The following is a 46983-nucleotide window of genomic DNA, read 5'->3' on the forward strand; positions in this document are numbered from 1 at the left end:
ACGTTCCAGGCAGCAGAATTAGAGAAAGCGATGACAACGTTGCAAAAACAAAAAAGTGTATTAGAAAATGTCATTGTATCAACGTGCAATCGAACAGAAATCTATGCTGTAGTAGACCAGTTACACACAGGACGCTATTATATTAAGAAGTTTATGGCTGATTGGTTTCAGCTTGAAATAGAAGAAATTGCACCGTACTTATCACTATATGAAGAAGATGGTGCTACAGATCATTTATTCCGCGTAACATGTGGATTAGATTCAATGGTAGTTGGAGAAACGCAAATTTTAGGTCAAATTCGTAGTAGCTTCTTACTTGCGCAAGAAATAAAAACGACGGGAACGATATGTAATGAATTGTTTAAACAAGTCGTTACACTAGCAAAGCGTGCACATTCAGAAACAACAATTGGCGGCAATGCAATGTCGGTAAGCTATGCGGCTGTTGAACTTGGCAAGAAAATTTTTGGCGATTTGAAAGATTGCCATGTTCTTATTCTTGGTGCAGGGAAAATGGGCGAATTAGCACTGCAGAACTTGTACGGGAGCGGTGCTCATAAAGTGACTGTTATGAATCGTACGTTTGTCAAGGCAGAAACGATGGCAGAAAAATATATGGGACTTGCAAAGCCGTTGGATCAGTTGCGATGCGCGCTGTTAGAAGCTGATATTGTAATTAGCTCAACAGGGTCGACTGAATATGTAATTACGAAAGAAATAATGTCCAAAGTAGAAAGCATGCGCTCTGGTCGTCCGCTCTTTATGGTAGATATTGCAGTGCCACGTGATATTGATCCGGCAATTGATGCGTTAGAAAGTGTTTTCTTATATGATATTGATGATTTACAAGGTGTTGTGGAAGCGAATCGTGCTGAGCGATTAAAAGAAGCTGAGAAAATTCAAATTATGATTGAAGAAGAAATGATTCTCTTTAAGTCATGGCTGAATACGCTTGGGGTTGTACCGTTAATTTCGGAACTTCGTGATAAGGCATTAGCGATTCAAAGTGAAACAATGCAAAGTATTGAACGGAAAATTCCAACGTTAACAGAGCGGGAACGAAAAGTAATAAGTAAGCATACGAAAAGTATTATTAATCAATTGTTAAAAGATCCAATTTTAATTGCGAAAGAGTTAGCGGCTGAAGAAGATGCGAAAGAAAAACTTGCTCTATTTTCGAAAATTTTCGATTTAAGTGCGAAAGAAGCAGCAAAAGAGAACGAAGCAGAATGGAAGCAAGCTGAGAAGTGGACAGTATCCGCTCCATCTTTGTAATGGAAAGGATAAACGGATGGGTGTTTTAAACAATAGCATTATTTATCATATTGCCATTATTTTATATGCCTGCAGCGTTAGTTTATATTTCATAGATTATTTTCAAAGTAACCGAAGGGCAAATCAGATTGCCTTTTGGTTACTTTCTGTTGTATGGGTACTATATTCAATCTTTATGCTACTTCGGGCAACAGAAGCGGAAATTAATCCAATTTTAACGTTATTATCAGGTATTTATTTTTATGTATGGTTATTAATTACATTATCATTAATGATTAACCGATTTATGCGCATTGACTTTTTAGTCTTTTTTACAAATATGATTGCGTTTGGCGTAAGCGCTTTTTCTATGTTTACGCCGCTTGGGAAAATGTCGCCGGTGTTAGTGAATCAATTAGTTTCGGGGCTTGTTTATGTGCATATAGGTATGGCGATCGTTTCCTATGCGACATTTACGGTTTCTTTTATTTTTTCCATTATGTATTTAATTCAATATCGTTTATTAAAACAAAAAAAATGGAATGCAAGATTAAGGCGGTTAGGAAATTTACCGAAGCTGGATTCTATGTCATACGGTTTAAATTTATTTTCTATACCGTTCTTTTTATTAGCCATTTTGCTTGGGTGTATATGGGGATATACGAAGTTAAATAATTTTCATTGGTATGACGCAAAGGTAATTGGATCTTTCATTGTCTTATTTGTATACTGTGCAGGTATTTATTTACGGGGATCAGATACATTGCAAGGAAAGAAAATTGCAAGTTGGAATATCGGGGCGTTTCTGATTATGTTAATTAATATTTTTTTATTTAGTAGTTTATCGAACTTCCATTTTTGGTACTTATAATGAGGAGAGAAAAATATGCGCAAAATTATTGTAGGATCAAGAAAAAGTAAATTGGCATTAACACAAACAAATTGGTTTATCGACCAATTGAAGGCGCTAGGGTTGCCGTATGAATTTGAAGTAAAAGAAATAGTAACGAAAGGTGATGTTATTTTAGATGTGACACTGTCGAAAGTAGGCGGTAAAGGGTTGTTCGTAAAAGAGATCGAACATGCACTGTTTACAAAAGAAATTGATATGGCTGTCCATAGTATGAAAGATATGCCAGCAGTACTTCCTGAAGGATTAACAATTGGATGTATTCCAAAACGTGTAGATCCGCGTGATGCGTTTATTTCTAAAAATGGAGAATCGTTTGATGAGTTACCAGAAGGAGCGGTGATTGGTACAAGCAGTTTACGCCGCAGTGCACAGTTGTTAGCTGCGCGTCCGGATTTACAAGTGAAATGGATTCGCGGAAATATTGATACGAGGCTACGTAAGTTAAAAGAAGAAGATTACGATGCGATTATTTTAGCTGGTGCAGGGCTAAAGCGAATGGGCTGGGCAGATGATGTGATTACAGGGTATTTAGAAGAAACGGTATGTGTACCAGCTGTCGGTCAAGGTGCGCTATCTATTGAATGCCGCGAGGATGATGCGGATTTATTACAATTATTAAGTCATTTAAATGATAATGTAACAGCGAGAACAGTTGAAGCAGAGCGTGTCTTTCTACATAAATTAGAAGGAGGCTGCCAAGTTCCGATTGCTGGATATGCAACGCTCAAAGAAGATGACCAAATTGAATTAACAGCTCTTGTTGGATCGACAGATGGCACTGTCTTATTGAAAGAAGTTGTTGTTGGTGAACATGCCGGAGAAGTTGGAGAGCGAGCAGCAGACTTGTTAATCGGACAAGGAGCAAAGGAACTTATTGCCGCAGCAAATCAGGAGCAAAACTAGCAATATGACTTCTCTTTGCGGAAAAACAGTGCTAATTACAAGAGCCCAGCAACAAGTGAAGCAAATGAGTACAGCAGTGCAAAAACAGGGCGGAATTCCAGTGGAAATTCCGCTTTTACATATAACAGCAGCCTCGCATGATCAATTTCAACAAGTACGTGAGGAATTGGACGTGTATAATTGGATTGTTTTCACAAGTAAAAATAGTGTGAATTTCTTTTTAGATGGTTTACAGCAACCCTTGCCAAAGACGATGAAAATTGCCGCAGTTGGCGTGAAGACAAAGCAAGAATTAGAACACCGCGGCTATAATGTTCATTTTGTACCAACTGCATTTGTAGCTGAAGTATTTGCGAAGGAATTTGTGAATCATATTGGAAGCGAGACACGTATAGTATTGCCAAAAGGAAATCTTGCGAGAGATGTCATACGAGCGGCGCTGCGAAATCATGGTGCGATTGTACGCGAACTTGTTGTATATGAAACGGCAGTCCATCTGCAAATGCGCGAACAACTTATCGATGCACTGCAATCGAGAGAAATTGATGTGATTACTTTTACAAGCCCGTCTACTGTACAGAGTTTTCTTACATTGCTTGAAGGTGAGAACTGGAGAGAATGGGTAAAAGGATGTACAATTGCTTGTATAGGCCCTGTTACGGAACAAGAAGCCCGGAAGTATTTTCAAAATCTTCTCGTTCCGACAGAATATACAATTGAAGCTATGTTACAATGCATTTCAGAAAATATATAAATCCATTTTGATTTTTCAACATATAAGTTGCTGTTATATAAAACAAAAAGTGACTGCTACTTGCTTTCTCTCTTTGTTTTACCAACGCACGTGGCAGGAAAAGGCTCTGACCGCTTCTATGCATGGCTAGATTCTCTCGCCCACCCATAAAAAGAAAAGGGTTTTTATGTCTGTTTTTCAACTTGCATTTATATATAATAAAGTGAAACTTTAAGAATTGGAGATGGAAAAGTTATGAATCCTTTACAATTTAACCGTCATCGTCGTTTACGACAAAGTGCAAATATGCGTGCTATTGTACGTGAAACACATTTACATGCAGAAGATTTCATTTATCCAATTTTTGTTTTAGAAGGAGAAAATAAGCGTAATGAAGTTCCTTCTATGCCAGGTGTATATCAAATTTCTTTAGACCATCTGCAAGCAGAAATGCAAGAAGTTGTCGATTTAGGCATTCGTTCCGTTATCGTATTTGGTTTACCTGCTGAAAAAGATGAAGTTGGTTCTTCTGCGTATTGTGAGCACGGTATTGTACAGCGAGCAATTACGCAAATTAAAGAGAGATTCCCAGAATTAGTTGTAATTGCAGATACTTGTTTATGCCAGTATACGAGTCATGGCCATTGCGGTGTAATTGAAGACGGAATTATTTTAAATGATGAATCGTTAGAGGTTCTTGCAAAAACAGCAGTAAGTCAAGCGAAAGCAGGTGCGGATATTATTGCACCATCTAATATGATGGATGGATTTGTAGCATTTATTCGTCATGCGTTAGATGAAAATGGCTTTACGCATGTCCCAGTTATGTCATATGCAGTGAAATATGCGTCGGCCTTTTATGGACCGTTTCGTGATGCTGCACATGGTGCACCTCAATTTGGTGATCGTAAAACATATCAAATGGATCCAGCGAATCGTCTAGAAGCATTCCGCGAAGCTGAGTCAGATGTGGTGGAAGGAGCGGACTTCTTGATTGTGAAGCCAGCACTTTCTTATTTAGATATTATTCGTGATGTGAAAAATAACTTCAATCTTCCGGTTGTTGCGTATAATGTGAGTGGTGAATACTCGATGGTTAAAGCGGCAGCACAAAATGGCTGGATTAATGAAAAAGACATTGTTCTTGAAAAATTATTAAGCATGAAGCGTGCAGGAGCGGATTTAATACTTACATATCATGCGAAAGATGCAGCGAGATGGTTACAAGAAGGGAGCACACGATAATGAAAAGTTTTGATAAATCGATTGAAGCGTTTGAAACAGCAAAAGATTTAATGCCAGGCGGTGTAAATAGCCCAGTGCGTGCATTTAAATCTGTCGGTATGAATCCACTATTTATGGAGCGAGGAAAAGGCTCTAAAGTTTATGATATTGATGGAAATGAATACATTGATTATGTATTGTCATGGGGGCCGCTTATTCATGGTCATTCCAACGACCAGGTTGTGGAAGCGTTAAAAGCAGTAGTAGAAAAAGGAACGAGCTTCGGTGCGCCGACAGAAATTGAAAATAAACTAGCGCAGCTTGTAATCGATCGTGTACCGTCTATTGAAATTATACGTATGGTTAACTCTGGGACAGAGGCGACAATGAGTGCGCTTCGCTTAGCACGTGGTTACACTGGGCGTAATAAAATTTTGAAGTTTGAAGGCTGCTATCACGGACATGGTGATTCGCTTTTAATTAAAGCTGGTTCTGGTGTTGCTACGCTTGGTTTACCAGATAGCCCTGGTGTACCAGAAGGCGTTGCGAAAAATACGATTACGGTTGCGTATAACGATTTAGAAAGCGTGAAATATGCGTTTGAACAGTTCGGTGATGATATTGCGTGTATCATTGTAGAGCCAGTAGCAGGAAATATGGGTGTTGTACCACCGCTTCCGGGATTTTTACAAGGCCTTCGTGATGTTACAACAGAATACGGTGCACTTCTTATTTTTGATGAAGTAATGACTGGCTTCCGTGTAGCTTATAATTGTGGACAAGGATATTTTGGGGTAACACCTGATTTAACATGTTTAGGAAAAGTAATTGGAGGCGGGCTTCCTGTTGGGGCATATGGTGGTAAAGCTGAAATTATGAAGCAAGTAGCACCAAGTGGACCAATTTACCAAGCTGGTACACTATCTGGTAATCCATTAGCGATGACAGCAGGATATGAAACGCTTGTCCAGTTAACACCAGAAAGCTATAAAGAATTTGAACGTAAAGCGGAAATGCTTGAAAAAGGTTTACATGAAGTAGCGCTAAAATATGATATTCCGCATTGTATTAACCGTGTTGGTTCCATGGTTGGTATTTTCTTTACAGATGAAAAGGTTATTAACTATGAAACCGCAAAAACGTCCAATTTAGAATATTTTGCAGCGTATTATCGTGAAATGGTAGAACAAGGTGTATTTTTACCACCTTCTCAATTTGAAGGATTGTTCTTATCAACAGCGCATAGTGATGCTGACATTGAAGCAACCATTGCTGCTGCAGAAATTGCTATGTCTAAATTAAAAGGATAAAAAAGCCTTTTCTTTAGGGGGGCGAGAGGGCCTGGCTGTGCGTAGACGCGGTCAGGTCCTTTTTCTGCCACGCCCGGTGTGAAAACAAAGAGAGAAAGCGAGTGGGGGTTACGTTTTCTTTTGGATGGCAATGGTTTGTATGTTGAAAAACCAAAATGGATTTAGATAAATACCAGTTGAAATCCTAACATACCCCTTTTCTTTAGGGGGAGGCGAGAGGGCCTGGCCGCGCATAGAAGCGGTCAGGTCCTTTTTTTCACGCCCGGTGTGGAAACAAAGAGAGAAGACGAGTGCACGTCACTTTTGGTTTTGCGCGCAGTGATTTTTTATTCATAAAGTCTCTGTTCCTCACATAAACCTGTAATGACATATAGTTTGAGAGGGGGATACGAAGTGGCAACAGATCAACAAACTTCATTGCGGTTTTCGTTAAAAGAATCTGTATGGTTTCAAAAAGGACAGGAAGTCAATGAATTACTTTCTATTTCATTAGATCCTGATGTTGCTATAGAAGAACGTGAGTATGAAATTGTTGTGTGCGGGCAACTTGATTTAACAGGAGAATATATCCCAAAGGAAGAAACAGAGGCGTTCTCATTACGAGAGCTATCTCCAGTACGTACGATAGATTATGTGGAGACACGCGATGATGGGATAAATGAATTGGTACATTCGTTTCCACTGGAGATTTCGATTCCACGCGACCGCGTGAAGCAAGTTGAAGATTTATATGTAGATATTGAAGAATTTGATTATGCTCTGTTAGAAAATGGCTGTTTGCAGCTTTTAGCGGATATTTCAGTTCATGGATTATGTGATGGAGAACGTGAAGTGGAAGAAACGGTGGAAGAAGAAACGGTGGAAGAAGAAACGGTGGAAGAAGAAAGAGTGGAAGAAGAGAGAGTAGAAGAAGTGATAGAGACTGATGAATGGGAAGATTATGCTTTTGAGCCATTTCAGCTAGAAGCTCGTCAAGAACCGGAGCTTGAACTAGAAGAGGAGAAAGAAATCGAAGAAGAGGAAGAACAAAGACAAGAGGAAGAACAAAGACAAGAAGAGGAACAAAGACAAGAAGAGGTCGTTGCACCTCAGCTGTTCTTCGGACGCAAAGAAACAAAAGTACAGGATATCGATGAGGAAGAAGAAATTTCATACTCACAGCGGGATGAAAATGCGCTATATTTAACAAAATTATTTTCAAAGCAACCGGAAGATGAATTCACAAAGCTGCGGCTATATTTTGTGCAAGAAGGAGATACGATTGAATCTGTTGCAGATCGTTATGACACTTCCGTACAACATTTACAGCGTGTAAATCAAGCCGATGATTTGTATTTAACAGCAGGACAAATTTTATATATACCAGTGCCCAAGATGAAAGCAAAGTGAGTGAAGAGAAATCTTCCTCACCTCTTTTCTTTTTCACGCTCCTGTAGAAAGGGTCGTTGTTCGTATGGACATGGAATTACGAGAGCGTTATGCTTCTCTTTTGCAGCTATATCAATTAGCTCCTGAACATATTGAGGAATATGGGAATGTAATAAAAATTTATACGAGCCAAGGTCCATATGCGTTAAAAAAATTGCCATCTCAAAAATTAGAACGAAGTAATCTTATGTATTATGTTCAGTTTTTACGAGAAAAAGGATTTACGAATTTTGCTCCTATTTATCATGCGAAAGATGGAAGGCACATTTTAAGTGATGGTGAGCATAGTTATTATTTAATGCCTTGGCTCGGAAACGCAGAGAGTCAAGGAGAAGAGAATGATCAGTATCATAAAATGTTTCAAACACTTGCTATGATGCACAAAAAAACAGTGCGAGAAGAAGAAGTGACAGAAGAAGCAATTCAAGAACATTTTGATGATATTTCAAATCGATGGGAACAAGATGGCGTGTTATTAGAGGAGTTTTTAGTTGAATCAGAAGCGAAATGGTATATGTCTCCGTTTGAATTGCAATATTGCACTTACTTTCATCAAGCGATGCGTGCTCGTGAATTTGCGAAGAAACAATTTACAGAATGGCATGAAGCAATGAAAGAAAAAGAAAAAACACGTATTTCATTTATTCATGGCAATGTTTCAATGAATCATTTTTTATTCGATTATCAGCGAAACGGTTATTTTATTAATTTAGAAGATGCGCAGTTTGCTACTCCAGTTCAAGATATCGTTCAATTTTATTCGCGTTCCTTCAACACATATCCAATTGCAAGAAATGATCGATACGAATGGTACCAAATATACCAAAAGAATTTCGCGTTTACGAAAGAAGAAAAGCTGCTTATGCTTGCGTATTTAGCGTATCCGAAAACATTTATTAAGCAAGTGCATGCATATAAAAATGCTCGAAATGCCCGTAATGAAACAAAGGAGTTTCATGATGTGAAAATGCTTCAACAATCACATTGGCTTATAAGTAATATTGAATATTTCGTGGCACAGCTTCAAGCCGCTGAGCAACAAGCGCAGTGAAAGGAAAAATAAAATGAGCCGTAGCCTCAAGAAGAAGTTACGGCTGATAATGTAAGCGAATCGTTGCTGCTATAAAAATAGCTAGGATGACAAAATCTAAAAACGTAGGAAGTAGTAAAGTACGAATGCCTTGGAAAATGGTGAGCGGGATTGCAAAATCAGAAAACATCGTTTGTAAATTTCTTAACCAAGAAGGGGCTGAAAAATTGTATGTGCGTCGATAGCGTCGCATAATCGTCCTCCGTATTAGAAACTTCTCTAGTATGAACGATAAGAGAAGTGGAAATGTGATACTACAATATGCAGGATAAGCACCTAATGTGCTTATCCTGCACTTTTTTCATTTTCTTTGCATATGTTATAAAAAACTTGGTTAAGCTTATTGACGATTGCACATTTCTTTTTTAGACTATAAGATATATTATAATTTTAAAACGTATATATAAATGCGTTGATAGGGAAGAGTACAACGTCCTACGTCTTCAGAGAGAGAAATCAATTGCTGTGAGATTTCTTAGATGGTAGTGTTGGAAGGTCGCCCTGGAGCAGTTTCTTTGAACTCGCACTGAAAGTAGGAGAAACCGGATAACCCGTTACAGATGATAAGTGTACAGGTGTAGTGTATCTATTTACGCCTGTAAAAAAAGGTGGTACCACGATCTCCGTCGTCCTTTTGGATGAGGGAGTTTTTTATTTTTTTAAGGAGGGAAAAATATGTCAAACACGGAAAAAAATTTACCAACAAAATACGATCATATATCCGTAGAAGAAGGCCGTTATAAATGGTGGCTCGAAGGCAAATATTTCGAAGCAAAAGGAGAAGCTGATAAACAGCCGTATACGATTGTAATTCCGCCTCCGAATGTAACTGGTAAACTGCACTTAGGTCATGCTTGGGATACAACGCTTCAAGATATTTTAACTCGTACAAAGCGTATGCAAGGCTATGATGTATTATGGCTTCCTGGTATGGACCATGCAGGTATTGCAACGCAAGCAAAAGTAGAGGGAAAACTTCGTGAAGAAGGGATTTCACGCTATGATCTTGGACGTGAAAAATTCCTTGAAAAAGCGTGGGAATGGAAAGAAGAATACGCTAATCACATTCGTGCACAATGGGCGAAAGTTGGTTTAGGATTAGACTATTCTCGTGAACGTTTTACGTTAGACGAAGGTTTATCTGCTGCAGTTAATAAAGTATTCGTTCAGTTATATGAAAAAGGTTTAATTTACCGCGGGGAATATATTATTAACTGGGATCCAGCAACTCGCACTGCACTATCTGATATTGAAGTAATTCATAAAGATGTGCAAGGTGCATTTTATCATATGAATTACCCGTTAACAGACGGTTCTGGTCACATTCGCCTTGCAACAACTCGTCCAGAAACAATGCTTGGTGATACAGCAGTAGCAGTTCATCCAGAAGATGATCGTTACAAACATTTAATCGGCAAAACAGTTACACTTCCAATTGTAGGCCGTGAAATTCCAATTATTGCTGATGAGTACGTAGAAAAAGATTTCGGAACAGGTGTTGTAAAAATTACACCAGCTCATGATCCGAATGACTTTGAAGTAGGTAACCGTCATGACTTACCACGTATTCTAGTAATGAATGAAGATGGCACAATGAATGAAAAAGCTGGTAAGTATAACGGTATGGACCGCTTTGAATGCCGTAAGCAATTAGTAAAAGACTTACAAGAAGCGGGCGTATTAGTAGAAATCGAGTCTCATATGCATGCAGTTGGTCATAGTGAGCGCAGCGGAGCGGTTGTTGAGCCTTACTTATCTACACAATGGTTCGTAAAAATGGCACCACTTGCAGAAAAAGCAATTGAATTACAACAAAAAGAAGAAGAAAAGGTAACGTTCGTACCAGATCGTTTCGAGAACACATATTTACGCTGGATGGAAAATATTCATGATTGGTGTATTTCTCGTCAATTATGGTGGGGACACCGCATCCCAGCTTGGTATCATAAAGAAACTGGTGAAGTATACGTAGGTACAGAAGCACCAGCAGATATCGAAAACTGGAATCAAGATAACGACGTACTTGATACATGGTTTAGTTCAGCATTATGGCCATTCTCGACACTTGGTTGGCCAAACGAAGATGCAGCGGACTTCAAGCGTTACTATTCAACAGACGCTCTTGTAACTGGTTATGACATCATCTTCTTCTGGGTGTCTCGTATGATTTTCCAAGGCTTAGAGTTTACAGGAGAGCGTCCATTTAAAGACGTATTAATTCATGGTCTTGTTCGCGATGAGCAAGGACGTAAAATGAGTAAATCTCTTGGCAACGGTATTGACCCAATGGAAGTTATTGAGAAGTACGGTGCAGACGCAATGCGCTTCTTCTTATCAACAGGAAGTGCGCCAGGCCAAGATTTACGCTTTAGCATGGAGAAAGTAGAATCTACTTGGAACTTCATCAATAAAATTTGGAACGCATCTCGCTTCGTATTAATGAACATGGATGATATGAAGTATGAAGATATCGATTTAACTGGTGAAAAATCTGTTGCAGATAAATGGATTTTAACTCGCTTAAACGAAACAATTGAAAGTGTAACGCGTAACATGGATAAATATGAGCTAGGTGAAGTTGGTCGTGCATTATATAACTTCATTTGGGATGACTTCTGTGATTGGTACATTGAAATGGCGAAAATTCCGTTATACGGAGAAGATGAAGCTGCGAAGAAAACAACTCGTTCTGTTTTAGCATACGTACTAGATCAAACGATGCGTTTATTACACCCATTCATGCCATTCGTAACAGAGAAAATTTGGCAACATCTTCCTCATGAAGGCGAATCTATTACAGTAGCGGCTTGGCCGACAGTTCGCGAAGATTTACAAGACAAAGAAGCAGCGGCAGAAATGCATCTTCTAGTTGATATCATTCGCTCTGTTCGTAACATTCGTGCTGAAGTAAATACGCCAATGAGCAAAAAAGTTCAATTGCAAATTAAAGCGAAAGACGAAGCAGTATTAGCACAGCTTACGAAAAATAGCTCCTACATTGAGCGCTTCTGTAATCCAAGTGAATTAACAATTAAGACGGATTTACAAGCACCGGAAAAAGCGATGACTGCAATTGTATCAGGTGCAGAGCTATTCTTACCACTAGCTGATCTTATTAACCTTGATGAAGAAAAAGCACGTCTTGAAAAAGAACTTGAGAAGTTCGATAAAGAAGTTGAACGTGTACAGAAGAAACTTGCAAACCAAGGCTTCGTAGCAAAAGCTCCAGCAGCAGTTATTGAAGGAGAACGTGCGAAAGAGCAAGATTACCTAGAAAAACGCGAAGCAGTTCGCCAACGTCTAGCAGATCTACAAAAATAAAGTGAAACTTTAATTAGTGGGGGTCTTTATCCCCCACTTTACTTCTTAAGAAAAGCGGAAGCGGCTCGCTCAGAATCGCAGGACGCCCACGCGCCCGACAGAGAGGTGGTTTTTACCTCGTAGAAAGAAACGGAGCCACAGCCACTAGAGCTGGACAATGTTTTCGCTGAATGGGAGTATTACTAACCGCAAATAGCGGGATAAAATATTTTAAATAGCGAACCACGGCAAAGATTGTTCTATTTGAGTATAATAGGGCTAGAGCAATCTTTTGCTTTGGTTCGTTTTTTGATGGAAAGGGGAATAGCATACGTGATACATACATATGAAGAAGCAATCGGCTGGATTCATAGCCGTTTAAAATTTGGTATAAAACCAGGGTTAGAACGCATGGAGTGGATGTTAGAAGAACTTGGGAATCCGGAGCGTCATATAAAATGTGTTCATCTTGCGGGAACAAATGGAAAAGGTTCCACTCTTACATATATGCGTTATATGTTACAGGCGGCAGAATACAAAGTAGGGACTTTTACTTCTCCATACATTGAAACATTTAATGAACGGATTAGTATGGATGGTGTACCGATTACAGATCAAGAAATTACAGATCTCGTAAATATAGTCAAACCTGTTGTGGAAAAGTTAGATGAAACAAATTTAGGCGAAGCGACAGAATTTGAAATCATTACCGTTATGGCCCTTTATTATTTTGGAAAGATGAATATGTGTGACATCGTCTTATTTGAGACAGGGCTTGGAGGACGATTCGATTCAACAAATGTCATTCACCCTACATTGACAATTATTACAAATATCGGCCATGATCATATGCATATTTTAGGTAATACGTTAGAAGCGATCGCATTTGAAAAAGCGGGAATTATAAAATCAGGTGTTCCTGTTATAACTGGTGTGCAGCAAAATGAAGCGTTAGAAGTCATCCGTACGACTGCCAATAAAAAACGTTCTAACTTATATGAACTAGGAAATCAAATTCAAGTAGAACATCTTTCTTCAGAGAAAGAAGGAGAACGGTTTACATTTTCGTCTCCATTCCATACGTATGAAGACCTTTTCATTTCCATGAAAGGCCAGCATCAAGTACAAAATGCTGCGCTGGCGCTTATGGCGATCTCATACTTAAACGTGTATCAAGCATTTTTAATTGATGAAGAGCATATTCGAAAAGGATTAGCTGAAGCATATTGGATTGGGCGTTTTGAACAACTTTCTACTCACCCGCATGTCATTATTGATGGGGCACACAATCCAGAAGGCGTACATAGCCTTGTAGAAACTGTTCGTGCACACTACAGTGAAAAACGAATTATTATTTTATTTACAGCACTTGGGGATAAGCAACTCGATGAAATGGTTGGACAATTAGAAACAATTGCAGACGAAATGATCTTTACAACGTTCACGTTTGATCGTGCTATCTCTGCTGAGGCTCTTGCTGCCCATTCAAAGCGAGAATCGAAACATATCTTTGAAAATTGGAAGGAAGCGATCAGTAGGGCAATGGATTCTTTACAAGAAGATGATATTTTCTTACTAACAGGTTCTCTTTATTTCATATCAGAAGCTCGTAAATATGTGGTTCAAAAAACTAGACAGAAATAAGCTGTCTAGTTTTTTTGTTCTACAAATAAAGACGCAAGCATACATATAGGATAACAATATAGGATAATTTGACGAATCTCTTTGACAAGTATCTCGTTTTTTTTTGAAACGAGTATGATACGATGCTGGCAATGATAAGAAGTAAGGAGTGGGGGTATGGACAAACAATCGCGAACAATTTCAATTAAAGTGAATGGAACGGAAGCAAATTATATAGAGAAGAAAGAAGAGGAAACAAAAAAAGAAGAGTTTGAGTGGGTGCTCCCGGAGAATACGGTGACAAATAATGTGGTGTCGTTTCAAAAACATGCAGCATCGTCTATGCGAAAAGGAAAAAAAGGATGGAGTAATAGGTTTATTCTCACAGTATCTACAGCGATTGTAATTGGGACAGGGTTTGGAATGGGAATGCTGCACTTACTAGCGGGAAAAGAAACAGTTCGTGAAACGACAGTCCCAGCAGCAAATGTTACAGAGAAAAATGAAACAAAAAAACCGACAAATGAGCAAACAGAAGAAAAGAAAACAGAAGAAAAGAAAACAGCCCCAGCTGCGTTATCACCGCTGACGATTTATTTTGTGCAGGGCGGGGTATTTTCTTCGAAAGAAAAGGGACAGGCATCATTAAAGGAGTTACAAGAAAATGGAGTCCCTGGAGCAGTTATGCAGTCAGGAGATAGATACTTACTCGTTCTTGGAATGGCGCATGATGAACAATCTGTCATGCAAACGATCACGCAATATAAACAAAAGGATATATCAGTTGTGAAAAAGAAATGGGAGATTACAGATCAAGCGCTTTTAAAACAGGATCAAGAGTATGGAGCGTTTTTGGAAAAGTTACAATCATTGTATGGGAAATTATTGCAACAAGCAGCTGCGATTCAGTCCGGAAACAAAATAAGTAAAACAGATATGGAACAGATTGAAAATGAATGGAAAGCAATAAAAAAAGAAGAGGCAGCACTGAAGCGGGACGATATAAAAAAGTTGTTTACGTATGCATCAGTGGCTGTGCAAACCATACAAGAGGGAAAACAAGATATGGAAACGATGACAAAATTGCAGCAAGTGTTAGTAGATAGCTTTCTTTCCTATGAAAAAATAGTTTCACAAAAAAACAAAAACGTATAATAATTAGATAATGTTTAACTCATAATCAGTATGTAGTTGCTTTTTTCTATTACTCATTAGCACTGAAGAAAGGAAAAGTCAGTTCGTGCTTTTTTCCTTTCTTTTGTATTTTTTTTTAAGAAAAACGATATTTTTAAAATTTGAGGAGAATCTATACATTTAGTATGGTTATGCTGTATCTTCCTGCTAATTTTGAAAATGAAAGGAGAACGTATGAAAAAACTTATTTTAGCGTCTGGTTCACCAAGACGTAAAGAATTACTTGAGCTGGTAGATATGCCATTTGAGGTTGTAGTTAGTGAAGTAGAAGAAACGATTGGAGCGTATTCATCACCGCACGATATCGTGATGTCACTTGCATTGCAAAAAGCATCTGCTGTAGCAAAGGATTACGAAGATTGCGTTGTGCTTGGTGCTGATACAATTGTTACTTACGAGTCGCGTATTCTAGGAAAACCAGCGGATGAGAGTGAAGCGGAAGAAATGTTGCAGCTCTTATCAGGAAAAATTCATGAGGTGTATACAGGAGTTGCTCTTATTTCAAAAGAAAAAACAGTGACATTTTATGAGCGTGCAGAAGTAACGTTTTGGGAATTAACTGAAGAAGAAATTCATGCATATGTAAAAACGAAAGAACCGCTTGATAAAGCTGGTAGTTATGGGATACAGGGAAAAGGTGCTATTTTTGTTCAGCATATGCAAGGTGATTATTATGCGATTGTTGGTTTACCGATTGCACGTGTTGTGCGTGAGTTGAAACAATTTAATATGTAAAGGAGGATGGAATATGAGCTGCATTCGTGATGTTGTGAAAGAAGATCAACCACGGGAACGTTTATTGCTAGAAGGAGCAAGCAGCTTATCAAACACAGAACTTCTCGCTATATTACTTCGAACTGGTTCAAAAGAGGAGTCAGTTTTAACATTAGCAAGTCGAATTTTGAATCATTTTGACGGATTACGAATGTTAAAAGATGCAACAATTGAAGAAATGACCAGCATTCATGGCGTTGGGGTGGCAAAAGCATCCCAACTTATTGCTGCTTTTGAACTTGGACGAAGAATGGTACGCTTAGAGTGTCAAAATAGATATAGCATTCGTAATCCGGAAGATTGCGCACGCTATATGATGGAGGAGATGCGCTTTTTACAACAAGAACATTTTGTATGTTTATATTTAAATACGAAAAATCAAGTGATGCATCGACAAACGGTATTTATTGGAAGTTTGAATGCCTCGATTGTGCATCCGCGCGAGGTGGTGCGCCCATAAGGGCATTTAGAAAATCTGCTTTGGCAAAGCAGTAGGGAAATATCATAATCCTCACCCTATCATCAGCCAGCTTATCCGTAAGGGAAACCAAACGGGGAGTGTAGCATGCTGGAAAAGCCATAAGTTGTCTAGTTACCAAGGCACGACTGAATGGCGAGATGAAACTCATAGACAAGGATGAAAGCTGGATTGCTTAAATGATAGCTCAAGGGGGACTACGGGGACCTTCAGCGGGAGGTAACGATAAACGCTGAATAGAATATGCATGTTCTTTAAATACGTCGAAGAACATGAAATGATACTATTCTAACCAACTTCTCTATGGAAGAAACGAGCGAAAGTCACATCCGAAACTATGAATGCCTAAGTTTCTAAATGACTAAATGGGGATTGCCTAAGTTGGAACGCCACAAAGGCTATGACAATCGTGTCTAAATATCCAATAAGGCAACGGAACTCTCGTAGTAGTCCGAGATAGGGAAAGCCTATTACATGGCGAAGGAGAGTAGTTTATCTAGTTTAATGCAAAATTGGGAAGGAGCGTGAGGCTCTATGAGAAATCCAAAAGTAGTATTAAGCAGTCTAACTTCCAAGGCAACTGAAGAAGATTACACATTTAAGCGATTGTATCGGAACCTATATAACATTGAATTTTTCTTAGACGCATATGCCAAAATCTATCCTAATAAAGGAAGTAACACCAAAGGTGTAAATGAGGATACTATAGACGGCATGAGTGTAAAAAGAATAGATACTCTTATTGAAAAGCTTAGAAATCAAACATATCAACCTAATCCCGCAAGAAGAACTTACATTCCAAAAAAGGATGGAAAACTAAGACCTTTAGGATTACCAACTTTTGAGGATAAATTAGTTCAAGAAGTAGCTAGAAAAATTCTTGAAAGTATCTACGAACCTGTATTCTCTGAAAGCTCACATGCTTTCAGACCAAATAGAAGTTGTCATACGGCTCTTAAACAAATTAAACATACCTTTACTGGCACTCGCTGGTTTATCGAAGGTGACATAAAAGGATTCTTTGATAATATTGACCATCACATTCTTATCAACATCTTGAGAAGAAGAATCAAGGATGAAAAATTTATCAACTTAATTTGGAAATTTCTACGTGCTGGTTATGTGGAAGACTGGGTATTTCATAAAACATTCAGTGGAACTCCACAAGGTGGTATCATTAGCCCAACTCTCTCTAATATTTACCTTAATGAATTGGATAAATACGTTGAAGAATATACATCGATATTCAATAAAGGTGATAAACGCAGACATAATCTAACCTACCATAATCTAGCATCGAAAATAAATTATCATAAACATAAGAATAAACGTGAATGGTCAAATTTAAACAAAGAAACTAGAGCTGTAAGAGCCAGTGAATTGAAAGAACTCTACAAAGAGTTAATCAAACATGACAGTAAGGATCTGTTTGACCCGAACTATCGTAGAATGAAATATGTGAGATATGCAGATGATTTTCTTATTGGTGTTATAGCAAGCAAAGAAGAGGTAGAAGAAATCAAGAAGGATTTAACGATTTTTCTAGCTGATAAACTAAAACTTGAACTAAGTGCGGAAAAGACGCTGATTACACATAGCAAAAAGAATGCGAGATTTCTTGGGTATGACATTAGAGTAGTTAGGGATTGGCAAACAATGAAAATGCCTAACGGCACACAAAAAAGGAAGTTTAATTTTCAAGCCAAACTCTTTGTACCTCACGAAAAATACATCAAAAAACTCATTGACCTTGGTGCATTAAGTCTCGGGAAAAATAATCAATGGAAACCGATTCATAGACCGTATTTACTCCGTAATGATGACATAGAAATCATAAGACAATACAATGCCGAAATAAGAGGACTGTACAATTATTATCGCCTAGCTAGTAATGTGCATGTTCTGCAATCTTTCCGTCAAACCATGAAATACAGCATGATAAAAACTTATGCTAATAAATATAAAAGTACCGTTAGCAAGATAATCAACAAATTTTCTATAAACGGAACCTTTGGTATTCGCTACAAGACGAGAGATGGGCAACGTATTGCATACTTCATAGACCAAAAAATGGAAAAGAATACAAAGACTAATAATGAAGAGGTTGATATAGAACCGAATACAGTTCAATTTGGTGGCAAAACAAGTCTCATTGAACGCCTTTTAGCTGAAAAATGTGAATGGTGTGGTATAGATAATGTTCCATTAGAAATGCACCATGTCAACAAACTTAAGAATCTAAAAGGAAAAAAACGATGGGAACAAACCATGATTGCAAGAAATCGAAAAACAATCGCAATGTGTGTGAAATGCCACCATGACTTACACAATGGGAAGTTAGATTGATAAATGGAAAGCCGTATACTTTGAGAGGAGTACGTACGGTTTGGAGGGGAGTTCTTGGAAACCTGCTTAAGAAACTAAGTAAGGCGCCGGGTTCTTACCCTACTTCAAGGAAGCTTTTCGCCGCGCTGCTGCTTCTATTATATGTCTTCATAATCATCCTTCCGGAGTGCGCCTGCAAGGTGCGTAATTTTAGCGTTTTCTTAGAAAACTAGAACTCCTTACAATGTTCTATGGTCAGCATCTTACCTTGAGGGGAAACCTATAGAGGGAACATAGCATGGTGTGAAAAGGAGAAAAGACGACAAAGCTATCTAACGTCGAGTCAGTTCTTCAGACCAAGTGATGTATGGTAAAAGCTATACTGTTTGAATCCTAGACGAATGAGCGATGGGTGCGCCATTGTCTACGATAGCTAACAGGCAATGAGGATAAAATGGGAGACACATCGCCGCTGTGTCTGTTGGGTATCGCCAGAGCCCTGTCCATAGTAAGGTTTATCCTTCAATCCTCCACTAGAGGAAACCGTCGAAAGGGATACCTAACCATCACGTATCTAAAATTATGTCATAATGCAGGGATTACCTAAGTGCAAGTGCCAATTGGCTATTAGACATAGGTCTATGAAAATTGCATATGGTAACGGAGTCTCCGTAGTACCCAACGTTTGCTTGTAATGAGTTTAGCATGGGGAAGGGAGACAGGTTGATGTTAACGCTAACGGGAAAGGAGTCATGAATATGGCAAAGAATCCATTTCAGCAGTTAGACGTTATAAGGAATGCTTCGCAAAAAGGAAAAATAATTACGGATTGTTACCGTCTTATGTATAATAAAGAGCTATGGATTAAAGCATATACGAAACTATATCCGAATGCAGGGAATTTAACCAAAGGTACAACAGATGAAACAATCGATGGTTTCAGTTTACAAAAAATAGAGGAAATCATTGAACAGTTGAAAAACGAAACATTTCGATTTGCACCTGTAAGAAGGGTTTATATACCAAAATCCAATGGGAAAAAGAGGCCATTAGGAGTTCCTAATTTCAAGGATAAGATGGTACAGGAAGTTATGAGAATGATATTGGAAAACGTATATGAACCGACATTCTCTGATAACTCTCACGGGTTTAGAGAAGGAAGAAGCTGTCATACAGCACTATCTCAAATCAAGAATACGTGGAAAGGGTTAACATGGTGCATTGAAGGCGATATTAAAGGCTTTTTCGACCATATTGACCATACTGTACTAGTAAAACTTATCTCAAAGAAAATAAATGACCGCCGTTTCCTGCTCCTTATTCATCATGCACTTACTTGTGGCGTAATGGAAAATTGGGTTTACTATAAGACATACAGCGGTACACCACAAGGCGGTATTATTTCTCCCTTATTAGCCAATATTTATCTTCATGAGTTTGATTTGTTCATGGAAAAACAAATGAAGAATTTCGAAAAGGGAAATATAAGGGTAGGAAATAGAGAATACACCGCGATTCGTTCGGAGATCAGAACCCTTTCCCGAAAGGTTAAGAGACTTGATGAAAGCAACGGACATGAATTGTGGGCAGAGCGAGCAGACCTTGTAAACAACATTCAAGAACTTAAATCGAAGCAAATAGGGATTCCATCAATAGACCCTATGGACAACGATTATCAAAGAATGAAATATGTTCGTTACGCTGACGATTTCGTAATTGGGATAGCTGGTTCCAAACAAAGTGCATTGAATGTTAAGGAAACGATTAAACATTTTCTCAGGGAGGAACTACACCTTGACCTTAGTGAGGAAAAAACTCTCATCACGCATCTTGAAAATCGAATTCCTTTTCTTGGATATGAATTTCGAAGATGGAATGAGATTAAGGTCAAGAGAGTTAATTATAAAAACCAAAAACATCTATTGGAAAAAAGGACACTTTCAGGTGCAATAAAATTGGAAATTCCCGAAAAGAGAATCAAAGAATTTGCTATAAAAAACGGGTATGGAAATTTAGACTACTTTAAAATTACACATCGGACAAAATTACTCAACAATTCAGAGTTAGAAATCCTATATACCTACAACGCTGAACTAAGAGGTATTGCAAACTACTATAAACTTGCGAATAACTATCATCATCTTGATAAGTTATTTTATTTAGCAGAAAGTAGTTTTATCAAAACGATTGCCAATAAACGTAGAAGTACCTCTATGAAGGTAGCAACAAATATGAGAACCCACAAACAAGGAGTTTTATGTCTTGTTAGAAAGGATAAACATGGAAATGAGAACCTTCATCAGTTTGTGAAACTCAAAGACATACCTAAACATAAAGGTGCAATCAAAGCTGACACTCCTGAAATAGACGCATACGTAAATGCGATGAAATATTCAGGAAGAACGGACTTTGAAAAACGTTTAGTAGCAAATAAATGTGAAGCGTGCGGTACAACAGAAGGTCAGATGGAAGCCCATCATGTTAGAAAGTTAAAGGACTTAAAGAAAAAGCGCAATCTATCATACCTTGACAAAATTATGATTGAGCGCAATCGGAAAACGATTGTATTGTGCTATAAGTGCCATCATGACCATCATGCGAAGCAAATTCCGATTAATCAACTGGCGAGCCGTATACGCTGAAAGGTGTACGTACGGTTCTGAGGGGGGGACTGTGAGATCTATTTGGGTAACCAAATAAGGCGCATGCTCCCTACCCTACGACCCCACGCCAAGCCGAGAGGATATTGAAGTTACGAAAAGACTTGTAGAGTGCGGGAAAATTATTGGGATTGAAATTCTCGATCATATTATTATAGGTGACCATAAATTTGTTAGTTTAAAAGATAAAGGTCATATTTAAGACTATTTTTTTTCTGTATTTTGTTTTATAATGTGAGTTATGAGTTTTTTGTAGGTTTTCGTCTACACTATAACAAAGAACATGTAAAAACGTTATGTTTTATATAAATATAATAATATTAAAAGAAAAAAATGAGCATTTTTGTTAAAATTAGAAAGGAAGATATATAATATGTTTGGATTTGGTGGATTTACTCGTGACCTTGGAATAGACTTAGGAACAGCGAATACGCTTGTATACGTAAAAGGGAAAGGTGTCGTTGTACGTGAGCCATCTGTTGTGGCATTGCAAACAGACACAAAGCAAATTGTTGCAGTTGGTAACGATGCAAAACAAATGATTGGTCGTACACCTGGAAATGTTGTGGCACTTCGTCCGATGAAAGACGGTGTTATCGCTGATTATGAAACAACAGCAACAATGATGAAATATTATATTCAACAAGCACAGAAATCAAATGGCTTCTTCTCTCGTAAGCCTTACGTAATGGTGTGTGTGCCATCTGGTATTACAGCGGTTGAAAAACGTGCAGTAATCGATGCAACTCGTCAAGCAGGTGCACGCGATGCATACCCAATTGAAGAACCATTTGCAGCAGCAATTGGTGCGAACTTACCTGTTTGGGAACCAACAGGAAGTATGGTTGTAGATATAGGCGGTGGTACAACAGAAGTTGCTATTATCTCTCTTGGCGGTATTGTAACAAGCCAATCTGTTCGTGTTGCTGGTGATGAAATGGACGATGCGATTATTCAGTACATTAAGAAAAACTACAATTTAATGATTGGGGAACGCACTGCAGAAGCATTAAAATTAGAAATTGGTTCTGCTGGCGAACCAGAAGGTGTTGAGCCAATGGATATTCGTGGTCGTGATTTAGTGACTGGATTACCAAAAACGATATCAATTCGCCCAGAAGAAATTGCATCAGCGTTAAAAGATACTGTAGATGCAATTGTTGAGTCTGTAAAAAACACATTAGAAAAAACTCCGCCAGAATTAGCAGCGGATATTATGGATCGTGGAATTGTTTTAACAGGTGGCGGTGCTTTACTTCGTAATTTAGATAAAGTAATTAGCGATGAAACAAACATGCCAGTGCTTGTTGCAGAAAATCCATTAGATTGCGTAGCAATTGGAACAGGTAAAGCGTTAGACAACATCGACCTTTTCAAAAATGCTCGATAAAATCCATTATTTCAACATAAAAAATTAGTGAATTTAAGAGGGTGTGAACGTGCCACAGTTTTTCTTAAACAAAAGATTAATTGTTTTATTAGTTAGTATTATTCTTCTCGTGGCATTGATCGGAATCTCATTGAAAGAACGGAAAAATCTAACGTGGCCAGAGCAGTTTGTAAAGGATACCGTAGGAGTTGTAGAACGCGTATTTCAAAAGCCAGCGAATTATGTTGCCGAATTCTTTGAGAACGTAGAAGATGTTAAGCGCACGTATGAAGAAAATAAAGAATTAAAAGCAAAATTGGACAAGTATGCAGAGTTGTCCGTAAAGGTAAAAGACTTAGAAAAAACAAATGAAGAACTTCGTGATATTCTTGGAAAAAAGGATACACTTAGTGATTTTAAACCTGTTCAAGCAACTGTCATTAATCGTAATCCAGATAAATGGAATGACTTAATTGGTATTGATAAAGGTGCACAGGAAGGCATTCAAAAAGATGCGGCTGTTATTACATCAAAAGGTTTAATTGGAAAAGTAAAAAGCGTTTCACAGTTCACTTCCACAGTTGAGCTCATAAGCTCATTAAATCGAACAAATCGTATTTCAGCTGTTGTCCGAGGGAATAGCAATGTTTTCGGATTAATTGAAGGGTACGATAAAGAAAAGCAGCAGCTTGTTTTCACAAAAATTCCATCTGGTGTAAAAGTAGAGAAGGATCAAACGGTCGTAACTTCTGGCCTTGGCGGTGTGTTCCCAGACGGATTGGTTATTGGACAAATCGTTGAGGTAACAGCGGATGAGTACGGATTAACACAAACAGCTTATATCAAGCCTGCAGCAGATTTAAATGATGTCAACAATGTTATGGTTGCAAAACGGACTATGCCGACAGTGGATCTAGGGAAATAGGAGGGGGAAGAGATGGAGATTATAAAAAAAGCGATTCTTCCTCTTCTACTTCTTTTCGCATTTATAGTGGAGAGTATGTTTTCCACTATTGTTCCAACGAGTCTTTTTTGGGAGAATACAATTGTAGCACCGCATTTTTTAATGATTGTTTTATGTTTTATTACAATTTATTTTAATTCTGTACAAGGTATTTACTATGGACTATTATTTGGATTTTTATTCGATATCGTACATACTGAGCTAGTTGGTGTGTATATATTCGCTTATCCGATTTTAGCTTATCTTGTCTATCATGCAATGCGAATTTTACAAGTGAACCTTTTTATCGTGTTCTTTATTGTATTAGCGGGCATTGCTGCGCTAGAGTATTATGTGTATGGATTTTTGACGTTAATTGGCCGTATTCATATGTCAGCTCATATCTTTTTCACAGATCGTCTTCTTCCGACATTGTTATTGAACGGAATTTTTTTACTGCTGTTTTGTTTCCCACTGAAACGATATCTTTTACGTCTTTCAGATGCCATGGAAGAAAAAGAAAAAAGGATTTTCTGATTTTATATCGAATTAAATCGGTGGGGTGAGCATTGGTGACAGAAAAAAAGCAACAAAATGTGACTATAAAAGGGACGAAGGATGGTTTAGCATTACATCTGGATGATTCCTGTTCATTTCGCGAATTACTGCAAGAACTTGACGAAAAGCTTTCAACTCATTACTACGAGGGTGATGGGCGCTCTCTAATTGAAGTACAGGTCAAAGTTGGGAATCGTTATGTAACAGAAGTACAACAAGAAGAGTTGCGTACGCTAATTCGTAATAAAAAGAATTTAGTTGTAGATTCTATTGAAAGTGATGTTGTAACCAAAGAACAAGCGTTAACATGGAAAGAAGAAACAGAAATTGTTTCTGTTTCAAAAATTGTTCGCTCGGGTCAAATATTGCATGTAAAAGGTGATTTATTATTGATTGGAGATGTGAATCCAGGCGGTACAGTTATCGCCGGAGGAAATATTTTTATTATTGGAACGTTACGAGGAATTGCACATGCTGGATATTATGGGGATACAGAAGCTGTTATAGCAGCTTCTGTTATGAATCCAATGCAGCTTCGGATTAGCGACGTGACAACGCGCGCTCCTGAGGAGAAAGAAGACGGGGCGGAAGGGGCAGAATGTGCCTACATTAATGAGAACAATCGCATTGTTGTCGATCGCATTCAACTTCTCACTCATCTTAGACCTAATTTAACAAGGTTAGAAAGGGGAATTGTATAGCTGTGGGAGAGGCAATAGTTATTACATCTGGAAAAGGCGGAGTGGGTAAAACTACAACGTCTGCAAATATTGGTACAGCCTTGGCGCTATCTGGGAAAAAAATATGTTTGATTGATACAGATATCGGCTTGCGAAATTTAGACGTAGTAATGGGGTTGGAAAACCGTATTGTATATGATCTCGTTGATGTTGTTGAAGGGCGTTGTCGTTTACCTCAAGCTCTTATTAGAGATAAGCGCTTTGATGAACTTTATTTATTACCTGCAGCACAAACGAGTGACAAATCAGCAGTAACACCTGAACAAATGGAAGAATTAATACAGCAACTACGTCAAGACTATGATTACATATTAATTGATTGCCCAGCTGGTATTGAACAAGGTTTTAAAAATGCTGTGGCAGGTGCTGATAAAGCGATTGTTGTGACAACACCAGAAGTATCATCAATGCGTGATGCTGATCGGATTATCGGACTATTGGAAAAAGAAGATATCGAGCCGCCGAAGTTAATTATCAATCGTGTGCGCAGTCATATGCTACAGGAACAGGATATGTTGGATGTAGATGAAATTGTACGTACCTTGTCAATTGAATTGCTTGGGGTCGTAGAAGATGATGATGCGGTGATTCGAGCAACAAATACAGGAGAGCCTGTAGCGTTGCAACCGAGTGGAAAAGCATCAATTGCTTATCGAAATATTGTAAGACGTTTGCTTGGAGAAAATGTGCCATTGCAACCGCTTGAAGGTGATAAAGAAACAGTATTTACGAAAATGAAAAAATTCTTCGGAATACGTTAAGAGCACTTCGCATATAAGCGAAGTGCTTTTTTGTTTTAAGAATATCTGGTATTCGCCTTGCCCCTCTAGGAGAAAAGTATTCCCATGAATATCTTTCTCGGACAACTCATACATATGTACAAACTGATGGAAAGAGGAAGGGGTCAGGATGAGAAATAAACGAGTAGAAGAAATTAAAAAACGTATTGCTAAGAGAAAAGCACAGCAGGAAAGAGAAGATGAATTGTTTTCATATGAAGAACAAGGATTTACACCGCTTCTTGTTGAAGAAGGAGAAGAAACACATCCTCTTTTCCGAAAGGAAATATTTCTTTTTAAGTTGTTACTATCTGCTATTCTTGTTCTTGTCGTAGCCATCCTATTTAAAAACACAACAAATTCTTTTGAGGGACCACGTACAGTTGTTAAACAAGCGATGAAAGAAGAATTTCAATTTGCATCTGTTTCGAAGTGGTATGAATCAAAGTTTGGAAAACCGTTATCTTTTTTACCTTCTAGTGAAAAGAAAACAACCCAGAAAGAAAAGAATTACGCTGTTCCTGCTTCAGGAAAAGTAATGCAAAGTTTTCAGGCAAACGGACAAGGTGTATTTGTACAAACGGCCGCGAATGCCGTTGTGGAATCAGTTAACGAAGGCATTGTTGTCTCGATTGGTCAAAAAGAGGAGTTTGGAAATACAGTTGAAATTCAACATGCAGATGGCACGGAATCTTGGTACGGAAATTTAGGAGAAACATCAGTTAAGTTATATGATTATGTAGCGAAAAAGCAAAAAGTTGGAACAGTTGCAAATGGAAAATTTTATTTTGCATTTAAAAAGAATGAAAAATTTATTGATCCAATTCAGGTGATTTCATTTGAATAAATATAGTGAGATTTTTTCAAAGATTACCATTCATCCATTGTTTTGGGGAATTATAGCAATTGCGGTTTTTACAGCTCGTTTTAAAGAGGTACTGATTTTATTTTTCATTGTTTTTATCCACGAATTAGGTCATGCAATTGCAGCCGCTCATTTTAAATGGCGCATTAAGCAAATTCAGCTATTGCCATTTGGCGGGGTAGCTGAGCTTGATGAGCATGGGAATAAGCCGTTAAAAGAAGAGATGATTGTTATTATAGCAGGGCCTGTTCAACACGTATGGATGGTAGCCGCAGTCTACTTATTGTACACAGTAGGCTGGATGGGAGAGAACTTTTACCATTTTTTCATGTGGAACAATATGCTCATTTTGTGCTTCAATTTATTACCGATTTGGCCTCTTGATGGAGGGAAGATTGTACTGAATATATTATCGCATCGCTTCCCATTTTTACAAGCGCACAACATTATGATGAGAATATCCATTGTTTTCCTTAGTGTTGTATTAGGGCTACAGCTTTTCTGGAATGGAAAGAATGTCATGATGTGGGCGTTACTTCTTTTTTTAGCATTTTCTTTATTCCAAGAATGGAAACAGCGCCGCTATGCATTTATGCGCTTTTTATTGGAGCGTTACTATGGGAAAAAGCAAGAAATTGTAAAGGTAGCAACTATTACGGTTGGAAAAGAAGTGAGTTTGTATCATATTTTCACACAGTTTCGAAGGGGATATAAGCACTCGATTATTATTCAAGGGGATCATAAAAATCAATATACATTAGATGAAAATGAATTGCTTTACGCATATTTTACAGAAAAAAGAACAACATCATCCGTAGAAGAGTTAATTGGTTAGTGTTGACGGTAACACTAACCTTTTATTATTGTATAAAAAAAGGATAGAAGAGAGGAATAGTCTTTGAAGACGCTATACATAAACTACATCGGTTTGGAAAAACGAGTTGCTGTTGAAGAAGAGAAAGAGATTGTGGAACTCTTATGGCAACGAAATGAACAGGAACAAATTGTTGGGAATATATATATTGGTCGTGTCATGCGAACAATCGCGGGGATGAACGCTGCGTTTGTCAATATTGGTTTAGAGAAGCACGCCTATTTGTCATATGAGGACGTGCCATCATCTATGCGGTTACATGAAGGACAAGCAATCCTTGTACAAGTAGTGAAAGAAGCGATTGATACGAAAGGGCCAAAAATAACCGCGAATATAGAATTCACCGGGAAATATGTTGTATATATGCCCTATGACACAGTTTTTGCCGTTTCCCGGAAAATAAAAGATGCGAAAAAGCGAGAACAACTGCTTACGCTAGAAAAAACAGGAGGATTTATTTTCCGTTCTGCATGTGAGAAAGTGCAGATAGAAGAAGTACAAGCGGAGATGCACCGTCTTCAGTCACAATTTGAACTTGTGAAAAAACAAGAACAACGAGGAAAAGCCCCGCTTCTTTTACATTCTCCTTCTAGTTTTTTAGATCGAATTTTTCAAGAGATACCAGTAGAGACGGTTTCACAGGTGATTGTAGATCAGCGCAGTATGATGCAAGAATTAGGAGAGAGAATAGGTGCAGAAAAAATTACTTTCTTTCATGAAAAGACGCCGTTATTTGCTCACTATGGAATTGACCGTGAAATTGAAAAGGCACTGCAAAAGGTGGTGTGGCTTCCAAACGGAGCGTATTTACTCATTGAACAAATGGAAACGATGACTGTAATCGATGTAAACACTGGTAAATTCACCGGGAAACAAAATTTACAAGATACAGTGCTGCGCACAAATGAACTAGCAGCAAAAGAAATTGCAAAGCAGCTGCGGCTTCGTGATATTGGTGGGATGATTTTAATCGATTTTATTAATATGAAGCGCCGCGAAGAAAAAGAAAAAATAAGAGAAATCGTAAAGTTGCACTTAGAAAAAGACCATACTTATACGAGAGTGTTAGGATTTACAGAGCTTGGCATTTTAGAAATAACACGAAAACGAAAAAAACAATCGCTTCGTGATACGCTATTAACAGATTGTATGATTTGCCTAGGCAGCGGTTATGTGTTATCGCATGAAACGGTAGCATATGAGTTAGAGAGAGAACTAATCGCTTATAATGGAACAGATGACGAAGCTGTTTTGATCGCTGCTCATCCGAATGTGCAACAAATCTTTTTTGAGAAAGAACTACAGCGCAATATATCTTTTCAAATTTATTTTATTGATGATGAAGCAGCACGTTACACGATTCAACGCTTTGGAACGAAGGAAGAGATATGTGCGCGAAAAAATAGTTAGTAGAAGATTCATTGACAATAGGCTATGTTTCATGATAACATCTCTATGTTATAGTTTATAGCACCTAAACGGCTATATGCTACAACCGCGCAGGACAGGTTCCTAAAAGACATTGTATGTCTACCTCGTTTTGGCGAGTCTTAGTAATTATGAGGAGGTGCAATTATGTACGCAATTATCGAAACAGGTGGAAAACAAATTAAAGTTGAAGCTGGTCAAGAGATCTACGTTGAAAAATTAGATGTAGAAGCTGGTGAAACTGTTACTTTTGACAAAGTTCTTTTCGTTGGTGGCGAAAACGTGAAAGTTGGTAGCCCAGTTGTAGAAGGTGCAACAGTTACTGCGAAAGTTGAAAAACAAGGTCGCGCTAAGAAAATCATCGTTTTCAAATACAAAGCGAAAAAGAACAATCGTAAAAAACAAGGTCACCGTCAACCATACACAAAATTAGTGATTGAAGCAATCAACGCTTAATTTGGGTTGTCATGATTAAAATTACGATTAACCGCACGGAATTAGGAAGTATCCAATCATTTAAAATGACCGGGCATGCGAACTTCGCTCCGCATGGACAAGATCTTGTCTGTGCTGGAACGACAACAGTTGTGTTTGGTATGATAAATGCAGTGGAATCACTTTGTAATGTGCAAGCAACCATTGAACTTGGAAAAGATGGTGGATTCTTAATGTATGAATTGCCTAGCGATTTAGACGATTCTACAAAAGAAAAAGCATGTTTTCTATTAGAGGGCATGGTTGTTTCGCTTAAAACGATCGAACTTGATTACGGAAAGTATATCCGTTTAATAGAAAAAGTGCAGGAGGTGTAACGTATGTTAAGATTAGATCTTCAGTTTTTCGCATCTAAGAAAGGTGTGGGTAGTACAAAGAACGGTCGTGACTCTCAGTCAAAACGTCTTGGTGCTAAACGTGCAGATGGTCAAATGGTTTCAGGTGGTTCAATTCTTTACCGTCAACGCGGTACAAAAATTTATCCAGGTGTTAACGTTGGTCGTGGTGGCGATGACACTTTATACGCGAAAGTTGACGGCGTAGTACGCTTCGAGCGTCTTGGCCGTGACCGCAAACAAGTGAGCGTATATCCTGTTGCTCAAGAAGCATAAGAAACTCACGGAAAACTCTAACCTGAGTGCAGGTTAGAGTTTTTCTATATTAAAGGGGTATATGAATGAAAGAAAAATGGACAATTATAGATGCGTTACGTCACTCAAGACATGATTGGCTTAATCGTATGCAGATGATTAAAGGAAATCTTTCGCTCGGAAGAGTGGAAGAAATTCATGGGCTCATCGATCGTTTTGTCCAAGAAGCGAGACAAGAATCGAATCTGATAGGGCTTTCTATGCCCAAGTTTTCAGAATGGATTTTAACATATAATTGGAAACAGCACCCGTGCTTGTTGGAGTACGAAGTATTAGGAGAAATACATAACTTATCGTATCTAGATGAAACAGTATCTAGATGGACAACTCAATTTTTCCAAATGCTTGAGCATAGTTTAGACGTTTATGTTGAAAATTATGTTTGTATCACAGTTGAATGTGAAGATGAGGATGCTCGTTTCTTTTTTGATTTTCGTGGTAAGCTAACAAATGTACAAGAGATACAAGATTGGCTTGCTCATCAACCTAATAAATGGTTTTCCATTTCTTATACAGTGCGAGATGAAGAAATCTCGGTTATATTACAACTACTAGAAAAAAGTGTGGTGAGATAATGTTTGTAGATCAGGTCAAGATATATGTAAAAGGCGGCGATGGCGGTAACGGAATGGTTGCGTATCGTCGTGAGAAATATGTTCCAAAAGGTGGCCCAGCAGGCGGTGACGGTGGTAAAGGTGCCGATGTTGTTTTCGTAGTAGACGAAGGATTACGTACATTAATGGATTTCCGCTATCAGCGTCATTTTAAAGCTGATCGTGGTCAACATGGAATGAGTAAAAATCAACATGGCCGTAAAGCGGATGATTTAATTGTAAAGGTTCCACCGGGAACAGTTATAAAAGATGTAGCTACTGGTCAAATTCTTGCGGATTTAGTAACGCATGAGCAATCAGCAGTTATCGCAAAAGGTGGCCGTGGTGGTCGTGGTAACTCAAGATTTGCGACGCCAACAAACCCAGCTCCAGAAATTGCTGAGAACGGTGAACCAGGTCAAGAACGTGAAGTAATACTAGAATTGAAAGTGTTAGCTGATGTAGGACTTGTTGGATTCCCAAGTGTCGGTAAATCAACATTATTATCTGTTGTATCATCAGCACGTCCAAAAATTGCTGAATATCACTTCACAACAATTGTTCCAAACCTTGGAGTAGTTGAAACAGGTGATGGACGCAGCTTCGTTATGGCAGACCTTCCAGGATTGATTGAAGGCGCACACGCAGGTGTTGGGCTTGGACATCAATTTTTACGTCATATTGAGCGTACACGCGTTATCATTCATGTGATTGATATGTCTGGTTTAGAAGGACGCGATCCATATGAGGATTACGTAACAATTAATAATGAATTAAAAGAATACAATCTGCGTCTAACAGAGCGTCCACAAGTTGTTGTTGCAAACAAAATGGATATGCCAGAGGCAGAAGAAAATTTACAAGCGTTCAAAGAAAAAGTGGGCGATGAAATAAAAATCTTCCCAATTTCTGCAGTAACGCGTCAAGGTGTTCGTGATTTACTATTTGAAGTAGCAGATCTATTAGAAACAACACCAGAGTTCCCAGTACATGAAGTTGTAGATGAATCTGAAGCAAGTGTAATGTACAAATTTGAGGGTGAAGGCTCTAAATTTGAAATTACACGTGAAAGCGATGGTACATTTGCCATTACTGGTTATGATATTGAGAAAACATTCAAGATGACGGACTTCAGTCGTGATGAATCTGTCCGCAGGTTCGCTCGTCAAATGCGCGGAATGGGCATTGATGAAGCACTACGTGCGCGCGGTGCAAAAGACGGCGATATTGTAAAAATTCTTGAATATGAATTTGAATTTATCGATTAAGGACTGCCGAAATTCGGCAGTCTTTTTTTGTCCCGAAATAAAAAATTCTCCTCAAATGGGAATTTCCCCTTATAATGGAAAAGGGTAGGTGTAGGGCAGATCGTAATGGTATCTACATATACCTCTTATAAGGGAGTGGGAATGATATGTATAAAATATTAATTGTAGAAGACGATTTAAAAATTGGTGACATTTTAGAAGGACACCTCGATAAATACGGTTATCAGTCATTTCGCGTACAAGATTTTCGGTATATAAAAGATGAATTTGCAAAAGTGAACCCGCATTTAGTTTTACTTGATATTAATTTACCATATTTTGATGGATTCTATTGGTGCCGTCAAATTCGTACTGTTTCCAACGCACCGATTATCTTTGTATCTGCACGTACAGGAGAGATGGATCAAGTAATGGCGATTGAAAATGGCGGTGATGATTACATTACGAAGCCGTTTCATTTAGATATTGTCATGGCAAAAGTAAAAAGTGCACTGCGCCGTGTGTATGGTGAATATGCATCATCAGCAGAAAGTGATTACTTTGGTGTGAATGGGTTGCTTTTATTTCCAGCGCAGCATATGGCAGAGTGGCAAGGAAAGCAGGTGGAGCTTACAAAAAATGAGTACTATTTATTAGAATGCTTAATGAAGCAAGCGGATCAATATGTAACGAGAGAAGAGTTACTAGAAGCATTATGGGATGAAATTGCTTTTGTTGATGACAACACATTAACTGTAAATGTAAAGCGTGTTCGTAAAAAATTAGAGGAAATTGGTATTAGCGATGCGATTGTTACGAAGCGGAGTTATGGATATGCACTCTTAACGAATTGGGTGAACGAGCATGAATCTTAAAAAATATGTGATGGACCGCACAGTATTACTTGTTTCTTACGTGATGAGTATCGTTCTATTCGGTCTTGTCTTGCAACTGCAAGCTTTTTTACAGAAGCAATCTATAAATTGGAGTACATGGTTATATGGATTGTTATTATCAATCGTTGTTTTTGTTTTCTTTCTGATACATGATTATCGGAAAAGACGAGCCTTTTTACAAAAGGTAGAACATTACATTGCAGAGGGACATGAGTTGCATCATTCCTTATCTGTCAGTTCATCTTATACATACGAACAAGAAGCAATTGTGGAAGCTTTTTCGCTCTTAAGACAACAATATATGAATGAAATCCATGAAGGGCAGGCAAAGGGAGAACAGCAAACGATCTTTATGAACCAATGGATTCACCAAATGAAAACGCCTGTATCTGTCATTGAACTATTGCTGCAAAAACTTGGACAAACGCACCGCGAAGCAAGAGATACGATTGAAAGTATCCGTGAAGAAAATAATCGTATTTTACAGGGATTAGATTTAGCGCTTCATATGGCACGCCTCGAACAGTTTGGGAAAGATTATAAAATAGAGGAAGTCAATGTGGTGGACATTGTTCGTGACAGTATTAATCAGCATAAAAAAACATTCATCCAGTATGCTGTATATCCGAAGGTTCTGTTTGAGAAAGAACAGTATGTGGTAGCTTCGGATCAAAAATGGCTCAGTATTGCAATGAATCAAATTGTGATGAATGCCCTGAAGTATACAAGAATTACAGAGAAAGAGAAAAAAGAGATTACATTTCAAATAGAAGAAACAGAAAGTGTTATTACATTACATATTCGTGATAATGGAATAGGGATTCCAAAGCAAGATATAAAGCGCATTTTTGAACCATTTTTTACAGGAGTCAATGGACGGAAAACGAGAGAAGCGACAGGGATGGGGTTATATATTACAAAGCAAATTTGTGATCATCTTAGCCATGGAATTTCTGTACAGTCAATAGAGAAGGAAGGAACAACATTTACATTCCAATTCTCAAAAGATAAAGGATATCATCAAATGATGAGGAAAATGACAAAATTGTAAGATAACAAACCGTTTTGTAAGGGAAATCACTCGTTACTTTCCCTCGTTTTTTCTATAGTAAAAGTAAGAAGAAAACATACAGGGGGATTCGAAATGAGTGTTCTTGAAGTAAAAGGTCTAACAAAGGTGTATCAATCAAAAGGTTCGGTAACGACGACAGCGCTGAATAATATTAACTTTAAAATTGAAGAAGGTGAATTTGTTGGCATTATGGGGCCATCAGGAAGCGGAAAAACAACACTTCTCAATTTATTAGCAACCATTGATAAACCGACATCTGGCCATGTCTATATGAACGGTGAAGAGATTAGTCAAATGCGTGCTGCTAAGCTTGCGGCGTTTCGCCGTACACATTTGGGGTTTATTTTCCAAGATTTTAACTTACTTGATACGTTATCGATTAAGGAAAATATTATTTTGCCGCTTGTAATGGCAAACCGTCCTGTGAAAGAAATTGATGCAAAAGTATTAGAAATCGCAAAGTTTCTAAACATAGAGGAAATTTTACATAAAAAAGTGTATGAAGTATCAGGCGGTCAGCAGCAGCGTGCAGCAGCAGCGCGGGCTATTATTCATCAGCCGACTTTAATTTTAGCTGATGAACCGACAGGAAACTTAGACTCTAAATCAGCAAAATCATTAATGGGTGCTCTGCAGGAACTTCATGAAGAGAAGAAAGTGACGATTGCGATGGTAACGCATGATCCTGTTGCGGCAAGCTATTGTGAACGTATTTTATTTATTCGTGATGGGGAAATTTTCTCAGAGATTCATAAAGGAGAAACAAAGCAAGCCTTCTTCCAAGAAATATTAGACGTACTTGCGATGTTAGGGGGAGAGTACCATGAACTTTCGCCAGCTCGCGTTTAATAATGTCAAAGGAAATTGGCGTAATTATAAAGCGTTTTTAATTAGTAGTTGTTTATCGATTTTTGTGTTCTTTATGTATGCTTCGTTTATATATCATCCAGATGTTGTGAATGGTAACATTAGTCAGAAAATGCATGTTGAAAAAGGATTAGAGATGTGTAATTATATCGTGGTTTTATTTTCTGCGTTATTTATTTTATATTCGAACTCCATCTTTTTACGGGCTCGTAAAAAAGAGTTAGGGCTACTCACTTTAATTGGTGCGACAAAAGGACAATTAGGGAGAATGATTATGCGAGAGCAAATGATTCTTGGCTGCATTTCAATTGTCAGCGGAATTGCTTTTGGTATGCTCGGTTTACCGCTCTTTTTTAAAGCGGTCAGTGTTGTAGTTGGAATTGAAAAAGCATTGCCATTTGTCTGGAATGGAAAAGCAATCGCAATTACTGCTGGTGTATATTTCATTCTCTTTTTCGTTTTATCACTATTTGGATTATGGACGATATGGAGATTACAAATTATTGATTTACTTCGCGACGCAAGAAAACAAAGAGTCGAGCCGTTTTCGTTTACATGGTTATTTCTAGCGGGACTACTAAGTATTATTGTTGCTTACGTTCTTTGTTTTCAAGTAACACTGATGAACTTTTTTATGTATTTCTTATTGATTGTCGGTTTAACAATTATCGGAACATATTTTTTATTTACACAAGGAAGTATCGTGCTATTAAAAGCGCTGCAAAAGCGAAAAAATGTATTTTATCAACATCCGAATTTATTTGTCATTAGTAATCTCGTTTATAAGATGAAAGATAATGCACGTTTTCTATTTGTTGTTTCGATCATCACAGCAGTTGTTGCATCGGCAATGGGGACGTTATACGTTTTCTTTGAAGATATGAGTGCAAAAGGAGTGGAGCATACACCACATGCTATTTCCATTCAGGAAAAAGGGGTAAACTCTCATGAAGTGGTGAAAGAAGAGACGATGCAATCACTGCTTAAAAAACATAATTTTGAACAGGCACGAAAAGTAACTGTAACAGAAATACCAGGAACATTTCATATGAAATTGATGAATGAAGATCGGGAATTCAATATGAGAATAATCTCTGAGAAAGAATTTAATGCAGAAGCGAAAAAACAACAACAAGATGAAATACATAATCAGCCTGGAACTGGCACAATGGTTGTGTTGGATATGATGAATGAACTCATGAAATTTGATGCAACGAAGACTTTTACATTTAAAGTGCAAAATCAATCGTATGAGCTGAAGTTAAATAAGCCATATACAAAAGCGGTATTTAATGTTGATAATGTATTTGTTGTAAATGAGCAAGACTACGCCAAGTATGCAGCTGTTGTTCCAGATACAGAAAAGATGATGTATTACGGCTATTATATTCAGAACTGGAAAGATACGGAGGCTCTCGTGAAGGAATTGAAAGGTCACATCGCCGATGATAAAAAAGCAAATTTTGATAATTCTATTCTTGTTTATCAAAATGCCAAAGAAAGCGGTGCGATTACGATGTTTATCGGCTTCTTCATAACAATATTGTTCTTCTTCTTCGCTTGCAGCATGACATACTTTAAGTGGTTTAATGATAAAGAACAAGATCGTATTCAATTTCATTCTTTAAAACGAATCGGTATGACGGATCAAGAAATTCGTAAAATTGCAGTTCGGCAAATGGGAGCGATTTTCTTCATTCCTATCTTGATCGGTATTTTACATAGCGGGTTTGCATTATATACGTTGGGGAACATGCTGTATTTAGACTTATGGAAGTCAGGAGCAGTTATTATTACAGCATACGTATTAGCATCCGCATTATATTTTGCGATTGCACAAAGAGGATATTTAAAGCACGTAAAAAGCTAGGACTTCCTAGCTTTTTACATATGTAACGGGTTTTAGGGGGGAGAAAGGTGAAGTTTTACGGGCTTACTTTTCAAAATGTTAGAGGGAATTGGCACAACTACAAAATATTTTTCTTAAGTAGCTGTTTCTCAGTCTTTGCTTTTTTTATGTATACATCTATTATTTTGCATCCTCAGTTGAAAGTGAGTGAGCTGTATAAAGGTTTACAATGGGGCCTGATTATGTGTGATGTAATTGTAATTGCGTTTTCGATTTTATTTATTCTGTATTCTAGTTCGATCTTTATACAGTCTCGAAAAAAAGAATTTGGGTTATTTATATTAATGGGAGCTACGAAAGTAAATCTCGTCTGGATGATGATCATGGAACAAATGGCAGTGGGGCTCCTTGCGAGCTTTTTCGGAATTGGGATTGGGACGTTATTTTTAAAGCTATTTTTTATGATTTTTAGTTTATTACTTAATATGCAGACTGAATTGTCGTTTGTGCTCAGCTCGAAGGTTATTGTGATAACGATTATGACATATGGTGCTGTATTTCTTCTTTTAGCCATTTTTAGTGCGCTGCGCATATGGAAAATAGAAGTTATTCATCTATTAAAAGAAATGCAAGAAGGAAAAAAAGAAACAAGAAGTAAGAAGTGGTTTTGTTGGCTCGGTTTCATCTGTATAAGTATCGGTTATGGTTTAACAACAAAAGTGACGATGATGAACATTGCCTTGTATTTTATACCTGTTTCTATTTTAACGACAGTTGGTACGTATTTTGTATGTACACATGGCTTAATTCAAGTATTACAAGGAATTAAAAATAGAAAAAGTGTCATATACCGCTATCCGTATTTATTCGTTATCAATCAGTTGTTACATACAGTGAAAGATAATCGGCGCTTTTTCTTTATTCTATCAATGCTAACAACGATAGTAGTAACGGCGACAGGTTCTGTTTATTTGTTTTTTTCAAACATGAGAGAACTATTTCGTTATGAACAACCTCACGCTTTCTCCTATGTTGAAAAAGGAATTGACTCTAAGGAGATAATGGAGAAAGAAACGGTTGAAAAGATATTGCGTAAGCACGGTGCCAATGATTTTCGCTACGCAACATTTGTCGGACTCCCAGCAACATTTCAATTAGATTCTGGTAATGAATCTTATGCAACTGTAATTGGAGAAGATGAATATAATAGAGAAGTAAAAAGACAGTCGAAGCAGCAGATCCATCCGAAAGAGGGAACAGTGACATTTATTTATTATAGTAATTATGCTCTTCTCCCTAAGCATCCTAAGAAATATATAAATTTTAAAGTACTCGGAGAACCATATCGCTTTACATATAACGGAGCATATGAAGGGAATGCATTTAATAGCGATACAAGTCAGCGGAGCGGAAGATTCTTCGTTATGCACAATCAAGATTTTCAGAAGCTTGCTCGTCAAGTTCCGAATCATGAAAAATATGTATACAACGGATATGAAGTAAGAGATTGGGACAATGCAGGAAGATTAGGTGAAGAATTACAATCCCGCATTTTAAAAGGGAAAGAGTTAGTAACTCGTAATAATGTGTACAATTATAAGATGATGAAAGACGGAGGGAATCTAATATTATTTGTCGGTTCGTTCATTAGTATCCTCTTTTTTCTAGCGTCCTGTAGCACAGTTTATTTTAAATGGTTTCATAATATTGAATATGACCGCTTGCAATATCAAGCTCTTTTGAAAATCGGAATGACAAAGCAAGAAATAAATAAGATTTCACGTTGGCAATTAGGGATTCTATTCTTTTTCCCAGTTCTATTAGGAAGCGTACATAGTGCAGTTGCTTTACATACGTGTCAAAAGGCCTTTTCTACGAAATCATCTTGGGGGGGATTAGAGGTCATTGCTATTTATCTTATCGCATGTGCACTCTATTTCTTCTTTGCGCAAAAAGAATATATGAAACAGATCGGCTAGCTCTTGCTAGTCTTTTTTGTTGTAATTTTCGAAAAACAAGTAGAAGAATAGAAGTGTTTATGATATAACAGTAAGAAAACGAAAAAGAGGGGACGAGATGACGATTCGAGTTGGCTATTTAGGACCGGAAGCAACATTTACAAATATGGCGGTGAGTCGCTTCTTTCCTGAGGCTGAACATGTACCATACCGAACTATTCCAGATTGTATAGATGCAGCAGCAAATGATGTAGTCGATTTTGCAGTTGTCCCGCTTGAAAATGCGATTGAAGGCTCCGTCAATATTACGATTGATTATCTTGTGCATGAGCAAACGCTGCCGATTGTTGGCGAAATTACAGTGCCTGTCCAGCAACATTTGCTCGTTCATCCGCAGCACGCACAAAATTGGCAAGATGTATATGCGGTGCAGTCTCACCCGCATGCGATTGCACAGTGTCATAAGTTTTTGAATCGAGAATTAAAAGGTGTGACAGTGCGTGACATGACATCAACGAGTGCTGCTGCGCAGTTTGTGATGGAACATCCAGAAGAAAAAATTGCGGCAATTGCTAATAGGGCTGCGGCAGAAAAGTATGGGTTATCGATTGTTCAGCGCGATATTCATACGCATAAAAATAATCATACACGTTTTCTCGTATTGCATAAGAATGAAGAAGTGGAATTGCCGAGAAATGGAGAGCGCCGCAAAAAGAAAACAACGCTTATGGTAACGTTACCTTCAGACTATGCAGGAGCGTTATATCAAGTATTATCCGCATTTGCATGGAGAAAATTAAACCTTTCCAAAATTGAATCTCGTCCGATGAAGACAGGTCTTGGTAATTATTTTTTCTTAATTGATGTGGAGAAAGAGTATGATGATGTTCTGCTTCCAGGAGTGAAAATGGAATTAGAAGCACTTGGTTTTTCAGTTACGCTACTTGGAAGTTATTTTTCTTATTGGGTGTGAAAAAAGAATCCCAAGTAGCATATGCATTGGGATTCTTCATGTTAATTTCTCAAGCCGTGCGGTTAATGATTTTCGCCAATCTTCTGCGAGTTCGGGAACAGCAATAATTTTTTCCATGCCCTCTACATCTTTTTGTCCCCGGAAATAGATTTCGTTCGCAAATAGAATGGAAATTTGGTGTGGATGCCGTTCTAGTAATGTAATTTGTGAATCTTTACGAACTGCCCCCTCTTGCAGAACGCGGCATAAATATCCTGTATAGCCAGTTTCAACAATGCGAGGTAAAATGCCAGGAATGCCGAGTCGTTTCGAAATTGTACTGCATGGAATTCTTCCTTGCGTCACTTGAACAATTGCATCTCCGAGCTGATAAATGTCGCCAATACAAACATTCTGCTCTAACATATTTGTAACTGTTACATTCTCTCCAAATGCAGATGAAGGAAGTGATGTATGAAACTCGTTTTCCCATAAATCATAATGTTCATAAGGATAAATACAAACGGCACGATCAGGCCCTCCGTGAAAGCGTAAGTCTGCAACACCGTCTCCTTGAAATCCATCTGTTGATAAAAAGGCATCTTCAACAAGCTGTTTACATATGCCGCTCGTCATTTCTTTATTTTCTGCATATTGCATTGTTTTTGGTTTCCCGATGCTAAAATGAATGAGTTCAATTCCCATATATTATCTCCTTTCCCATCATTTTCTCCATTGTAGCATGATAAAAATAAAAAACGCACAGAGAAAGTAAAATTCTCTGTGCGTTTTTTAATGAACAAGAAACCCAGCTCGGTCCAATGCCTCACAAGCAGCATTTAACTTTTCAAGCGAATCTGCTTCAATTGTATGCAAATGAATCCCATCTGTAAGCTGAGATAGATAAGTCGCTTTTGTTTCTTCAATCTTTTTTAAATACTGTTCAAGTTCAAATCGGTTACTTACTAGAATTAAAGCAGTTAAATCTCCGTACACTGGATGTTCCACTTTTACATCTTTAATGGTAACTCCATGGTCAACAAGTATTGTAAGCTCTTGGCGTACTTGTGATGGCTGATGCTTGGAAACGATAATACGCTCAAATGTAGTATGTTGTTTTTCTGCCCTTTTTAAATATAAATATCCTTGCGCTGTTGCAATAATAGGTTCGTTTCGTGCTTTTAATAAAGAAATATCTTGTACGATAACTTGACGGCTTACGTTTGTTTTCTTTGCCAATTCACTGCCGGACAATGGTTTATTTGCAGCGAGGAGCCATTCTAAAATGAGCTGTCTTCTTTCCTCACCTAAAATTTTTTTTTGATCATTTTGATTCATTTTCTATTAACACCTCTATTGAATTGATTTCTAACTTCTGAAATTGCATGGATCGCTGCATCGATGTGTTCTGCTTTTGTTTGCCGTCCGAATGAAAAACGGACATATTGCTTCGCCTCATCATGTTCTTTGCCAATCGCAAGCATCGTTTTAGAAGGCTCTTGTTTTCCGATTTGACAAGCACTTCCTGTTGAAATCGCAATGCCATGGCGATTGCATTCTAGCATTGTATACTGACCTTCTATTCCTTTTATTGTAACCCCAATGATATGCGGTAAACAAGAAGTAGAATGACCTTCAATTTGTATTTCGGGTGAAAGAGCTTGCAATTGTTTCATGAAGTATGTTCGTAATTTTTGTAAACGTCCTATTTCCTCTTGCTGGTTCTGTAGCATGTGCTGCGCTGCCGTAATAAATGAAGCGATGCCCGGGACATTTACGGTGCCGGGGCGAAAGCCTCTTTCATGAGCGGTTCCTGGAAATACTTCCCCAAAGCGTACTTGCGGGTTAATATAGCATGCGCCGACTCCTTTTGGCCCGTAAATTTTATGCGCTGAAACAGAGAGGCTATCAATATTCATTTCTTCTACATGAATCGGTATTTTCCCAAATGTTTGCACACAATCTGTATGAAATAAGACGTTATGCTTTTTAAGAATGGCTCCAATTTCAGTAATTGGTTGCAGTGTGCCGATTTCAGAGTTTCCATGTTGAATGCTTGCAAGCACGGTTTGTTCTGTAATCGCACGCTCGAGTTCGTCAAGTTGAATCATGCCAAAGCAATCCACCGGAATTTCAGTAATTTCATAGCCCTGCTTTTGAAGAAGGTGAAAATAATTTCGGATTGATGCATGTTCAATAGGTGTTGTAATAATATGAGTGCCGCTCTGGGTATTTAGTAACGATTGAATTGCAAGATAGTTCGATTCAGATCCACCGCTCGTAAAAAAAACGCCTTGTTCTTTCCCACCGATCATCGCAGCAAATGTTTGGCGGCAAGATTGTAACAAAGAGGAGGCAGTTCCGCCAATATCATGTAAGCTTTGTTCATTTCCGAAATACCGTTCAGCGGCTTTTGTGTATGTCTCTAACGCTTCTTTACTCATAGGTGTTGTTGCAGCATAGTCCATATATATCATAGAGTATAGCCCTTTCTGTATAAGATTTTCATGTCGGTTTCTAAAAAGTTCTTGTTATTATTTTAAATATATGTAAATATAGGTGTCAAGACAGTTGAAAAGTGTAAAGTAGGGGGCAATGAAAATGCCAAATGCAGATGTCTTAATTATCGGAAGCGGGGTTGCAGCGCTGCGCGTTGCACAAACCATTTGCCACGAAAAGAATGTGATGATTATCACAAAGAAAACAGGGCGACACAACAATACAAATCTAGCACAAGGCGGGATTGCAGCTGCAGTTGCTTCATCTGATCATCCAGACGATCACTATGAAGATACGCTTACAGCAGGCTGCCATTATAACAATACGGAAGCTGTTCGTTATTTAGTAGAGCAAGGGCCGAAAGAAATGAAAACATTATTAGATAACGGGATGAGCTTTGACGGCGATGAACGAGGGCTTCACCTTGGAAAAGAAGGAGCGCATCGAAAACGACGTATTTTACACGCGGGCGGGGATGCGACAGGGAAAAATTTATTAGCGCATCTTGCAGAGCAAGTACTTCCGTATGTAACGGTTGTTGAACAAGAAATGGTTTTGGATTTCATAATAGAAAATCAAACTTGTCACGGTGTTATAGCACGTGATAGGGAAGGAAATATACAAAAGTATGACGCGCAGTGTGTTGTACTGGCAACAGGTGGTATTGGCGGAGTATATGCGTTTACCTCTAATGATCGTACTGTTACAGGCGATGGCTTAGCGATGGTATATCGAGCTGGCGGAGAGCTTGTTGATTTAGAATTTGTACAGTTTCACCCAACGATGTTGTATGTAAATGGTGCTTGCTGCGGCCTTGTATCAGAAGCGGTGCGCGGAGAAGGCGCTATTCTTCGAAATGGAAAAGGAGAGCGTTTTATGATGAATGTTCATGAACAACAAGACCTTGCGCCGCGTGATGTGGTCGCGCGTGCTATTCATGAACAAATGGTAGTTGGTGAAAAAGTGTACTTAGATATATCATCTATTGTAAATTTTGAAGAACGGTTTCCAACGGTCTCTTTTTTATGTAAAAAAAGTGGTGTTAACGTGGAAAGTAAGTGCATTCCAGTAGTGCCAGGTGCACATTTTCATATGGGCGGCGTAAAAACAAATTGTAACGGGGAAACATCGATCAATCGTTTATATGCAGTTGGTGAAGTCGCGTGTAATGGTGTACATGGTGCCAATCGCCTTGCGAGTAATTCATTATTAGAAGGTCTTGTATTTGGAAAACGTGTCGGGGAACACATTTTAGCGAATAGTAGACCACGAATCGTGAAGGGCAATGAAATAGTGAAAGGTGATTTACAACAAATCACATTACCCAAAAAAGAAGAAATACAAGAGATGATGATGAAATACGTTGGAATTGTTCGTACAGAAGAAGGCTTATTGTATGCGAAGCAATGGTTAGAGCAGTATGGAATCTATAATAAAATGCTTCCATATGAAACTCTTACAAATGAGGATATAACAATTATCAATATGTTAACGGTTTGTCAGTTATTAACAAAGGCTGCACTGCAAAGAAAAGAGAGTATTGGTGGTCATTATCGCAGTGACTTTCCGAATCGTAGTAATAAGACGTACGAAATTGTGATGAGAAGAAGTATGTTGCAATTCGCTTAAGAAAAGAGGGGTACTATGAACGCATTAAAAGTAAAAGAGGCATTGAAACAATTTTTTCTAGAAGATATCGGGGAGCGAGACGTAACATCGCAGCTTATTTTCCCAAACGACCTGCAAGCAAGGGGAACGTTTCTTGTCAAAGATACGGGTGTGTTTGCAGGAGCTGATGTAATTAAAGAAGGTTTTGCATTATTAGATTATCGAATTGAAGTTACACTTCATAAAAAAGACGGAAACATGGTAACAAACGGAGAAATCCTTGCTACTGTACAAGGGCCGATTGCTTCTTTATTAACAGCTGAGCGTGTTGTGTTAAATGTTATTCAGCGTATGAGCGGCGTAGCGACGATGACAAGAAAAGCAGTTACTGCACTCGGAAGCGATCATACACGCATTTGTGATACGAGAAAAACGATGCCGGGGCTTCGTATGTTTGATAAATATGCGGTTGTATGCGGCGGTGGTTATAATCATCGTTTCGGATTATACGATGGTGTCATGATTAAAGATAATCATATTGCATTTGCTGGGTCGATTACAAAAGCGGTAACAGCGGTGAAAGAACAGCTGGGACATATGGTGAAAGTAGAAGTAGAAACAGAGACAGAAGAACAAGTATTAGAAGCAGTTTCTGCCGGAGCAGACATTATTATGTTTGATAATCGTACACCAGCAGAAGTGCGCAAATATTGTAAGCTCGTTCCAAGCGCGATTGTTACAGAGGCTTCGGGCGGGATTACGATGGAAAATGTAGTGAAGTATGGCCAAACAGGTGTGGATTACATTTCGTTAGGATTGTTAACACATTCTGTTAAAGCGTTAGATATTAGTTTCAATATTGAAGTGTGATCGAGAGAAGAGGGGGACTTCACTGATGGATATTTTAGAAACAGTACAACCGATTGAAACAATGTTACCAAATCGTTATGAAACAATGTCAATTGCAGAGATGGAAGCGCGTGTTCGTGAAATTAAAGAAAAGTTAGGGGAAAAGCTTTTCATTCCAGGGCATCATTACCAAAAAGATGAGGTTGTCCAATTTTCAGATTCAACGGGAGATTCCTTGCAGCTTGCACAAGTAGCAGCGCGTAATAAAGAGGCAAAGTATATTGTATTTTGTGGTGTGCACTTTATGGCAGAAACAGCTGATATGCTAACAACAGATGAACAAATTGTTATTCTACCTGATATGCGAGCTGGTTGTTCGATGGCTGATATGGCTGATATTGAACAAACAGAGCGAGCTTGGAAAGAATTGCAGCAATTATTTGGAGATACGATGCTTCCGTTAACTTATGTAAATTCAACCGCTGCGATTAAAGCGTTTTGCGGCCGAAATGGAGGCGCGACAGTTACATCTTCTAATGCGAAAGAGATGGTAAAATGGGCGTTTACACAAAAAGAGCGGATTTTATTCTTACCAGATCAGCATTTAGGGCGTAACACAGCATATGACCTTGGTGTACCGTTAGAAAAAATGGCAGTTTGGAATCCGCAAACAGATTCATTAGAATATGACGGGAATATGGAAGATGTTCAAGTTGTTTTATGGAAAGGACATTGTTCTGTCCATCAAAATTTTACTGTGAAAAATATTGAAAGTGTAAGAAGAAATCATCCGGATATGAATATTATTGTTCATCCGGAATGTTGCTATGAGGTTGTTGCAGCTTCTGATTATGCAGGCTCAACAAAATATATTATTGATATGATTGAAAAAGCTCCGTCTGGAAGTAAGTGGGCAATCGGTACAGAAATGAACTTAGTTAATCGTATTATTCAGCAGCACCCAGATAAAGAAATTATTTCGTTAAATCCATTTATGTGTCCATGCTTAACGATGAATCGTATCGATTTACCACATTTACTATGGGCACTGGAAGCAACCTTGCGCGGCGAACATGTAAATGTAATTGAAGTAGATAAAAAAGTAACGGAAGAAGCGGTACTTGCATTAAACAGAATGTTAGAGCGAGTATAAAAGCAACAGATTTCCGTTGCTTTTTCTTTTGTACATAATTTTGTTTTTATGAGCATACATTGTGGTGAAGCAATCATTGTGTTTATACTCGTTTTTATCCCGCATTAACGGACAGTAAGCCCCCACCTTAAGATTCAGAGAAAAGCGAAGAAGATAGGTGGGGGCTTACTGTCCATAAAAGTCCGATTGGCTCAACTAACCATCAGTGGGGATGAAGAAAAGCCCCTGTTGATGGAAGTTTCACCCTATTATAGATAAGTTATACAGGAGGGGGAAAAATTGAAAATTCATATCGTGCAAAAAGGGGATACCCTTTGGAAAATTGCGAAAAAGTACGGGGTAGATTTTGAAATATTAAAAAAAGCGAATACACAGCTCAGTAATCCAGACTTAATTATGCCGGGCATGAAAATTAAAGTACCATCTGCCGGCGTTCCAATTAAAAAAAATCCAGGTGCTGGTTCAGTCCCTCCAAAAGAATATGTAAAAGAAGTACAGCAAAAAGAATTTCCAGGAGCGCCGAAACCTCTTGGTATAGAAGAAGAGGAAGAAATGGCTCAGCAGGCCGGGCCAATTACAGAACAGCCAGCAGCGCAAATGGCACAGAAGGAAATGCAAGTAAAACCCCAAAAAGAAGTGCAAAAGGAGCAACCGATACAAAAAGAACAGCCTATACAAAAAGAGAAGCCGGTTGAAAAACTACCTATTATTGAAAAGAAACCTATTATTGAAAAACAACCTATTATTCAAAAGCAACCTGTTGTTGAAAAGAAACCGGCTGTTAGTAAAGTGGGAAAACAAAAGGAGAGCACAAAATTTTCCGTAAACATTTTACCACAGCCACCGCAATCGCCAGTCAAACCAGCGAAAGAGTATAAAATTGCAGATATTATAAAAAAAGGGCACGATTTAATTGCTCCGCAAGTAAATAAAATGAAAGGAAGCAATGTCGTTGCACCAGAAACAAAGAAAGAAAATGTAAGCAATATCGTTTCACCGGAAGTGAAGAAAGAAAATATAAGCAATATTGTTTCACCGGAAGTGAAGAAAGAAAATATAAGCAATATTGTTGCACCGGAAGTGAAGAAAGAAAATATAAGCAATATTATTGCACCGGAAGTGAAGAAAGAAAATGTAAGCAATATTATTGCACCAGAAGTGAAGAAAGAAAATGTAAGCAATGTTGTTATGCCAAATATCACAAAAGAAATCCCGCAAGTACTCCCACCAAATGTTACGATGCCAATCATGGAAGAGAATGAAATGCCAAACGTGATGCCGATGATGGAAAACAGTCCAATGCCAAACGTGATGCCGATGATGGAAAACAGTCCAATGCCAGACGTGATGCCGATGATGGAAAACAGTCCAATGCCAGACGTGATGCCGATGATGGAAAGCAACCAAATGCCAAACATAATGCCGATGATGGAAAGCAACCAAATGCCAAACATAATGCCGATGATGGAAAGCAACCAAATGCCAAACATAATGCCGATGATGGAAAGCAACCAAATGCCAAACATAATG

Annotated in this window: 41 protein-coding genes, 3 pseudogenes and 2 other annotated features (1 of these 46 running past the window's edge); of the genes and pseudogenes, 40 read left to right on the top strand and 4 right to left on the bottom strand. The window is 38.1% G+C overall.

Going from position 1 to position 46983, the window contains the following annotated elements; translation table 11 throughout:
• From hemA to ysxE, 8 genes are all read left to right on the top strand, one after another.
• Positions 1-1275, top strand: partial view of a glutamyl-tRNA reductase gene (gene hemA, locus MR076_RS09230; RefSeq protein WP_242219912.1) — the 3' portion only. The gene continues 63 nt to the left of window position 1, outside the view; 1275 of the gene's 1338 nt are visible here — the last part of the coding sequence; its start codon lies off the left edge, out of view; the stop codon is at positions 1273-1275.
• A 16-nt stretch (positions 1276-1291) separates the two neighbouring features.
• Positions 1292-2125: a cytochrome c biogenesis protein gene (locus tag MR076_RS09235; RefSeq protein WP_242219913.1), complete on the top strand. Its 834-nt coding sequence runs from the start codon at positions 1292-1294 to the stop codon at positions 2123-2125.
• Between the two features lie 15 nt (positions 2126-2140).
• Positions 2141-3070 carry a hydroxymethylbilane synthase gene (gene hemC, locus MR076_RS09240; RefSeq protein ID WP_242219915.1) on the top strand — a complete coding sequence of 310 codons (930 nt, stop codon included), beginning with the start codon at positions 2141-2143 and terminating at the stop codon, positions 3068-3070.
• A gap of 4 nt (positions 3071-3074) precedes the next feature.
• Complete coding sequence (locus MR076_RS09245) at positions 3075-3824, top strand: uroporphyrinogen-III synthase (RefSeq protein WP_242219917.1); 750 nt, start codon at positions 3075-3077, stop codon at positions 3822-3824.
• Between the two features lie 234 nt (positions 3825-4058).
• Positions 4059-5048 carry a porphobilinogen synthase gene (hemB, locus tag MR076_RS09250; RefSeq protein WP_242219919.1) on the top strand — a complete coding sequence of 330 codons (990 nt, stop codon included), beginning with the start codon at positions 4059-4061 and terminating at the stop codon, positions 5046-5048.
• Positions 5048-6337 carry a glutamate-1-semialdehyde 2,1-aminomutase gene (hemL, locus tag MR076_RS09255; RefSeq protein WP_242219921.1) on the top strand — a complete coding sequence of 430 codons (1290 nt, stop codon included), beginning with the start codon at positions 5048-5050 and terminating at the stop codon, positions 6335-6337. The genes hemB and hemL overlap by 1 nt, the downstream gene beginning before the upstream one ends.
• Positions 6338-6700: 363 nt before the next feature.
• On the top strand, positions 6701-7726 hold the full coding sequence (gene spoVID, locus MR076_RS09260) for a stage VI sporulation protein D (protein ID WP_242219923.1): 1026 nt from the start codon (positions 6701-6703) through the stop codon (positions 7724-7726).
• Between the two features lie 64 nt (positions 7727-7790).
• The gene (gene ysxE / locus MR076_RS09265) at positions 7791-8816 is read left to right on the top strand and encodes a spore coat protein YsxE (RefSeq protein WP_242219925.1); all 1026 of its coding nucleotides are present in this window, start codon (positions 7791-7793) and stop codon (positions 8814-8816) included.
• 37 nt (positions 8817-8853) lie between these two features.
• Here ysxE and MR076_RS09270 read toward each other — a convergent pair whose 3' ends face one another.
• Positions 8854-9048 (bottom strand): hypothetical protein, encoded by a 195-nt coding sequence (locus tag MR076_RS09270; RefSeq protein ID WP_242219927.1) that lies wholly within the window; start codon positions 9046-9048, stop codon positions 8854-8856.
• A gap of 210 nt (positions 9049-9258) precedes the next feature.
• Positions 9259-9492, top strand: a binding site (T-box leader).
• A 38-nt stretch (positions 9493-9530) separates the two neighbouring features.
• Here MR076_RS09270 and MR076_RS09275 point away from each other — a divergent pair.
• From MR076_RS09275 to pheA, 28 genes and pseudogenes are all read left to right on the top strand, one after another.
• Positions 9531-12176 carry a valine--tRNA ligase gene (locus tag MR076_RS09275; protein ID WP_242219928.1) on the top strand — a complete coding sequence of 882 codons (2646 nt, stop codon included), beginning with the start codon at positions 9531-9533 and terminating at the stop codon, positions 12174-12176.
• Positions 12177-12488: 312 nt separating this feature from the next.
• Complete coding sequence (locus tag MR076_RS09280) at positions 12489-13799, top strand: bifunctional folylpolyglutamate synthase/dihydrofolate synthase (protein ID WP_242219930.1); 1311 nt, start codon at positions 12489-12491, stop codon at positions 13797-13799.
• Positions 13800-13955: 156 nt separating this feature from the next.
• Positions 13956-14933 (top strand): stage II sporulation protein B, encoded by a 978-nt coding sequence (locus MR076_RS09285; RefSeq protein WP_242219932.1) that lies wholly within the window; start codon positions 13956-13958, stop codon positions 14931-14933.
• 213 nt (positions 14934-15146) lie between these two features.
• Positions 15147-15707: a Maf family protein gene (locus MR076_RS09290; protein ID WP_242219934.1), complete on the top strand. Its 561-nt coding sequence runs from the start codon at positions 15147-15149 to the stop codon at positions 15705-15707.
• A 13-nt stretch (positions 15708-15720) separates the two neighbouring features.
• A pseudogene (gene radC, locus MR076_RS09295) lies at positions 15721-16200 on the top strand (RadC family protein); the annotation flags it as partial.
• Between the two features lie 558 nt (positions 16201-16758).
• Positions 16759-18570 carry a reverse transcriptase domain-containing protein gene (locus MR076_RS09300; protein ID WP_242219936.1) on the top strand — a complete coding sequence of 604 codons (1812 nt, stop codon included), beginning with the start codon at positions 16759-16761 and terminating at the stop codon, positions 18568-18570.
• Between the two features lie 103 nt (positions 18571-18673).
• A pseudogene (locus tag MR076_RS09305) lies at positions 18674-18736 on the top strand (JAB domain-containing protein); the annotation flags it as partial.
• A gap of 571 nt (positions 18737-19307) precedes the next feature.
• Positions 19308-21191, top strand: a complete 1884-nt coding sequence (locus MR076_RS09310; protein WP_242219938.1) for a reverse transcriptase/maturase family protein — start codon at positions 19308-19310, stop codon at positions 21189-21191.
• 79 nt (positions 21192-21270) lie between these two features.
• A pseudogene (locus MR076_RS09315) lies at positions 21271-21411 on the top strand (JAB domain-containing protein); the annotation flags it as partial.
• A gap of 171 nt (positions 21412-21582) precedes the next feature.
• Positions 21583-22599, top strand: coding sequence for a cell shape-determining protein MreB (gene mreB, locus MR076_RS09320; RefSeq protein WP_242219940.1), 1017 nt, complete (start codon positions 21583-21585; stop codon positions 22597-22599).
• 49 nt (positions 22600-22648) lie between these two features.
• Positions 22649-23503 (top strand): rod shape-determining protein MreC, encoded by an 855-nt coding sequence (gene mreC, locus MR076_RS09325; RefSeq protein WP_242219942.1) that lies wholly within the window; start codon positions 22649-22651, stop codon positions 23501-23503.
• A 12-nt stretch (positions 23504-23515) separates the two neighbouring features.
• The gene (mreD, locus tag MR076_RS09330; protein WP_242219944.1) at positions 23516-24058 is read left to right on the top strand and encodes a rod shape-determining protein MreD; all 543 of its coding nucleotides are present in this window, start codon (positions 23516-23518) and stop codon (positions 24056-24058) included.
• Between the two features lie 35 nt (positions 24059-24093).
• Positions 24094-24780, top strand: coding sequence for a septum site-determining protein MinC (minC, locus tag MR076_RS09335; protein ID WP_242219946.1), 687 nt, complete (start codon positions 24094-24096; stop codon positions 24778-24780).
• Between the two features lie 2 nt (positions 24781-24782).
• Positions 24783-25580: a septum site-determining protein MinD gene (gene minD / locus MR076_RS09340; protein ID WP_242219948.1), complete on the top strand. Its 798-nt coding sequence runs from the start codon at positions 24783-24785 to the stop codon at positions 25578-25580.
• A gap of 148 nt (positions 25581-25728) precedes the next feature.
• Positions 25729-26445: a M23 family metallopeptidase gene (locus MR076_RS09345; protein WP_242219949.1), complete on the top strand. Its 717-nt coding sequence runs from the start codon at positions 25729-25731 to the stop codon at positions 26443-26445.
• Complete coding sequence (locus tag MR076_RS09350) at positions 26438-27298, top strand: M50 family metallopeptidase (protein ID WP_242219952.1); 861 nt, start codon at positions 26438-26440, stop codon at positions 27296-27298. The genes MR076_RS09345 and MR076_RS09350 overlap by 8 nt, the downstream gene beginning before the upstream one ends.
• A gap of 63 nt (positions 27299-27361) precedes the next feature.
• Entirely contained in the window at positions 27362-28747 is a 1386-nt protein-coding gene (locus MR076_RS09355) for an Rne/Rng family ribonuclease (RefSeq protein ID WP_242219953.1), read from the top strand.
• 73 nt (positions 28748-28820) lie between these two features.
• Positions 28821-28898, top strand: a sequence feature (ribosomal protein L21 leader region).
• Between the two features lie 14 nt (positions 28899-28912).
• A complete protein-coding gene (rplU, locus tag MR076_RS09360; RefSeq protein ID WP_035431521.1) occupies positions 28913-29221 on the top strand; it encodes a 50S ribosomal protein L21 in 309 nt (102 codons plus the stop codon).
• A gap of 11 nt (positions 29222-29232) precedes the next feature.
• Entirely contained in the window at positions 29233-29577 is a 345-nt protein-coding gene (locus tag MR076_RS09365) for a ribosomal-processing cysteine protease Prp (RefSeq protein WP_242219955.1), read from the top strand.
• Between the two features lie 3 nt (positions 29578-29580).
• The gene (gene rpmA, locus MR076_RS09370; protein ID WP_017150650.1) at positions 29581-29871 is read left to right on the top strand and encodes a 50S ribosomal protein L27; all 291 of its coding nucleotides are present in this window, start codon (positions 29581-29583) and stop codon (positions 29869-29871) included.
• Between the two features lie 65 nt (positions 29872-29936).
• Positions 29937-30485: a sporulation initiation phosphotransferase B gene (locus MR076_RS09375; protein ID WP_242219957.1), complete on the top strand. Its 549-nt coding sequence runs from the start codon at positions 29937-29939 to the stop codon at positions 30483-30485.
• Positions 30485-31771 (top strand): GTPase ObgE, encoded by a 1287-nt coding sequence (obgE, locus tag MR076_RS09380; protein ID WP_242219959.1) that lies wholly within the window; start codon positions 30485-30487, stop codon positions 31769-31771. The genes MR076_RS09375 and obgE overlap by 1 nt, the downstream gene beginning before the upstream one ends.
• A 146-nt stretch (positions 31772-31917) precedes the next feature.
• Positions 31918-32625, top strand: coding sequence for a response regulator transcription factor (locus MR076_RS09385; RefSeq protein WP_242219961.1), 708 nt, complete (start codon positions 31918-31920; stop codon positions 32623-32625).
• Positions 32615-33697, top strand: coding sequence for a sensor histidine kinase (locus MR076_RS09390; protein ID WP_242219963.1), 1083 nt, complete (start codon positions 32615-32617; stop codon positions 33695-33697). Before MR076_RS09385 ends, MR076_RS09390 begins: the two co-directional genes overlap by 11 nt.
• A 93-nt stretch (positions 33698-33790) precedes the next feature.
• The gene (locus MR076_RS09395; RefSeq protein WP_020059952.1) at positions 33791-34567 is read left to right on the top strand and encodes an ABC transporter ATP-binding protein; all 777 of its coding nucleotides are present in this window, start codon (positions 33791-33793) and stop codon (positions 34565-34567) included.
• Positions 34542-36455, top strand: coding sequence for an ABC transporter permease (locus MR076_RS09400; RefSeq protein WP_242219965.1), 1914 nt, complete (start codon positions 34542-34544; stop codon positions 36453-36455). The genes MR076_RS09395 and MR076_RS09400 overlap by 26 nt, the downstream gene beginning before the upstream one ends.
• Positions 36456-36502: 47 nt before the next feature.
• Entirely contained in the window at positions 36503-38413 is a 1911-nt protein-coding gene (locus MR076_RS09405) for an ABC transporter permease (RefSeq protein ID WP_242219967.1), read from the top strand.
• A gap of 97 nt (positions 38414-38510) precedes the next feature.
• The gene (gene pheA, locus MR076_RS09410) at positions 38511-39365 is read left to right on the top strand and encodes a prephenate dehydratase (RefSeq protein ID WP_242219969.1); all 855 of its coding nucleotides are present in this window, start codon (positions 38511-38513) and stop codon (positions 39363-39365) included.
• Positions 39366-39401: 36 nt separating this feature from the next.
• Here pheA and MR076_RS09415 read toward each other — a convergent pair whose 3' ends face one another.
• From MR076_RS09415 to MR076_RS09425, 3 genes are all read right to left on the bottom strand, one after another.
• Positions 39402-40049: an MOSC domain-containing protein gene (locus MR076_RS09415; protein ID WP_242219970.1), complete on the bottom strand. Its 648-nt coding sequence runs from the start codon at positions 40047-40049 to the stop codon at positions 39402-39404.
• Positions 40050-40136: 87 nt separating this feature from the next.
• A complete protein-coding gene (locus MR076_RS09420) occupies positions 40137-40682 on the bottom strand; it encodes a transcription repressor NadR (protein WP_242219972.1) in 546 nt (181 codons plus the stop codon).
• Entirely contained in the window at positions 40679-41821 is a 1143-nt protein-coding gene (locus tag MR076_RS09425; protein WP_242219974.1) for an IscS subfamily cysteine desulfurase, read from the bottom strand. Before MR076_RS09425 ends, MR076_RS09420 begins: the two co-directional genes overlap by 4 nt.
• Positions 41822-41945: 124 nt before the next feature.
• Between MR076_RS09425 and nadB the strand changes: the two genes are divergently transcribed.
• The 4 genes from nadB to safA form a co-directional block, all read left to right on the top strand.
• Positions 41946-43472: an L-aspartate oxidase gene (nadB, locus tag MR076_RS09430; RefSeq protein ID WP_242219976.1), complete on the top strand. Its 1527-nt coding sequence runs from the start codon at positions 41946-41948 to the stop codon at positions 43470-43472.
• 15 nt (positions 43473-43487) lie between these two features.
• Complete coding sequence (gene nadC, locus MR076_RS09435; RefSeq protein ID WP_242219978.1) at positions 43488-44321, top strand: carboxylating nicotinate-nucleotide diphosphorylase; 834 nt, start codon at positions 43488-43490, stop codon at positions 44319-44321.
• Positions 44322-44346: 25 nt separating this feature from the next.
• Positions 44347-45453 carry a quinolinate synthase NadA gene (gene nadA, locus MR076_RS09440; protein WP_242219980.1) on the top strand — a complete coding sequence of 369 codons (1107 nt, stop codon included), beginning with the start codon at positions 44347-44349 and terminating at the stop codon, positions 45451-45453.
• 279 nt (positions 45454-45732) lie between these two features.
• The coding region (gene safA / locus MR076_RS09445) for a SafA/ExsA family spore coat assembly protein (RefSeq protein WP_242219983.1) at positions 45733-46983 on the top strand (1251 nt) is incomplete at its 3' end.

This window comes from Bacillus cereus group sp. BfR-BA-01380, from assembly GCF_022663535.1.
GTDB classification, from domain to species: domain Bacteria; phylum Bacillota; class Bacilli; order Bacillales; family Bacillaceae_G; genus Bacillus_A; species Bacillus_A cereus_BB.

What these genes read in the sequence shown, in the direction of transcription:
- MR076_RS09235 (WP_242219913.1), top strand. Translation starts at nt 1,292, where the DNA reads ATGGGTGTTTTAAACAATAGCATTATTTATCATATTGCCATTATTTTA.
- hemC (WP_242219915.1), top strand. Translation starts at nt 2,141, where the DNA reads ATGCGCAAAATTATTGTAGGATCAAGAAAAAGTAAATTGGCATTAACA.
- MR076_RS09245 (WP_242219917.1), top strand. Translation starts at nt 3,075, where the DNA reads ATGACTTCTCTTTGCGGAAAAACAGTGCTAATTACAAGAGCCCAGCAA.
- hemB (WP_242219919.1), top strand. Translation starts at nt 4,059, where the DNA reads ATGAATCCTTTACAATTTAACCGTCATCGTCGTTTACGACAAAGTGCA.
- hemL (WP_242219921.1), top strand. Translation starts at nt 5,048, where the DNA reads ATGAAAAGTTTTGATAAATCGATTGAAGCGTTTGAAACAGCAAAAGAT.
- spoVID (WP_242219923.1), top strand. Translation starts at nt 6,701, where the DNA reads ATGACATATAGTTTGAGAGGGGGATACGAAGTGGCAACAGATCAACAA.
- ysxE (WP_242219925.1), top strand. Translation starts at nt 7,791, where the DNA reads ATGGACATGGAATTACGAGAGCGTTATGCTTCTCTTTTGCAGCTATAT.
- MR076_RS09270 (WP_242219927.1), bottom strand. Translation starts at nt 9,048, where the DNA reads ATGCGACGCTATCGACGCACATACAATTTTTCAGCCCCTTCTTGGTTA.
- MR076_RS09275 (WP_242219928.1), top strand. Translation starts at nt 9,531, where the DNA reads ATGTCAAACACGGAAAAAAATTTACCAACAAAATACGATCATATATCC.
- MR076_RS09285 (WP_242219932.1), top strand. Translation starts at nt 13,956, where the DNA reads ATGGACAAACAATCGCGAACAATTTCAATTAAAGTGAATGGAACGGAA.
- MR076_RS09290 (WP_242219934.1), top strand. Translation starts at nt 15,147, where the DNA reads ATGAAAAAACTTATTTTAGCGTCTGGTTCACCAAGACGTAAAGAATTA.
- MR076_RS09300 (WP_242219936.1), top strand. Translation starts at nt 16,759, where the DNA reads ATGAGAAATCCAAAAGTAGTATTAAGCAGTCTAACTTCCAAGGCAACT.
- MR076_RS09310 (WP_242219938.1), top strand. Translation starts at nt 19,308, where the DNA reads ATGGCAAAGAATCCATTTCAGCAGTTAGACGTTATAAGGAATGCTTCG.
- mreB (WP_242219940.1), top strand. Translation starts at nt 21,583, where the DNA reads ATGTTTGGATTTGGTGGATTTACTCGTGACCTTGGAATAGACTTAGGA.
- mreD (WP_242219944.1), top strand. Translation starts at nt 23,516, where the DNA reads ATGGAGATTATAAAAAAAGCGATTCTTCCTCTTCTACTTCTTTTCGCA.
- MR076_RS09345 (WP_242219949.1), top strand. Translation starts at nt 25,729, where the DNA reads ATGAGAAATAAACGAGTAGAAGAAATTAAAAAACGTATTGCTAAGAGA.
- rplU (WP_035431521.1), top strand. Translation starts at nt 28,913, where the DNA reads ATGTACGCAATTATCGAAACAGGTGGAAAACAAATTAAAGTTGAAGCT.
- MR076_RS09365 (WP_242219955.1), top strand. Translation starts at nt 29,233, where the DNA reads ATGATTAAAATTACGATTAACCGCACGGAATTAGGAAGTATCCAATCA.
- rpmA (WP_017150650.1), top strand. Translation starts at nt 29,581, where the DNA reads ATGTTAAGATTAGATCTTCAGTTTTTCGCATCTAAGAAAGGTGTGGGT.
- MR076_RS09375 (WP_242219957.1), top strand. Translation starts at nt 29,937, where the DNA reads ATGAAAGAAAAATGGACAATTATAGATGCGTTACGTCACTCAAGACAT.
- obgE (WP_242219959.1), top strand. Translation starts at nt 30,485, where the DNA reads ATGTTTGTAGATCAGGTCAAGATATATGTAAAAGGCGGCGATGGCGGT.
- MR076_RS09385 (WP_242219961.1), top strand. Translation starts at nt 31,918, where the DNA reads ATGTATAAAATATTAATTGTAGAAGACGATTTAAAAATTGGTGACATT.
- MR076_RS09390 (WP_242219963.1), top strand. Translation starts at nt 32,615, where the DNA reads ATGAATCTTAAAAAATATGTGATGGACCGCACAGTATTACTTGTTTCT.
- MR076_RS09395 (WP_020059952.1), top strand. Translation starts at nt 33,791, where the DNA reads ATGAGTGTTCTTGAAGTAAAAGGTCTAACAAAGGTGTATCAATCAAAA.
- MR076_RS09400 (WP_242219965.1), top strand. Translation starts at nt 34,542, where the DNA reads ATGAACTTTCGCCAGCTCGCGTTTAATAATGTCAAAGGAAATTGGCGT.
- pheA (WP_242219969.1), top strand. Translation starts at nt 38,511, where the DNA reads ATGACGATTCGAGTTGGCTATTTAGGACCGGAAGCAACATTTACAAAT.
- MR076_RS09415 (WP_242219970.1), bottom strand. Translation starts at nt 40,049, where the DNA reads ATGGGAATTGAACTCATTCATTTTAGCATCGGGAAACCAAAAACAATG.
- MR076_RS09420 (WP_242219972.1), bottom strand. Translation starts at nt 40,682, where the DNA reads ATGAATCAAAATGATCAAAAAAAAATTTTAGGTGAGGAAAGAAGACAG.
- MR076_RS09425 (WP_242219974.1), bottom strand. Translation starts at nt 41,821, where the DNA reads ATGATATATATGGACTATGCTGCAACAACACCTATGAGTAAAGAAGCG.
- nadB (WP_242219976.1), top strand. Translation starts at nt 41,946, where the DNA reads ATGCCAAATGCAGATGTCTTAATTATCGGAAGCGGGGTTGCAGCGCTG.
- nadC (WP_242219978.1), top strand. Translation starts at nt 43,488, where the DNA reads ATGAACGCATTAAAAGTAAAAGAGGCATTGAAACAATTTTTTCTAGAA.
- nadA (WP_242219980.1), top strand. Translation starts at nt 44,347, where the DNA reads ATGGATATTTTAGAAACAGTACAACCGATTGAAACAATGTTACCAAAT.